Origin of the sequence: Brevundimonas sp. LjRoot202, assembly GCF_964253355.1 — a bacterium.
Taxonomy (GTDB): Bacteria; Pseudomonadota; Alphaproteobacteria; order Caulobacterales; family Caulobacteraceae; genus Brevundimonas.
The window spans coordinates 374,976-428,825 of record NZ_CAXUQW020000001.1 but is presented as its reverse complement, the minus strand read 5'-3'; the positions used below and the strand labels follow the sequence as shown (position 1 = coordinate 428,825).

Annotated in this window: 61 protein-coding genes and 4 tRNA genes (2 of these 65 running past the window's edge); 49 read left to right on the top strand and 16 right to left on the bottom strand. The window is 69.3% G+C overall.

Annotated elements, in window-relative coordinates; genetic code table 11:
• The 14 genes from mmsB to ACSQ1L_RS02350 all read left to right on the top strand — a co-directional run.
• Positions 1-292: the 3' portion of a 3-hydroxyisobutyrate dehydrogenase gene (mmsB, locus tag ACSQ1L_RS02415; RefSeq protein WP_435992495.1), read on the top strand. It extends 632 nt beyond the left edge of the window; only the last 292 of its 924 coding nucleotides appear in the window; the start codon falls outside the window, past its left edge; the stop codon is at positions 290-292.
• Positions 293-295: 3 nt separating this feature from the next.
• Positions 296-559, top strand: a complete 264-nt coding sequence (locus ACSQ1L_RS02410) for a hypothetical protein (RefSeq protein WP_435991578.1) — start codon at positions 296-298, stop codon at positions 557-559.
• Between the two features lie 117 nt (positions 560-676).
• Complete coding sequence (gene hemA / locus ACSQ1L_RS02405; protein ID WP_435991576.1) at positions 677-1,903, top strand: 5-aminolevulinate synthase; 1,227 nt, start codon at positions 677-679, stop codon at positions 1,901-1,903.
• On the top strand, positions 1,890-2,078 hold the full coding sequence (locus tag ACSQ1L_RS02400) for a DUF6898 family protein (protein WP_435992493.1): 189 nt from the start codon (positions 1,890-1,892) through the stop codon (positions 2,076-2,078). Before hemA ends, ACSQ1L_RS02400 begins: the two co-directional genes overlap by 14 nt.
• A 37-nt stretch (positions 2,079-2,115) precedes the next feature.
• Positions 2,116-3,429 (top strand): serine hydroxymethyltransferase, encoded by a 1,314-nt coding sequence (gene glyA / locus ACSQ1L_RS02395; RefSeq protein ID WP_435991574.1) that lies wholly within the window; start codon positions 2,116-2,118, stop codon positions 3,427-3,429.
• 7 nt (positions 3,430-3,436) lie between these two features.
• Positions 3,437-3,907, top strand: a complete 471-nt coding sequence (gene nrdR / locus ACSQ1L_RS02390; RefSeq protein ID WP_435991572.1) for a transcriptional regulator NrdR — start codon at positions 3,437-3,439, stop codon at positions 3,905-3,907.
• The gene (locus ACSQ1L_RS02385; RefSeq protein ID WP_435991570.1) at positions 3,907-4,557 is read left to right on the top strand and encodes a RibD family protein; all 651 of its coding nucleotides are present in this window, start codon (positions 3,907-3,909) and stop codon (positions 4,555-4,557) included. Before nrdR ends, ACSQ1L_RS02385 begins: the two co-directional genes overlap by 1 nt.
• Complete coding sequence (locus ACSQ1L_RS02380) at positions 4,557-5,147, top strand: riboflavin synthase (RefSeq protein WP_435991568.1); 591 nt, start codon at positions 4,557-4,559, stop codon at positions 5,145-5,147. The genes ACSQ1L_RS02385 and ACSQ1L_RS02380 overlap by 1 nt, the downstream gene beginning before the upstream one ends.
• Positions 5,147-6,280, top strand: coding sequence for a 3,4-dihydroxy-2-butanone-4-phosphate synthase (gene ribB, locus ACSQ1L_RS02375; protein ID WP_435991566.1), 1,134 nt, complete (start codon positions 5,147-5,149; stop codon positions 6,278-6,280). The genes ACSQ1L_RS02380 and ribB overlap by 1 nt, the downstream gene beginning before the upstream one ends.
• Positions 6,277-6,738, top strand: a complete 462-nt coding sequence (gene ribH / locus ACSQ1L_RS02370) for a 6,7-dimethyl-8-ribityllumazine synthase (RefSeq protein ID WP_435992491.1) — start codon at positions 6,277-6,279, stop codon at positions 6,736-6,738. Before ribB ends, ribH begins: the two co-directional genes overlap by 4 nt.
• Positions 6,735-7,262 (top strand): transcription antitermination factor NusB, encoded by a 528-nt coding sequence (gene nusB, locus ACSQ1L_RS02365; protein ID WP_435991564.1) that lies wholly within the window; start codon positions 6,735-6,737, stop codon positions 7,260-7,262. Before ribH ends, nusB begins: the two co-directional genes overlap by 4 nt.
• Positions 7,262-8,251 (top strand): thiamine-phosphate kinase, encoded by a 990-nt coding sequence (gene thiL / locus ACSQ1L_RS02360; RefSeq protein ID WP_435991562.1) that lies wholly within the window; start codon positions 7,262-7,264, stop codon positions 8,249-8,251. The genes nusB and thiL overlap by 1 nt, the downstream gene beginning before the upstream one ends.
• 37 nt (positions 8,252-8,288) lie before the next feature.
• Positions 8,289-8,711, top strand: coding sequence for a hypothetical protein (locus tag ACSQ1L_RS02355; RefSeq protein WP_435991560.1), 423 nt, complete (start codon positions 8,289-8,291; stop codon positions 8,709-8,711).
• 179 nt (positions 8,712-8,890) lie between these two features.
• Positions 8,891-11,047, top strand: a complete 2,157-nt coding sequence (locus ACSQ1L_RS02350) for a sodium-translocating pyrophosphatase (protein ID WP_435991558.1) — start codon at positions 8,891-8,893, stop codon at positions 11,045-11,047.
• 103 nt (positions 11,048-11,150) lie between these two features.
• Here the strand turns inward: ACSQ1L_RS02350 and ACSQ1L_RS02345 are convergent, their stop codons facing one another.
• Positions 11,151-11,627 carry an outer membrane protein assembly factor BamE gene (locus tag ACSQ1L_RS02345; protein ID WP_435991556.1) on the bottom strand — a complete coding sequence of 159 codons (477 nt, stop codon included), beginning with the start codon at positions 11,625-11,627 and terminating at the stop codon, positions 11,151-11,153.
• An 88-nt stretch (positions 11,628-11,715) separates the two neighbouring features.
• Here ACSQ1L_RS02345 and ACSQ1L_RS02340 point away from each other — a divergent pair, with 88 nt between their 5' ends.
• The 7 genes from ACSQ1L_RS02340 to ACSQ1L_RS02310 all read left to right on the top strand — a co-directional run bounded on the left by ACSQ1L_RS02340 (position 11,716) and on the right by ACSQ1L_RS02310 (position 15,851).
• Positions 11,716-12,243 carry a ubiquinol-cytochrome C chaperone family protein gene (locus ACSQ1L_RS02340; protein WP_435991554.1) on the top strand — a complete coding sequence of 176 codons (528 nt, stop codon included), beginning with the start codon at positions 11,716-11,718 and terminating at the stop codon, positions 12,241-12,243.
• Positions 12,240-12,752, top strand: coding sequence for a YceD family protein (locus ACSQ1L_RS02335; protein ID WP_435991552.1), 513 nt, complete (start codon positions 12,240-12,242; stop codon positions 12,750-12,752). Before ACSQ1L_RS02340 ends, ACSQ1L_RS02335 begins: the two co-directional genes overlap by 4 nt.
• Positions 12,753-12,843: 91 nt before the next feature.
• On the top strand, positions 12,844-13,929 hold the full coding sequence (plsX, locus tag ACSQ1L_RS02330) for a phosphate acyltransferase PlsX (protein ID WP_435991550.1): 1,086 nt from the start codon (positions 12,844-12,846) through the stop codon (positions 13,927-13,929).
• On the top strand, positions 13,926-14,903 hold the full coding sequence (locus ACSQ1L_RS02325; protein ID WP_435991548.1) for a beta-ketoacyl-ACP synthase III: 978 nt from the start codon (positions 13,926-13,928) through the stop codon (positions 14,901-14,903). Before plsX ends, ACSQ1L_RS02325 begins: the two co-directional genes overlap by 4 nt.
• Before the next feature lie 75 nt (positions 14,904-14,978).
• Positions 14,979-15,287, top strand: a complete 309-nt coding sequence (locus ACSQ1L_RS02320) for an integration host factor subunit alpha (RefSeq protein WP_435991546.1) — start codon at positions 14,979-14,981, stop codon at positions 15,285-15,287.
• 6 nt (positions 15,288-15,293) lie between these two features.
• Entirely contained in the window at positions 15,294-15,719 is a 426-nt protein-coding gene (locus tag ACSQ1L_RS02315) for a MerR family transcriptional regulator (protein ID WP_435991545.1), read from the top strand.
• A gap of 55 nt (positions 15,720-15,774) precedes the next feature.
• A tRNA-Pro gene (locus ACSQ1L_RS02310) sits at positions 15,775-15,851 on the top strand.
• Positions 15,852-15,897: 46 nt separating this feature from the next.
• Here ACSQ1L_RS02310 and ACSQ1L_RS02305 read toward each other — a convergent pair.
• Together ACSQ1L_RS02305 and ACSQ1L_RS02300 are read right to left on the bottom strand one after the other, a co-directional pair.
• A complete protein-coding gene (locus tag ACSQ1L_RS02305) occupies positions 15,898-16,104 on the bottom strand; it encodes a DUF2842 domain-containing protein (RefSeq protein WP_435991543.1) in 207 nt (68 codons plus the stop codon).
• Position 16,105: 1 nt separating this feature from the next.
• Positions 16,106-16,357, bottom strand: coding sequence for a transglycosylase (locus ACSQ1L_RS02300; protein WP_435991541.1), 252 nt, complete (start codon positions 16,355-16,357; stop codon positions 16,106-16,108).
• Positions 16,358-16,493: 136 nt separating this feature from the next.
• On the opposite strand from ACSQ1L_RS02300, the gene ACSQ1L_RS02295 reads away from it, so the two are divergent.
• Positions 16,494-17,561 (top strand): COX15/CtaA family protein, encoded by a 1,068-nt coding sequence (locus ACSQ1L_RS02295; RefSeq protein ID WP_435991539.1) that lies wholly within the window; start codon positions 16,494-16,496, stop codon positions 17,559-17,561.
• Here ACSQ1L_RS02295 and ACSQ1L_RS02290 read toward each other — a convergent pair.
• A complete protein-coding gene (locus ACSQ1L_RS02290) occupies positions 17,530-18,915 on the bottom strand; it encodes an alkaline phosphatase PhoX (protein WP_435991537.1) in 1,386 nt (461 codons plus the stop codon). The two genes, ACSQ1L_RS02295 and ACSQ1L_RS02290, sit on opposite strands and share 32 nt — an antisense overlap.
• A gap of 916 nt (positions 18,916-19,831) precedes the next feature.
• On the opposite strand from ACSQ1L_RS02290, the gene rplM reads away from it, so the two are divergent.
• The 5 genes from rplM to msrB all read left to right on the top strand — a co-directional run bounded on the left by rplM (position 19,832) and on the right by msrB (position 22,773).
• Complete coding sequence (gene rplM / locus ACSQ1L_RS02285; RefSeq protein WP_324798907.1) at positions 19,832-20,308, top strand: 50S ribosomal protein L13; 477 nt, start codon at positions 19,832-19,834, stop codon at positions 20,306-20,308.
• A 2-nt stretch (positions 20,309-20,310) separates the two neighbouring features.
• Positions 20,311-20,835: a 30S ribosomal protein S9 gene (gene rpsI / locus ACSQ1L_RS02280; RefSeq protein ID WP_435991535.1), complete on the top strand. Its 525-nt coding sequence runs from the start codon at positions 20,311-20,313 to the stop codon at positions 20,833-20,835.
• Positions 20,836-20,906: 71 nt separating this feature from the next.
• Positions 20,907-21,281 carry a hypothetical protein gene (locus ACSQ1L_RS02275; protein WP_435991533.1) on the top strand — a complete coding sequence of 125 codons (375 nt, stop codon included), beginning with the start codon at positions 20,907-20,909 and terminating at the stop codon, positions 21,279-21,281.
• Between the two features lie 6 nt (positions 21,282-21,287).
• Positions 21,288-22,217, top strand: a complete 930-nt coding sequence (gene argC, locus ACSQ1L_RS02270; protein WP_435991531.1) for an N-acetyl-gamma-glutamyl-phosphate reductase — start codon at positions 21,288-21,290, stop codon at positions 22,215-22,217.
• Positions 22,218-22,278: 61 nt separating this feature from the next.
• Complete coding sequence (gene msrB / locus ACSQ1L_RS02265; protein ID WP_435991529.1) at positions 22,279-22,773, top strand: peptide-methionine (R)-S-oxide reductase MsrB; 495 nt, start codon at positions 22,279-22,281, stop codon at positions 22,771-22,773.
• On the opposite strand, the gene ACSQ1L_RS02260 is transcribed toward msrB, so the two are convergent.
• Positions 22,760-23,134, bottom strand: a complete 375-nt coding sequence (locus ACSQ1L_RS02260) for a hypothetical protein (protein WP_435991527.1) — start codon at positions 23,132-23,134, stop codon at positions 22,760-22,762. The genes msrB and ACSQ1L_RS02260 overlap by 14 nt on opposite strands.
• Positions 23,131-25,080 carry a class I poly(R)-hydroxyalkanoic acid synthase gene (gene phaC, locus ACSQ1L_RS02255; RefSeq protein WP_435991525.1) on the bottom strand — a complete coding sequence of 650 codons (1,950 nt, stop codon included), beginning with the start codon at positions 25,078-25,080 and terminating at the stop codon, positions 23,131-23,133. The genes ACSQ1L_RS02260 and phaC overlap by 4 nt, the downstream gene beginning before the upstream one ends.
• Positions 25,081-25,159: 79 nt before the next feature.
• Between phaC and ACSQ1L_RS02250 the strand changes: the two genes are divergently transcribed.
• The 7 genes from ACSQ1L_RS02250 (at position 25,160) to ACSQ1L_RS02220 (ending at position 30,126) form a co-directional block, all read left to right on the top strand.
• A complete protein-coding gene (locus ACSQ1L_RS02250; RefSeq protein ID WP_435991523.1) occupies positions 25,160-25,618 on the top strand; it encodes a hypothetical protein in 459 nt (152 codons plus the stop codon).
• Between the two features lie 60 nt (positions 25,619-25,678).
• Entirely contained in the window at positions 25,679-26,635 is a 957-nt protein-coding gene (gene glpX, locus ACSQ1L_RS02245) for a class II fructose-bisphosphatase (RefSeq protein ID WP_435991521.1), read from the top strand.
• Entirely contained in the window at positions 26,635-28,437 is a 1,803-nt protein-coding gene (gene recJ, locus ACSQ1L_RS02240; protein ID WP_435991519.1) for a single-stranded-DNA-specific exonuclease RecJ, read from the top strand. Before glpX ends, recJ begins: the two co-directional genes overlap by 1 nt.
• A gap of 85 nt (positions 28,438-28,522) precedes the next feature.
• Positions 28,523-28,597 (top strand) — tRNA-Glu (locus ACSQ1L_RS02235).
• 269 nt (positions 28,598-28,866) lie between these two features.
• The gene (locus ACSQ1L_RS02230) at positions 28,867-29,424 is read left to right on the top strand and encodes a cold-shock protein (protein ID WP_435991517.1); all 558 of its coding nucleotides are present in this window, start codon (positions 28,867-28,869) and stop codon (positions 29,422-29,424) included.
• Positions 29,425-29,519: 95 nt separating this feature from the next.
• The gene (locus tag ACSQ1L_RS02225) at positions 29,520-29,993 is read left to right on the top strand and encodes a DUF192 domain-containing protein (RefSeq protein ID WP_435991516.1); all 474 of its coding nucleotides are present in this window, start codon (positions 29,520-29,522) and stop codon (positions 29,991-29,993) included.
• Positions 29,994-30,049: 56 nt separating this feature from the next.
• A tRNA-Pro gene (locus ACSQ1L_RS02220) sits at positions 30,050-30,126 on the top strand.
• A gap of 247 nt (positions 30,127-30,373) precedes the next feature.
• Here the strand turns inward: ACSQ1L_RS02220 and ACSQ1L_RS02215 are convergent.
• Positions 30,374-31,660 (bottom strand): cystathionine gamma-synthase family protein, encoded by a 1,287-nt coding sequence (locus ACSQ1L_RS02215; RefSeq protein WP_435991514.1) that lies wholly within the window; start codon positions 31,658-31,660, stop codon positions 30,374-30,376.
• 135 nt (positions 31,661-31,795) lie between these two features.
• Between ACSQ1L_RS02215 and ACSQ1L_RS02210 the strand changes: the two genes are divergently transcribed.
• The 5 genes from ACSQ1L_RS02210 (at position 31,796) to ACSQ1L_RS02190 (ending at position 33,998) form a co-directional block, all read left to right on the top strand.
• Positions 31,796-32,101: an ETC complex I subunit gene (locus ACSQ1L_RS02210; RefSeq protein ID WP_435991512.1), complete on the top strand. Its 306-nt coding sequence runs from the start codon at positions 31,796-31,798 to the stop codon at positions 32,099-32,101.
• Positions 32,102-32,149: 48 nt separating this feature from the next.
• A tRNA-Arg gene (locus ACSQ1L_RS02205) sits at positions 32,150-32,226 on the top strand.
• 167 nt (positions 32,227-32,393) lie between these two features.
• Positions 32,394-32,618 (top strand): hypothetical protein, encoded by a 225-nt coding sequence (locus ACSQ1L_RS02200; RefSeq protein ID WP_435991510.1) that lies wholly within the window; start codon positions 32,394-32,396, stop codon positions 32,616-32,618.
• Between the two features lie 111 nt (positions 32,619-32,729).
• Positions 32,730-33,503, top strand: coding sequence for an exodeoxyribonuclease III (locus ACSQ1L_RS02195; protein WP_435991508.1), 774 nt, complete (start codon positions 32,730-32,732; stop codon positions 33,501-33,503).
• Positions 33,504-33,533: 30 nt separating this feature from the next.
• Positions 33,534-33,998: a hypothetical protein gene (locus ACSQ1L_RS02190; RefSeq protein WP_435991506.1), complete on the top strand. Its 465-nt coding sequence runs from the start codon at positions 33,534-33,536 to the stop codon at positions 33,996-33,998.
• Here ACSQ1L_RS02190 and metC read toward each other — a convergent pair.
• Entirely contained in the window at positions 33,991-35,160 is a 1,170-nt protein-coding gene (gene metC, locus ACSQ1L_RS02185) for a cystathionine beta-lyase (RefSeq protein ID WP_435991504.1), read from the bottom strand. The two genes, ACSQ1L_RS02190 and metC, sit on opposite strands and share 8 nt — an antisense overlap.
• Positions 35,161-35,290: 130 nt before the next feature.
• Here metC and ACSQ1L_RS02180 point away from each other — a divergent pair, with 130 nt between their 5' ends.
• Together ACSQ1L_RS02180 and ACSQ1L_RS02175 are read left to right on the top strand one after the other, a co-directional pair.
• Positions 35,291-36,361: an amino acid ABC transporter substrate-binding protein gene (locus ACSQ1L_RS02180; protein ID WP_435991502.1), complete on the top strand. Its 1,071-nt coding sequence runs from the start codon at positions 35,291-35,293 to the stop codon at positions 36,359-36,361.
• 28 nt (positions 36,362-36,389) lie between these two features.
• Complete coding sequence (locus ACSQ1L_RS02175) at positions 36,390-37,712, top strand: dicarboxylate/amino acid:cation symporter (protein ID WP_435991500.1); 1,323 nt, start codon at positions 36,390-36,392, stop codon at positions 37,710-37,712.
• Here the strand turns inward: ACSQ1L_RS02175 and sseA are convergent.
• Positions 37,709-38,548 (bottom strand): 3-mercaptopyruvate sulfurtransferase, encoded by an 840-nt coding sequence (gene sseA, locus ACSQ1L_RS02170; protein WP_435991498.1) that lies wholly within the window; start codon positions 38,546-38,548, stop codon positions 37,709-37,711. The genes ACSQ1L_RS02175 and sseA overlap by 4 nt on opposite strands.
• A gap of 153 nt (positions 38,549-38,701) precedes the next feature.
• Here sseA and kdsA point away from each other — a divergent pair, with 153 nt between their 5' ends.
• From kdsA to ACSQ1L_RS02150, 4 genes are read left to right on the top strand one after another with little or no spacing between them, the layout of a single operon-like run.
• Positions 38,702-39,571 (top strand): 3-deoxy-8-phosphooctulonate synthase, encoded by an 870-nt coding sequence (gene kdsA, locus ACSQ1L_RS02165; protein ID WP_435992489.1) that lies wholly within the window; start codon positions 38,702-38,704, stop codon positions 39,569-39,571.
• 18 nt (positions 39,572-39,589) lie between these two features.
• Positions 39,590-41,044, top strand: coding sequence for a D-glycero-beta-D-manno-heptose 1-phosphate adenylyltransferase (gene rfaE2 / locus ACSQ1L_RS02160; RefSeq protein ID WP_435991496.1), 1,455 nt, complete (start codon positions 39,590-39,592; stop codon positions 41,042-41,044).
• Entirely contained in the window at positions 41,041-42,042 is a 1,002-nt protein-coding gene (rfaD, locus tag ACSQ1L_RS02155) for an ADP-glyceromanno-heptose 6-epimerase (RefSeq protein WP_435991494.1), read from the top strand. Before rfaE2 ends, rfaD begins: the two co-directional genes overlap by 4 nt.
• Positions 42,039-43,145 carry a DUF3089 domain-containing protein gene (locus tag ACSQ1L_RS02150; RefSeq protein WP_435991492.1) on the top strand — a complete coding sequence of 369 codons (1,107 nt, stop codon included), beginning with the start codon at positions 42,039-42,041 and terminating at the stop codon, positions 43,143-43,145. The genes rfaD and ACSQ1L_RS02150 overlap by 4 nt, the downstream gene beginning before the upstream one ends.
• On the opposite strand, the gene ACSQ1L_RS02145 is transcribed toward ACSQ1L_RS02150, so the two are convergent.
• The 4 genes from ACSQ1L_RS02145 to recG all read right to left on the bottom strand — a co-directional run bounded on the left by ACSQ1L_RS02145 (position 43,142) and on the right by recG (position 46,521).
• Positions 43,142-43,564, bottom strand: a complete 423-nt coding sequence (locus ACSQ1L_RS02145) for a GFA family protein (protein WP_435991490.1) — start codon at positions 43,562-43,564, stop codon at positions 43,142-43,144. The two genes, ACSQ1L_RS02150 and ACSQ1L_RS02145, sit on opposite strands and share 4 nt — an antisense overlap.
• A gap of 2 nt (positions 43,565-43,566) precedes the next feature.
• Complete coding sequence (locus ACSQ1L_RS02140) at positions 43,567-44,031, bottom strand: SRPBCC family protein (protein WP_435991488.1); 465 nt, start codon at positions 44,029-44,031, stop codon at positions 43,567-43,569.
• On the bottom strand, positions 44,028-44,348 hold the full coding sequence (locus ACSQ1L_RS02135) for an ArsR/SmtB family transcription factor (RefSeq protein ID WP_435991486.1): 321 nt from the start codon (positions 44,346-44,348) through the stop codon (positions 44,028-44,030). Before ACSQ1L_RS02135 ends, ACSQ1L_RS02140 begins: the two co-directional genes overlap by 4 nt.
• Before the next feature lie 85 nt (positions 44,349-44,433).
• Positions 44,434-46,521: an ATP-dependent DNA helicase RecG gene (gene recG / locus ACSQ1L_RS02130; protein ID WP_435991484.1), complete on the bottom strand. Its 2,088-nt coding sequence runs from the start codon at positions 46,519-46,521 to the stop codon at positions 44,434-44,436.
• Between the two features lie 148 nt (positions 46,522-46,669).
• Between recG and ACSQ1L_RS02125 the strand changes: the two genes are divergently transcribed.
• The 3 genes from ACSQ1L_RS02125 to ACSQ1L_RS02115 are packed head-to-tail and all read left to right on the top strand — an operon-like array spanning position 46,670 to position 50,887.
• A complete protein-coding gene (locus tag ACSQ1L_RS02125) occupies positions 46,670-46,942 on the top strand; it encodes a succinate dehydrogenase assembly factor 2 (protein WP_435991482.1) in 273 nt (90 codons plus the stop codon).
• Positions 46,942-50,397, top strand: a complete 3,456-nt coding sequence (gene mfd, locus ACSQ1L_RS02120; RefSeq protein ID WP_435991480.1) for a transcription-repair coupling factor — start codon at positions 46,942-46,944, stop codon at positions 50,395-50,397. The genes ACSQ1L_RS02125 and mfd overlap by 1 nt, the downstream gene beginning before the upstream one ends.
• 1 nt (position 50,398) lies before the next feature.
• Entirely contained in the window at positions 50,399-50,887 is a 489-nt protein-coding gene (locus tag ACSQ1L_RS02115; protein ID WP_435991478.1) for an N-acetyltransferase family protein, read from the top strand.
• A gap of 4 nt (positions 50,888-50,891) precedes the next feature.
• Here ACSQ1L_RS02115 and ACSQ1L_RS02110 read toward each other — a convergent pair whose 3' ends face one another.
• Genes ACSQ1L_RS02110 through ACSQ1L_RS02100 form a run of 3 tightly spaced genes read right to left on the bottom strand, consistent with a single transcriptional unit; the run spans position 50,892 to position 53,591 of the window.
• Positions 50,892-51,635 (bottom strand): SRPBCC family protein, encoded by a 744-nt coding sequence (locus tag ACSQ1L_RS02110; protein WP_435991476.1) that lies wholly within the window; start codon positions 51,633-51,635, stop codon positions 50,892-50,894.
• A gap of 4 nt (positions 51,636-51,639) precedes the next feature.
• Positions 51,640-52,236 carry an ArsR/SmtB family transcription factor gene (locus ACSQ1L_RS02105; RefSeq protein ID WP_435991474.1) on the bottom strand — a complete coding sequence of 199 codons (597 nt, stop codon included), beginning with the start codon at positions 52,234-52,236 and terminating at the stop codon, positions 51,640-51,642.
• 41 nt (positions 52,237-52,277) lie between these two features.
• Positions 52,278-53,591 carry a diguanylate cyclase domain-containing protein gene (locus ACSQ1L_RS02100; protein WP_435991472.1) on the bottom strand — a complete coding sequence of 438 codons (1,314 nt, stop codon included), beginning with the start codon at positions 53,589-53,591 and terminating at the stop codon, positions 52,278-52,280.
• A 157-nt stretch (positions 53,592-53,748) separates the two neighbouring features.
• On the opposite strand from ACSQ1L_RS02100, the gene ACSQ1L_RS02095 reads away from it, so the two are divergent.
• Positions 53,749-53,850, top strand: the 5' end (the start) of a protein-coding gene (locus ACSQ1L_RS02095; protein ID WP_435991471.1) for a YihY/virulence factor BrkB family protein. The gene runs 858 nt beyond the window's last position; the window shows 102 of its 960 coding nt (coding positions 1-102); its start codon is at positions 53,749-53,751; its stop codon lies off the right edge, out of view.

Below are 53,850 nucleotides of genomic sequence, written 5' to 3'. Positions count from 1 at the left end.
CGCCAAGTCGTCGGGCCAGTCGTGGAGCGTCACCACCTACTATCCGTGGCCTGGCCCGGTCCCGACCGCGCCTTCGAACCGCAACTACGACGGCGGTTTCGCCGCCGCGATGATGCTCAAGGACCTCAAGCTGGCCCAGGACGCCGCCGCCAAATCCGGCGCCTCCACCCCGCTGGGCGCCCAGACCGAGGCCCTGTTCCAGATGTTCAACGGTCTCGGCTACGGCGGCCGCGACTTTTCGGCCATCCTGCAGATGCTCCGCGGCAAGCTCGACGAACTGCCGAAGGGTTAAGGCATGGCGACGCTCTGGATCGTTCAGGTGTCTGCGGAGAGCGACGGGCGCGCCTTCAATGTCATCGTTCGCGACGACGATCGCTCGGTCGCCGAGATGACGGCGCAGAGTGCGGTGTCTTCCGACGGTTGGACCGACGTTCGTGTGTTGCGCTCAGGCCTCATCGCGGAGGATCGCCTGTCGGAGCGGGATGCCGTTTTCCAGGGTGCAGCGGCGGCGGCCCGCGATCTGGGATGGGCCATCATCCGGTATCGGCCAACGATCTAGGTTTTGAGAACAGTTATCAATTAAGGGTTTGCGGCGTTTTGTCCGGCGCGATTCATGGACAAATCAGCCCGATCGGCGCATCACGCCGCAAGTTTTCGCCGCCGGCAGAGTGACCACTTGTTCGACTACAAGGCCGCATTCCAGACCGCCGTGGAGCAGGTCAAGGGCGAGGGGCGCTACCGCGTCTTCGCTGACCTGAAGCGCGTGCGCGGCCAGTTCCCCAAGGCCATCCGCCGCCGCGCCGACGGCTCGGAGCAGGACGTCATCGTCTGGTGCTCGAACGACTACCTCGGCATGGGCCAGCACCCCGCCGTGCTCGCCGCCATGACCACGGCGATCGACCAGGCCGGCGCCGGCGCCGGCGGCACCCGCAACATCTCGGGCACCACCCGCTCGGCGGTCGACCTCGAGGCCGAACTGGCCAGCTGGCACCAGAAGGAAGCGGCGCTTCTCTTCACCTCCGGCTATGTCGCCAACGAGGCCACCCTGACCACCCTGCAGCGCATCCTGCCGGGCCTGATCGTCTTCTCCGATTCGCTGAATCACGCCTCGATGATCGCCGGCATCCGCAATGGCGGCTGCGAGCGGCACATCTTCGCCCACAACGATCTCGAACACCTCGAACGCCTGCTGCGCGACGCCCCCGCCGATGCGCCCAAGCTGATCGCCTTCGAGAGCGTCTATTCCATGGACGGCGACATCGCCGACCTGGCCGGGACCATCGCCCTGGCGAAGAAATACGGCGCCATGACCTACCTCGACGAGGTCCATGCCGTCGGCCTCTACGGCGCGACCGGCGCCGGCGTCGCCGAGCGCGACGGGGTGCTGGACGGCATCGACATCGTCGAATGCACCCTCGGCAAGGCCATCGGCGTCATGGGCGGCTACATCGCCGCCGACGCCGTGATCGTCGACGCCGTGCGCAGCTGGGCCGCCGGCTTCATCTTCACCACCAGCCTGCCGCCCGCCCTGACCGCCGGCGCCCTGGCCTCGGTGCGCCACCTGAAGGCTCACCCGGAACTGCGCGAGGCCCATCAGGAGCGCGCCGCCACCCTCAAGGCCCGCTTCGCCGCCGCCGGCATCCCGGTCCTGCCGTCCGAGAGCCACATCGTGCCGGTCCACGTCGGCGACCCGGTTCACTGCAAGATGATCTCGGACATGCTGCTCGAGGAGCACGGCGTCTACGTCCAGCCGATCAACTATCCGACCGTGCCCAAGGGCACCGAGCGGCTGCGCTTCACTCCGTCGCCGAACCACACCGACGCCATGATGGACGACCTCGTCGCCGCCATGGACCGGCTGTGGACCCACTGCAACGTGGCGCGCCTCCCTGCCGTCGCCTGACGCCGATCTGGGCGAGGTCATCATCGAGATGACCCGCAACGGCCCCTATCTGAAATGCTCGGCCGTCCACGTCGCCACCGGTATCGAGGTCTCCGCCCTCGGCCCGGCCGCCGAACCGAAGGCTCTCGAACGCATCGCCATCGCCAAGCTGAAGCGGGCGCTTCTGTCGCGGTGACCCACAAGATGTTGTGGTGAATGGTCGCGGGGCCTAAATGAACAACCGCAAAGTTCGAGGACCCGCAGTGACCGCCTTCACCCACGCCGCTTACTTCTCGAAATCCCTCGCCGAGGCCGATCCCGACATCTTCGGCGGCATCCAGGGTGAACTGCGCCGTCAGCAGGAGCAGATCGAGCTGATCGCGTCCGAGAACATCGTCTCGAAGGCCGTTCTGGAGGCGCAAGGCTCGGTCCTGACCAACAAATACGCCGAGGGCTATCCGGGCCGCCGCTACTACGGCGGCTGCGAATACGTCGACGTCACCGAGGACCTGGCCCGGTCGCGAGCGAAGCAGCTCTTCAACTGCGCTTTCGCCAACGTCCAGCCGCACTCCGGGGCCCAGGCCAACCAGGCCGTCTTCCAGGCCCTGCTGACGCCCGGCGACACCTTCCTCGGCATGGACCTCGCCGCCGGCGGCCACCTGACCCACGGCTCGCCCGCCAACCAGTCGGGCAAATGGTTCCGGCCGGTGACCTACAAGGTCACTGAAGACACCCATCTGATCGACTACGACCACGTCGCGGAAATGGCCGACAAGGAGAAGCCGAAGCTGATCCTCGCCGGCGCCTCGGCCTACAGCCGCCACATCGACTTCAAGCGCTTCCGCGAGATCGCCGACAGCGTCGGCGCGTACCTGATGGTCGACATGGCCCACTACGCCGGCCTGATCGCCGGCGGCGTCTATCCCGACCCGCTGCCGCACGCCCACGTCGTGACCACCACCACGCACAAGACCCTGCGCGGCCCGCGCGGCGGCATGGTGCTGTCGAATGACGTCGAGCTCGGCAAGAAGATCAACTCGGCGGTCTTCCCCGGCCTGCAGGGCGGGCCGCTGGAGCACGTCATCGCCGCCAAGGCCGTGGCCTTCGGCGAGGCGCTGAAGCCCGAGTTCAAGGCCTATGCCCGTCAGGTCGTCGACAACGCCCAGGCGCTCGCCGCCGTGCTGGTCGAGCGCGGCGCGGCCATCGTCTCGGGCGGCACCGACAGCCATCTGATGCTGGTCGACCTGCGGCCCAAGGGCGTCACCGGCAAGGCCACCGAGGCCGCGCTCGAACACGCGCTGATGACCTGCAACAAGAACGGCGTGCCCTTCGACACCGCGCCCTTCACGGTCACCTCTGGCGTCCGCCTCGGCACCCCGGCGGGCACCACCCGAGGCTTCGGCGTCGCCGAATTCCAGCAGGTCGGCCACTGGATCGCCGACGTCATCGATTCGATGAAGGGGACGGACGAGGCCGACGCCGCCGTGTCGCAGCGGGTCGCCGGCGAGGTGCGCGAGCTGACGCGCCGCTTCCCGATCTACGGATGACGCGCCGATGAAATGCCCTTTCTGCGGAAACCCGGACACTCAGGTGAAGGACAGCCGCCCGTCTGACGACGGCGCGGCCATCCGTCGCCGCCGGTCCTGCCCGCAGTGCAGCGGGCGTTTCACCACCTTCGAGCGGGTCCAGTTGCGCGAGCTGATGATCCTCAAGCGCAACGGCCGTCGCACGCCCTTCGATCGGGACAAGCTGGAGCGCTCGCTGGCCGTGGCCCTGCGCAAGCGCCCGGTCCAGCCCGAGCAGATCGAACAACTGGTCAGCCGCATCACCCGCCAGCTGGAAAGTCTCGGCGAGACCGAGATCCCGTCCTCGACCGTCGGCGATTTCATCATGAAGGCGCTCAAGGCGGTCGATGAGGTCGCCTATGTTCGCTACGCCTCGGTCTACAAGGACTTCCGCCACACCAACGACTTCGCCAAATTCCTGGGCGACGAGGGTCTGGACGACGAGTCCGGCCGGAGCTGATGCGCCCCCGCGTCACCCTGAAGCTGGCCACGTCTCTCGACGGCCGCATCGCTACGGCTTCGGGCGAAAGCCAGTGGATCACCGGCGAGCTCGCCCGCGCCGAGGGCCACCGGCTGCGCGCCTCCCACGACGCTATTCTGGTGGGCGTCGGCACGGCCCTGGCCGACGATCCGCTGCTGACCGTCCGGCAGCCGGGGCTTGAGGACCAGCAGCCGATCCGGATCGTGCTGGACAGCCGCCAGCGGCTGAAACCCGCCTCGAAGCTGGTCCGCTCGGCGCGCAAGACGCCGCTGATCGTCATGACCGTCCAGCTGCCGTCGCCGGCCCTGGTTCGCGCCGGCGTCGAGGTGATCAAGGTGCACGCCGGGAGAGACGGACGGGTCTCGCTGCGCCACATGCTCACGATCCTGCGGGGCAGGGGACTCATCTCCCTGCTCGTCGAGGGCGGCGGCGAGGTCGCGGCCAGCTTCCTTCGCGGCGACGCGGTGGACCGCATCGAATGGTTTCGGGCCCCGATCCTGCTCGGCTCGGAGGGGCGTCCGGGGGTTGGCCCGCTCGACGTGGCGGAGCTCGGACTGGCGCGCCGGTTCCGGCGCCTTGCGGTCGCGCCTTGCGGTGACGACCTGTGGGAGCGCTACGAGAGGCTCTGATGTTCACAGGCATCATCACAGACATTGGCCGGGTCCGCTCGGTCCGGCAGACCGAGCGTGATCGGCGCTACGAGATCGAGACGGCGTGGGATACGTCGGGCATCGACCTCGGCGCCTCGATCAGCCACGCCGGCTGCTGCCTGACCGTCACCGAAAAGGGACCGGGCTGGTTCGCGGTCGAGGTTTCGGGCGAGACCCTGTCGAAGACTACGCTGGGCGACTGGAGCGAGGGCGACCGGGTCAATCTGGAGCGCGCCGCCCGACTGGGCGACGAGATGGGCGGCCATGTGGTCTCGGGCCACGTCGACGGGCTGGGCCGCGTCGTCTCGGTCACGCCCGAGGGCGGCTCCCGCCGGATCGTGATCGAGGCGCCGGAGCCGCTGCACCGCTATATCGCGCCCAAGGGCTCCATCACGGTTGACGGCGTATCGCTGACCGTGAACGCGGTGGAGGGCCGCACCTTCGGCCTGAACATCATTCCCCACACCTGGGAAGCGACGACCCTGGGCGACCTCAAGCCCGGGGACGCGGTCAATCTCGAGATCGACATGCTGGCGCGATACCTCGCGCGGTGGCAGGAGACGGCGTGATGCAACTGGCGGCCAACATGAACGACAGCCCGATCAGCTCCATCGAGGACATCCTCGAGGACGCCCGCAACGGCAAGCCCTACATCCTCGTCGACGCCGAGGACCGCGAGAACGAGGGCGACATCATCATCCCGGCGCAGTTCGCCACACCGGACCAGATCAATTTCATGGCTCGCCACGCGCGCGGCCTGATCTGCCTGGCCATCACCGGCGAACGCGCGCGCCAGCTGCGCCTGCCGCCGATGTCCGCCGAGAACCGCGAGAGCATGGGCACCGCCTTCACCGTCTCGATCGAGGCGAAGGACGGGGTCACGACGGGCATTTCCGCCGCCGACCGGGCCCGCACCGTGCAGGTCGCCGCCGATCCGACCCGGGGGGCGGACGATATCGTCTCGCCGGGCCACGTCTTCCCGCTGGTCGCCCGTGACGGCGGCGTTCTGGTCCGCACCGGCCACACCGAGGCGGCCGTCGACATCTCCCGCATGGCCGGGCTGACGCCGGCCGGCGTGATCTGCGAGATCATGAACGATGACGGCTCGATGGCGCGGATGCCCGACCTCGTCGCCTTCGCCCAGCTGCATGGGCTGAAGATCGGCACCATCGCCGACCTGATCGCCTATCGCCGTCGCACCGAACGCTACGTCGAGCGGGTCATGGACACGCCGTTCGAGAGCATCCACGGCGGGCCGTTCCGCCTGATGCTCTACCGGAACACCATCGAGGGTCACGAACACGTCGCGCTGGTCCACGGCAAGATCGAGCCGGGCAAGCCGACGCTGGTGCGGATGCACCAGGTGGATTTCGCCGCCGACCTGCTCGGCCATGTCGAGGCGCGTCAGGACTACGTGCCCCGGGCGCTGCGAGCGATCGGCGACCATAACGGCGCAGGCGTCACCGTCTTCCTGCGCGATCCCGACCTGCACGGCCTGGCCGAACGGCTGGCCGGCATCGACAAGCCCAAGGCCGTCGACCGGGCCCTGCGCAACTACGGCGTCGGGGCCCAGATTCTGCTGGATCTCGGCGTGCGCGACATGATCGTGATGAGCTCGACCCGCCCCAATCCCACCGCGCTGGAGGGTTACGGCCTGCGCATCGTCGGCTGGCGCGACATGGACGGAGAAGACCAATCATAAGCGACCCCTTCCGCGTCCTCATCGTCGAGGCGCGCTTCTATGACGACCTGGCCGACGCCCTTCTGGAAGGGGCCAAGGACGCCCTGCGCGCCCAGGAGGTCGAGTTCGACGTCGTCTCCGTGCCAGGCGCGCTGGAGATCCCGACCGCCATCGCCCTGGCGGAGGAGGCCGGCCGCTTCCCGACCGCGCCGCGTTACGACGGCTATATCGCGTTGGGCTGCGTCATCCGCGGCGAAACCTACCACTTCGAGATCGTCTCCGATCAGTCGGCGGCGGGGCTGCGCAACCTCGGCCTCAAGGGCGTCGCCATCGGCAACGGCATCCTGACGACCGAAGACGAAGACCAGGCCTGGGCCCGGGCCCGCATCAGCGAAGGTGACAAAGGCGGCGGCGCGGCCCGCGCCTGTCTCGATCTGATTGCCTTGCGCAAGCGGCTGCGCGTAGGACTGGCGTCGTGACCGAACCCGCCAGCCTCAAGTCCGTGCTCGAGCAACTCGCCGAAGCCGAAAAACAGCGCGCCGAGCCGCAGCTGACCAGCAAGCAGCGCCGCGCGCGCACCGTGGCGCGCCTCGCCGCGGTTCAGGCCCTGTATCAGATGGAGCTGGCCGGGGAGGGGGTCGAGACGGTCATCACCGAGTTCTCGAACCATCGCTTCGACGCCGACATCGAGGGGGAGCCGCTCGCCGAGGCCGACGAGGCCTGGTTCGCCGAGATCGTGCGGGGCGTGGTCGGCGGACAACGGGACATCGACAATGCAGTAAAGGCGCGCCTGGCCTCCAACTGGCGACTCGAGCGTCTCGACTCGACCCTGCGGGCTCTCCTGCGCGCCGGCGCCTGGGAGCTGCGCGAACGACAGGACGTGCCGAAGGAGATCGTGATCGACGAGTATGTCGAACTGGCCAAGGCCTTCTTCGACGATGCGGAGGCGAAATTCGTCAACGCCGCCCTGGACGGCGTGGCGCGGGACGCCCGCGCTTCCTGATGGCGGCGGTCGATGTCGCCGGTGAGTTCGAGACCATCCGGCGGCTGTTCGCGCCCCTCGCCCACCCTGAATGGGGCCGGGGCCTCAAGGACGACGTCGCGGTCGTCCCCTCAAAGGCCGGACACGACCTCGTCCTGACCAAGGACGCCCTGGTCGAGGGCGTTCATTTCCTGTCCACCGACCCGCTCGACACCGTGGCGCGGAAGCTTCTGCGGGTGAACCTGTCGGATCTGGCCGCAAAAGGCGCCGAGGCGTTCGGCTATCTGCTCGCCTGTCACTGGTCCGAGCGTTGCGGCTGGCCCGAGCGCAAGACGTTCGTAGATGGCCTTCGCACAGACCAGAAGGCGTTCGGCGTCGCCCTGCTCGGCGGCGACACCGTGGTCACGCCGGGACCGGCCAGCTTCTCGATCACCCTGCTGGGCTGGACGCCGAAGGGGCGCACGGTGGGTCGCGCCGGCGCCCGCGTCGGCGATCTGGTGTTCGTGACCGGCTCCATCGGCGACGGCTGGCTGGGCCTGCAGGCGGCGCAGAACAAGCTGTCGCTTGAGCCGGACCGTATCGCGGCCCTGATCGAGCAGTACCGGATGCCGACGCCGCGCGTCGAATTCACCGGACCGATCCGCGACTTCGCCAGCGCCTCCATCGATATTTCCGACGGGCTGGTCGCTGACCTCGGACACATGGCCGAGGCCAGCGGGGCCCGCATAGAGATCGACCTGGAGGTTACGCCCCGATCCGCCGCGGGCCAGGCCTGGTACGACGGCCGGGTGGATGAACAGGCGGCGCTGGAAAAGCTGGTCACCGGCGGCGACGACTACGAGATCGCCTTCACCGCCCGCGCCGCCGATGAGGCCGCGTTGCGGCGCGAGGCGGACCGGCGCCACCTTCGGCTCACCCGTATCGGCCGGGTCGTGGCGGGGCAGGGGATCGTCGCCCGGTTCGCCGGTCAGCCGGTCGCCATCGACCGGCCCGGCTTCACCCACGGCTGACAACGAAATCTCAAGGCGCGCGCCCCATGGTCGATCCATGCGCCGCCGTGACCTGATCGCCGCCTCCGTCGCCTTGCCGTCCCTCGCCGCGGCCACGATCGCCGACGCCGGCGACACGCCGGCGTCGGGCGCCAGCCTAGCCATCGCCGGCGTGGGCCTGCCGATCATCGCCGGCGGGCGTATCCGCAACTACGTCTTCGTCTCGCTGCGTCTGCACCTCGGCGGCTCCGCGACCCCCGAATCGATGCGACCGAAAGAGGCCTATCTGCGCGACGCCCTGGTTCGCGCCGGGCACCGGACGCCGTTCGTGGTGGCGGATGACTGGACCCGAATCGACGGGGCGGCGCTGTCGGCCAGCCTGATGCGCGCGGCGGTGCCTATCGCCGGACGCGGGGCCGTGACCCGGGTCGAGGTCGTCAGCCAGGCGCCGCGACGGCGCACCGGCCTGCGGGGCAGCTGAGCCTCGTTCACCAACCCTGTTGCGTAGCTCCGGCGCATTTGGCACGTTTCCGCCGCATTTCCCCAGGGACGCAGACTCGCGTCCGGTGCGCACGGGGGGACCGGAAGGCGGAAAGAGGCGAATAACGCCCGCCGCGCCAAGGGTCCGGGCGCCTCTAGAACACAGGGTTTGGAAACGCCATGAGTAACTATCTGTGGCTTGTCATCGCCGCGGGCGCGCTGGGGGTCCTTTACGGACTGGTCCAGACCGCCTCGCTGATGAAGGCCTCGACCGGCACCGACAAGATGCGCGAGATCGCCGCCGCGATCCAGGAAGGCGCCTCTGCCTATCTGCGGCGGCAGTACACGACCATCGCCATGGTCGGCGTCGTCATCCTGATCGCCGCCTGGTTCCTGATCGGCCAGTGGGCCGCCTTCGGCTTCGTGATTGGCGCGGTCCTGTCGGGCCTGGCCGGTTTCGCGGGGATGCTGATCTCCGTCCGGGCCAACGTCCGCACCGCTCAGGCCGCCTCGGAGAGCCTGTCCAAAGGTCTCGACCTGGCGTTCCGGTCCGGGGCCATCACCGGCATGTTCGTGGCCGGCGGGGCCCTGCTGGGCGTGGCGGGCTACTATGCCTTCCTGACCATGGGCGTGGGCTTCGAGAGCACCAGCCGCGAGGTCATCGACGGCCTGGTGGCGCTGGGCTTCGGCGCCTCGCTGATCTCCATCTTCGCGCGTCTCGGCGGCGGCATCTTCACCAAGGGCGCCGACGTGGGCGGCGATATGGTGGGCAAGGTCGAGGCCGGCATTCCGGAGGACGATCCCCGCAACGCGGCGACCATCGCCGACAACGTGGGCGACAACGTCGGCGACTGCGCCGGCATGGCCGCCGATCTGTTCGAGACCTATGCGGTGACCACGGTCGCCACCATGGTGCTGGCCGCGATCTTCTTCCGTGACCTGCCCTACGTCGAGACCATGATGCTGCTGCCGCTGGCGATCTGCGGCGTCTGCATCGTCACATCGATCATCGGCAGCTTCTTCGTCCGGCTGGGCAAGAAGCAGAACATCATGGGCGCCCTCTATCAGGGCCTGATCGTCACCGGCGTCCTCTCGGTCGGCGCCCTGTGGCTGGTGATCAACCAGCTGCTGCCCGACAACGCCGTGGTCACGCCCGTCGGCGGCGACCCGATCACCGCCATGAACCTGTTCTGGTCCGGCCTCGTCGGGCTGGCCGTGACGGCCGCCATCGTGGTGATCACCGAATACTACACCGGCTCGAACTTCCGCCCGGTGCGCTCGGTCGCCAACGCCTCGGTCTCGGGCCATGGCACCAACGTCATCCAGGGTCTGGCCGTCTCACTTGAATCGACGGCCCTGCCGGCCCTGACCATCATCGTCGGCATCGTGGCCAGCTACCAGCTGGCGGGCCTGTTCGGCATCGCCATCGCCACCACCACCATGCTCGGCGTCGCCGGGATGATCGTGGCTCTGGACGCCTTCGGACCGGTCACCGACAACGCCGGCGGCATCGCCGAAATGGCCGGGCTTCCGTCGGAAGTCCGTCACTCGACCGACGCCCTGGACGCGGTCGGCAACACCACCAAGGCCGTGACCAAGGGCTATGCGATCGGTTCGGCGGGCCTCGGCGCGCTGGTCCTGTTCGCGGCCTATACCTCGGACCTGCAGTATTTCGCCGCCAATGCGGCGGAGTTCCCCTTCTTCGCCAACATGGGCGCGATCGACTTCGCCTTGACCAATCCGTACGTCGTCGTCGGGCTGCTGTTCGGAGGGCTGCTGCCCTTCCTGTTCGGCGGCATGTCGATGATGGCCGTGGGCCGCGCGGCCGAGTCGGTCGTGGCCGAGGTCCGTCGCCAGTTCCGCGAGAACCCCGGCATCATGACCTATGAGGTGAAGCCTGAGTACGGCCGGGCCGTCGACATCCTGACCAAGGCGGCGATCCGCGAGATGATCGTACCGTCGCTGCTTCCGGTGCTGTCGCCGATCGTGCTGTTCGTCGTGGTGCTGATGATCCAGCCGGAGAAGGCGCACGCCTTCGCCGCCCTCGGCGCCATGCTGATGGGTGTGATCGTGACCGGCCTCTTCGTGGCCATCTCGATGACCTCGGGCGGCGGCGCCTGGGACAACGCCAAGAAGGTGATCGAGGAAGGCTTCACCGACCGCAACGGCGTCGTCCACGGCAAGGGCTCCGAGGCCCACAAGGCCGCGGTGACCGGCGACACGGTGGGGGATCCCTACAAGGACACCTCCGGTCCGGCGGTGAACCCGATGATCAAGATCACCAACATCGTCGCCCTGCTGCTGCTGGCCGTGCTGGCCAGCGGCAACGTCGGCTGATCACCGGCCTTCCGCCGCGTTCTTCGAGCGCGGCGGAAGCGCAACGAAAGACGCCCCGGAGAGCGATCTCCGGGGCGTTTCCGTGTCTACGATGCGCCTGGCCCTAGTCGGGACGGCGTTGGCCGGGAACATCCTCGTCCGTGCGCGGCAGCTGGCCGCGGCCGACGTTGCCGAGCAGTTGTTCGAGGATGGTCAGCTGACGACCGCGGGTCGGGGTCTCGCGCCGGTTCATGGCGACGTGCTGCCCGTCATCGAGCCCGAGCGTGCGGACCTCGGCCACCTGACCGGCATCGTTGAAGGTGATCTCGGTGACCGTCCGCTGGGTCACCTGCGGAAGGTTGTAGGTGTATTTCTCGGTGACCTGGCTGATGTAGTACCAGATGTTGTCGCGCTCGAAGGTCGAGGTCGTCGACGGCGTGCCGAGCTTGGTCAGCACGGTCTGCTTGGTGTCGGTCCCCGCCACGATGTCGGCAGGCTTGGCATCGATGGCCTGAAAACCGTTCTGACCCACCATCGGAGCACATCCGGCGGTCAGCGCTGCGGCTGAAAGGGCAGCGAAAAGGAGCTTGGTACGGAGCATGGACGGCGCCTGCGAGAGAACAAGGTCTTTGACCTAACCGGACCCGAGCCTTAGTTCAACGGCGCGGCGGAAAAGGGGCCGCACGATCATGCTTCAGAATCTGTTCCGAACCCGTCCCCGCGAGCGTCTGGGCGAGCCGCTGTATGAACTGGCGGTGCGGCAGGCGCGCGACCCCGGCTTCTATACGCGGATGGGCGTCGCGGACCGCATCGACGCGCGGTTCGAACTCTACACCCTGCATGTGCTGTTGCTGGTCATGCGGCTGCGCGACGAGGGCGAGGCGGGCAGCGAGGCCGCGCAGGCCCTGTTCGACGTCTATGTGTCCGCGCTGGACCATGCGCTTCGTGAGCTGGGCGTTGGCGACATCTCGGTCGGCAAGAAGATGCGCAAGCTGGGCGAGGCGATGTACGGCCGCATGACCGCCTATGAGCCGCCGCTGCGCTCGGGGGACGCGGCCGGCCTGGCCGCGAGCCTGGCCCGCAACGTATTCGAGAGCGAAGAGCCGGCTGCGGGCGAGGCCCTGGCGGCCTATGCGCTGGCCAGCCGCGCCCGACTGGCGGCGCAGGATTTCAAGGCCGCCACGGCGCGGCCCGACTGGGCGGAGATCAAGGGATGACCGGCGTGGACCTGCCCTACAGCGAGCCGGTGCGGCTGCATCAGGTCGGCGGCGGCGTAACCCGGACCCTGGAGCCGGACGCGGCGGCGCGAGCCCGCATCGCCAAGGCCCTGGACCTCGCCTCACTGGACACGTTCGTGGCGGAGATGACCCTCGCACCGTCGCCCGGCGGCTGGCGGCTGTCCGGCCGGGTGCGCGCCAGCCTCGCCCAGACCTGCGGCATCACCCTGGAACCGCTGCCGGTCGAAATCGACGCCCCCTTCGCCGTATCATTGGCGGAGGCGGTCGATGAGGAGTCCGACGAGATCGTCATCACCCTGGACGACGAATCGCCCGATCCGATCGAGGGCGGACAAGTTGACCTGGGGCAATATGCGGTCGAGCAGCTGGCGCTGCGGCTGGATCCCTTCCCCCGCAAGCCCGGCGCGGAGTTCGTGCAGCCCCCGGAGCCGACGGAAATCTCGCCCTTCGCGGTGCTGAAGCAGCTTCGGCCGTCCGACGAAGGTTGACGCAAAGGCGGCGCGGTTGCATCCCCTCGGTGCGGCGCTATCGTCGCCCCAGACGAGCGCCGGGCTGAAGGCGCGACGGAGTCGAAGCGGCTTGTCATCCCCAGTTCTGATTTCGCTCGACGCCATGGGCGGGGACCACGGTCCGCCGGTCGTGGTGGCGGGGGTGCGCGATTACCGAAGGCACCACGGCGGCGAGGGCGTGCGCTTTCTGCTGCACGGCGACGAGGCCTCGATCCGGGCGGAGATGGCCAGATGCGCCCTGGGCGACGACATCTGCGAGGTGCGCCACACGGACAAGGTCGTGGCCATGAACGAGAAGCCCGCCCAAGCGATGCGGCGGGGCAAGGGCTCGAGCCTGTGGAACGCCATCGAGGCCGTGAAACTGGGTGAGGCCGGCGCGGTCGTCTCGGCGGGCAACACCGGCGCGCTGATGGCCATCTCCAAACTGATCCTGCGCATGTCCGCCCACGGGCTCGAGCGGCCGGCCATCGTCGCCAGCTGGCCGACCCTGCGGGGCGTCACGGCGGTTCTGGACGTCGGAGCCAATATCGAGAGCGACGCCGAACAGCTGGTCGAGTTCGCCATTATGGGCGAGGCGTTCCACGCGGCGGTGCACGGCGCGGCCGGCGGGACCGATCGTCCGACCATCGGCTTGCTGAACGTCGGCTCGGAAGACATGAAGGGGCACGAGGAGGTCCGCGAGGCCGCCCGTATCCTGCGTGAAGGCGGGTTCGGGCTCGACTACAGGGGCTTCGTCGAGGGCGACGACATCGCCAAGGGCACGGTCGACGTGGTCGTCACCGACGGCTTCACCGGCAATATCGCCCTGAAGACCGCCGAGGGGGTCGCGCGGTTCATCTCGACCCTGATGAAGGAGGCGCTGACCTCCAGCATGCCGGCCAAGGCGGGCGCCCTGCTGGCCCTGCCGGCGCTCAGGCGGATGCGCCAGAAGATCGATCCAAGCACCATCAACGGCGGGCCGTTGCTGGGCCTGAACGGCATCGTCGTGAAGAGCCATGGCGGCGCCGACGCCAAGGGCTACGGAAATGCGATCCGCATCGCTGTCGAACTGGCGCGGAGCGACTATCTGAAGAAGGTCAGCGACAGCCTGAACCGGCTGACCGTCGTGCTTGAACAGCCGGCCGCAGAGGATGCGGCCATGGAGACTCCCCAGTGAGCGTCATTCGCAGCGCCGTGACCGGCGTCGGTTCCTACCTGCCGGAACAGGTCGTGACCAACGCCGACCTGGCGAAGATCGTCGACACCTCGGACGAGTGGATCGTCGAGCGCACCGGCATTCGCCAGCGGCACAAGGCGCGCGACGACCAGCCGACCAGCGATCTGGCCGTGGAGGCGTCGAAGCGGGCGCTGGCCGACGCCGGCCGCAGCGCCGGGGACGTCGACATGATCGTGGTGGCCACCACGACGCCGGACATGACCTTCCCGTCGGTCGCCTCGATCGTGCAGCGCAAGCTCGGCGTGCCGACCTGCATCGCCTTTGACGTCCAGGCGGTCTGCTCGGGCTTCGTCTACGCCCTCAGCGTCGCCGACGGTTTCGTGGCGCGCGGCATGGCGAGGTGCGCCCTGGTCATCGGCGCCGAGGAGATGACCCGGCTGATGGACTGGACCGACCGGTCGACCTGCGTGCTGTTCGGCGATGGGGCCGGGGCCGTGGTCGTGGAGCCGCGCGAGGGGCAGGGGACCAAGGCCGACCGCGGCCTGCTCGGCTTCGCCCTGCGCTGCGACGGGACCAAGACCGACCTGCTCTACGTCGACGGGGGTCCGGCCACGACCGGGACGGTCGGGCATCTGCGGATGGCCGGCAACCAGGTGTTCCGCAACGCCGTGGTCAATATCGCCGAGGCGATCACGGCCTGCTGCGCCGCCTCGGGCATCGAGATCGCCGACGTCGACTGGTTCGTGCCGCACCAGGCCAACCAGAGGATCATCAAGGGGGTGGGCGACCGTCTGGGGCTGGACGAGAACAAGGTGATCTCGACTGTGGCCCTGCACGCCAACACTTCGGCGGCCTCCATCCCGCTGGCGCTCGACGCGGCCATTCAGGACGGACGGATCAAGCGCGGCGACCTCGTTCTGGCCGAGGCCATGGGCGGCGGTTTGACCTGGGGCGCCTGCGCCTTTCGCCTGTAGGGCGCAATTCGGCTTTCCATTTGAAGGCGCTTGCTCTTTTATGGGCGTGACGGACTTTTCTAGGGGAGCGGACCATTGGCTCAGCACCAGACCCTGACGCGGGCGGACCTGTGTGAGGCGGTCCACGAGGAGGTCGGCCTGTCGCGGCAGGAGTGTTCGGCCCTCGTCGAGCGGACCCTTGAGCTGATCATCGAATCCCTCGAGCGCGGCGAGACGGTGAAGCTGTCCGGCTTCGGTGTCTTTCAAGTTCGCGACAAGCGCGCCCGGATGGGCCGCAACCCCAAGACGGGCGAGCCGGCGGCGATCCATCCGCGCCGGGTCATCAGCTTCCGGGCCTCGCAGATCATGAAGGGCCGGGTTCACGACGCCGTCGTGGAGGCCTGACGCGCCGTGGCCAAGAGCCCGAACGCCTTTCGCACCATTTCCGAAGCGGCCGACGAGGTCGGGACGCCGCAGCACGTGCTGCGCTTCTGGGAAACGAAGTTCCCGTTCATCACGCCGCTGAAACGGGCGGGCGGGCGGCGCTTCTATCGCCCGCAGGACGTGGTGCTGCTGAAGGCGGTCAAACGGCTGCTGCATGAGGACGGCCTGACCATCAAGGGCGTGCAGCGCCTGCATCGCGAACAGGGGCTGAAGCGGCTGGCCGTCTATGGGGACCCGGACGGCGCAGTACCGTTCGAGCCGGAGGCCGGCGCCGGAGCGCCGCCCGCAGCGGCGGTGCCGCAGGGAAGTTCGTCGATCCGCTTGCGGCAGATCCTGGCCGAACTGGAGGGTGCGCGGGCGCGTCTCGAGGCCGTTCTTTCGAGAACCGCCTGACAGGTCGCTTTTGGGTTTGCGGGGCGACGGCGCCCCGTCTATAGGGAGCGCCTCTCGGAGCGTGGCGCAGCCTGGTAGCGCACTTGACTGGGGGTCAAGGGGTCGCAGGTTCGAATCCTGTCGCTCCGACCATTCTTCCCTTGACCCGGAAACCGCGGCCCCGCCGCGACGGCTGATTTCACCGCCTGCCGGAGCCGCGTTCCGCCCATTTGAACAGCGGGTAGAGCGGTACGCCCCAGCCGATTCCGGCGACAGCGAAGACCACGAGGTCGATGAGCTGGCCGGGCGGCAGGGCGTCGCGCAGGGCGATGGCGCCCCAGATCCAGAAGACCAGGAAGGCGAGTACGCCGAGCATGGCGATGAAGCGGCGGCTGCGCGGCCCCATGTCAGCGCTTGTTCCGGAACAGGAAGAAGGTCGCCAGGGCGAGGGCCGAGGCGGCCAGCGACCAGCCGACCCAGGTCCACTGGTCCATGGTCGAGACGGCGAAGACGCGGATGGCCAGGAACCAGCCCGCCACGGCGGCGACGCCGGAGACCAGCGAGGTGGCGAACAGGCCGCGCCGTCCGGTCAACTGGTCGGCGGTCCAGGCCAGGGCGAAGGCGCCCAGAGCGGCGATTACGATGTCGGCGTATGGCAACCGCGTTCTCCTGACCTGCGACGCTCCGGCGCCGAAAACCGACTCGATCTCGCCACCGTGGGCGGGCATACCGCTCAAGCGGGCGCCGGACCAGCGGCGCGTCGCCCAGTGTAACGGTCGGGATGGCGAGCGTCGAATGAAGCGTTTCAGCGGAGGCGATCAAAGTCGGGCGGTTGCGATCTGGCTGTTCGCGACGGCGGCGCTGGTCTTCGCGATGGTTGTGGTCGGCGGGGTGACGCGGCTGACCGGATCGGGCCTGTCGATCACCGAATGGAAGCCGATCATGGGCGCCCTGCCGCCGATGAACGCGGCCGACTGGGCCGAGGCGTTCGAGAAATACCGGGCCATTCCGCAGTACGCGCAGGTCAACGCCGGCATGAGTCTGGGCGAGTTCAAGGGCATCTTCTTCTGGGAATGGTTCCACCGGCTGCTGGGGCGGCTGATCGGCGGCGTGTTCGCCGTGCCGTTCGTGGTCTTCCTGGCGTTCCGCCAGATTCCGCGGCGGCTGATCGGGCGCTGCGCGGTGCTGCTGGCGCTGGGCGGTCTGCAAGGGCTGATCGGGTGGTGGATGGTGACCAGCGGGCTGAGCGAGCGGATCGACGTGGCGCCGGAGCGGCTGGCCGTGCACCTGGGACTGGCGCTGCTGATCTTCATGGGTCTGGTCTGGACCGGGCTGGAGGCGTGGAACGGCGCGGAGCGGTCGCGGCATCCGGTCGGCTGGAGCCGGGGCGCGGCGATCCTGCTGGGCGCGGTGTTCCTGCAGTGCCTGCTGGGCGGTCTCGTGGCGGGCGCCAAGGCCGGCTTTGTCTTTACCGACTGGCCCTTGATGAACGGCGAGATCCTGCCGCCGATCGAGTGGGGGCAGGGGGCGCTGGCCTTCCTGCACGACCAGGGGCTGGTCCAGTTCAATCACCGGGCGATGGCCTACGGCCTGCTGCTCGGCGGGACCCTGTATGCGTGGCAGGCGTGGCGGTGGCGGCTGGCCGAGGGGCTGGGCGCGGCGGCCTTCACCCTGGCGGCGGCGTTGTGGCTGCAGGCGGCGCTGGGCGTCGTCACCCTGATCCACGCCGTGCCGCTGTGGCTCGGCGCCCTGCATCAGGCGGGGGCGGCGCTGGTGCTGGCGATCGCGACGGTGAACCTGTGGCTGGTCCGACGTTCGCAACCGCGCCTGTTCATGTCCGGACCGAGGTCCAGGGTCCTCTGATCGCGAAGGTGATCCCGGGGTACATGATGTTGACGAACAGGACCTGGCCGTCGGGCGAGAACACCGCGCCGGCGAACTCGCTGTTGCCGGTGAAGACATTGCGGCCGATCGTATAGGCCTTGCCGTCCGGGGTGACACCCTTGAGGTGGTTGCGGATGTCGGACGAGTAGTTGTCCTCGCAGACGACCAGGTGGCCCCAGGGCGCGACAGTGATGTTGTCGCCCATGTTCATGGTCCGCTCGTCGGCGCTTTCGAGGAACAGCTGGATGCGGCCGCCCCCGGCCGAGGGGACGTGGCGCAGGATCTGGCCGCGGCGCAGGGGCCCGCCCGAGGTGGCGGTCATGTAGAGCTCGCCGTCGCCCCAGAAGATGCCCTCGCCGCGGGCCACCAGCGCCGCGCCGGCGGCGTGGCCGCGGTGGCGCAGGTCGTCGTTTGGCGATTCGACGTCGTCCAGATCGATCCAGACCACTTCGCGCCAATCGCCGACGGCCCATTCGCGGGCTTCCTGATTGGTCGAGTCGGCGCCGGGCTTGTCCCTGAAGGCCATGGCCTGGAGGCGGCCGCCCTCGGCCAGACGGCCGGGCGTGACCGGGATGAAGCGGTAGAACAGGCCGTCGTTCTTGTCCTCGGTCAGGTAGACGACGCCCGTGCCCGGATCGACGCAGACCGCCTCGTGCTCGAACCGGCCCATGGCCTTGAGGGGGACCGGATCGACGAGGCCCGTGGCCGTGGCCGGGACCTCGAAGACGAAGCCATGGGGTTTGGTCACGTCGGCCGTGTCGGCGGTCTCGGTGTTCTCCTCGCAGGTCAGCCAGCTGCCCCAGGGGGTGTGGCCGCCGCAGCAGTTGGTGGAGGTTCCGGCCAGGGACAGGTGCTGGCTGACGGTGCGGCGGGTCTCCAGGTCATAGACGAGGGTGGTGGTTCCGCCGGGGAGGGCGCGGCCGTCCTTGTAGGTGTCGTAGCCCTTCGACGGGTCGAGCAGGCCGATGCGCTCCTGATGGAAGCCGCCGGGGCCGAGGTTGCGGTGCAGGCCGCTGGAGCCCTTGAGTTCGTGGTTGCGGACCAGGGCGACCTTGCCGCCGCCGAGGTCGAAACAGCCCATGCCGTCGGGCTGGCCCGGGACGAACAGGCCGTCGTCCATGGTGTCGCCGCTCTGGGAGATGACCTGGTAGGTGAAGCCCTCGGGCAGGTCGAGCAGGCGGTTGGGATCGCGGACCAGCGGGCCGTAGCCATGCACCTCGTTGACGTAGGTTTCCTCTGTCGCCGCGGTCTGGGCCTGGACGTTGCGGGCGAGGCCGGCGAAGGCGATCGCGGCGGCCGAGCCGGTGAGAAGGTCGCGACGTTGCAGGCGCATGGGAGACTCCGAAGGGACAGGGCGTTATGGCGGCGCGGAGGGCGATGGTCATCAGGGTTCTGTGACAATGGCGCAGCCGGAAGCGCCGCTTGCTTCCAAGCGGTGTGGGGAGGGAGCGGGACGGCCGGGCCTCGCCCGGTGCTGTTGTAGTGTTACCGTTTCGACGAGACTGCCGCCCCGCGTGGCCGTTATCCACTCGCCCCGCCGGCTGGCGGCCCTTCTCGGGCCTCACCGGCGTCCCGGACCGCCCCTTGCGGGAAGGCCGGAAGGCGGAACGTGCTGACCGTGCTCAGTCATGTAGCGGTTCCATCCGAAGGCGCGCGGCGAGCAAGCAGAGGCCATCCATCGACCTCCAACGAGGACCCCCGGGCTCTCCTCCGCCCGGGCTTCATCGCTCGACCACAGCCCGCCGTCATCGAGAACGTGGATCCGACGCCCTCCCCGTCGACGGGATGGGCAGGAGTGTAGGGGCGGGTCTTCCTATGGCGGGAAGATTGGCTCGAGAATCGATGATGTCATTGATATTGCCGGATACTTTCCGCTGAACCCGACTATAGATCCGCGAACTGTAAGCACAGCGTCACGGCTTCCTTCTCCCCTTGGGGGAGAAGGTGGGCGGCGGAGCCGCTCGGATGAGGGGGCTGTTGGACGTGAGCTGGTGGCCAGCGGGTCAGACGCGGGCCTCCCCCTCATCCGTCTCGCTCCGCGAGCCCCCTTCTCCCCCGGAGGGGAGAAGGGGGTGATAAGGTATTTTAATACCGCAGTGCGTATCACATTGAAATGTAAGGAAGTAATGGGATAGCAGGGACAAATCCCACCTTGACCCGGCCACACCCTTCCTCTATCAGCGCGCCTTCCGCTCCTCCCGGTCGCCCGGGACGGGCACTCTGTTCGTCCCCTCCCAGGAACCCTCGTCATGCTGAAGAGCACCACGGCTTCGCTGAAGCCGGCCGAGGTCACGAAGAAGTGGATCCATATCGACGCCGAAGGCGTCGTGGTGGGCCGTCTCGCGACCTTCATCGCCAACCGTCTGCGCGGCAAGCACCGCGGCGACTACACCCCGCACGTCGATTGCGGCGACTATGTCGTCGTCACCAACGTCGACAAGGTGGTGTTCACCGGCAAGAAGAACACCGACAAGATCTACTACCGCCACACCGGCCACCCGGGCGGCGTCAAGCAGACGACCCCCGAGAAGGTTCTGAACGGCCGCTTCCCCGAGCGCGTGCTCGAGAAGGCCGTCGAGCGCATGCTGCCCAAGGAGAGCCCGCTGGCCCGCCTGCAGATGACGCACCTGCGCCTGTTCGCCGGCGCCGCGCACACCCACGAAGCCCAACAGCCGGAAACGATCGACTTCAAGTCGGCGTCTCCCAAGAACACCCGGAGCGTCTGAGCATGACCGACGTGACTGCTGAAACGCCCGCCGTGGAAACCCCGGCCACCGAAACCCTGACCGGCTTCGACGCCCTGAAGGGCATGCAGAGCCCCGGCGTGGGCGAAGAGCACCCGGTGTACGTCCAGAAGCTGGACGCCCAGGGCCGCGCCTATTCGACCGGCAAGCGCAAGAACGCGATCGCCCGCGTGTGGATCAAGCCGGGCACCGGCAAGATCACCATCAACGGCAAGGATCAGATGCAGTATTTCGCCCGCGAAATCCTGCGCATGATGATCGCCCAGCCGCTGGAAGTGACCGACCGCGTCACCCAGTTCGACGTCGACTGCACGGTCCAGGGCTCGGGCCTGTCGGGCCAGGCCGGCGCCATCCGCCACGGCCTGTCGCACGCCCTGACCCACTATGAGCCGGCGCTGCGCCCGGTCCTGAAGCCGCACGGCTTCCTGACCCGCGACAGCCGCGTCGTCGAGCGCAAGAAGTACGGCCGCGCCAAGGCCCGCAAGTCCTTCCAGTTCTCGAAGCGCTAAGCCGTTTCACCACGGTATGGATGGGGGCGCTTCGGGAAACCGGAGCGCCCTTTTTCTTTTTGGAGCGAACGATGACGCCGTTTCCACCGAGTGATCAGATTCAGTTCCTCCTGGATGGCGAGGCCTGGATCAACCAGATCACGATCAACTGTTCGGCTGTGATTTTCGCGTTCGAGAACGGATGCCGGGTCGAGGCAGGAGCACTTGTCACCTACATCGACGAGAAGGGTCGAGAGACCGTTCATGATCGCGAGTGGTTTGACGGCCAGCCGATTACCTTCCACGGGCTACTGGAGAAACCGCTCAAGCAGGTGGAAGCGAACGGCCTGCTATTGACGCTGACTTTCGCTGACGGCCGACAACTGGTCGTTCATTCCGACCTCCAGAGATCTGAGGCGGGAGCAGTCCTTGGGCCGAACGACTCTCGGCTCGGCTTCTATTTTTGAGCTGACATGACCCACACCATCTTCATCGACGGCGAGGCCGGGACCACGGGGCTGGAGATCCGCGAGCGGCTGGAGGCGCGCGCCGACCTCGAGCTGCTCCTGCTCGGCGACCGGCGGCGCGACGTCAAGGCGCGGCGCGAGGCGCTGAACGGCGCCGATGCGGTGATCCTGTGCCTGCCCGACGAGGCGGCGAAGGAAGCCGTGGCGATGATCGACAATCCAGCGGTGCGGGTGATCGACGCCTCGACGGCGTATCGGGTCGATCCGGCCTGGACCTATGGCTTCGCGGAAATGGCGCCGGGGCAGGCGGAGAAGATCGCGGGGGCGACGCGGGTGTCGAACCCCGGCTGCTATCCGACGGGCTTCATCGGGCTGGTGCGGCCGCTGGTCTCGGCAGGGATCGTGCCGGCGGGGTGGCCGGTGACGGTCAATGCGGTGTCGGGCTATTCCGGCGGCGGCAAGGCGATGATCGCCGAGTTCGAGGCCGGGGCGGAGGCGTATCGCGCCTATGGCCTGACGCTGAAGCACAAGCATGTGCCGGAGATGACGACGCACACCGGGCTGGAACGGCCGGTGCTGTTCGCGCCGGCGGTGGGGTCCTACCGGCAGGGGATGCTGGTCGAGGTTCCGCTGCATCTGGGGGCCCTGCCGGGGTCGCCGTCGGTGGAGGTGGTGCACGGGGCGCTGGCCGAGGCCTATGCGGGCGCGCGCTTCGTCGAGGTGGCGGACCTGGAGGTCACCGAGGCGATGACCGGCATCGATCCGGAGGCGCTGAACGGCACCAACCGCATGCGGCTGCACGTGTTCGGGGACCGGGGCGGGGAGCAGGTCCGGCTGGTCGCCCTGCTGGACAACCTCGGCAAGGGGGCGTCGGGAGCGGCGGTGCAGAACCTCAACCTGATGCTGGGTCTGGACGAGGGGACGGGGCTGAACTGACCCTCCCCATCGGGAGGGAGATGCTTGAAAACCGCGGCCCTCGCTCCGACGTATCAGGATCATGACCCATCTTTCCCGCCGCCATCTGATGCTGACCGTCGGCGCCCTCGCTGCGGGCGGCTGCTCGCCCGGGCCGGCCGACGCCTCGGAGCGACAGTATGCAGACTCGCCGTTCCGACGGCTGACGGACGCGCAATGGCGGGCGCGGCTGCCGGCGGCGAGCTATCAGACGCTGCGGCACGAGGCGACGGAGCGGCCGTACACCAGCGCGCTGAACAACGAGCACCGGCGCGGGACCTATGTCTGTCGGGGCTGCGAGCTGCCCCTGTTCCGCTCGCATTGGAAGTTCGAGAGCGGCACCGGCTGGCCGAGCTTCTACGACGTGATCAAGGCCAACATCGGCACCAAGACGGACTACGGCATCGGCATTCCGCGCACGGAGTATCACTGCGCCCGCTGCCTGGGGCATCAGGGGCACATCTTCGACGACGGGCCGCGGCCGACCGGCAAGCGCTATTGCAACAACGGCGTGGCGTTGAGCTTCAGGCCTGCTTGAGCGCCGCGCGAGCCGACTGCAGGGTCAGGCCCGTCCAGACGCCGGCCATGATCAGCATCAGGCCGTAGTCGCCGTTCGGGGCGATCAGCGGCAGGGCGGCCGAGAGGATGATGGCCAGCGGGAAGACCATGGCCATGATCAGGGTGACCGGGGTGGCGCGGTCGATCAGCGGCTTGGGCTTGCGCTTGCGGCTGTGCATCCACAGGCCGTTCAGCACGATGAAGCCGAGGGCGCTGAACAGGGCGCAGGCGAGGTAGACCGGCGCCTTTTCGGCCGTGGCCGTGGAGATGGCGCTGAAGGCGACCAGGAACAGGGCGAGGACGCTGGTCACGGCCAGCAGGACGTTGGGGGTGCGGTTCAAGACTTGACCTTCACATAGGCGCCGGGGGCGGGTTCGATGGGCTTCAGGGGTCCTCTGGACGGATTCCGCGCCGGGACCCAGTCGCCCGAGCGTGCGTGCAGCCAGTCGGCCCAGTGGCTCCACCAGCTGCCGGGGCGTTCCTCGGCCCCGGCCTGCCATTCGACAAGGCTGTCGGGGAGGGCCGGGTTGAGCCAGTGCTGGTATTTGTTGGCGGCGGGCGGATTGACCACCCCGGCGATATGGCCCGAGCCGGCCAAGGTCAGGGTGACGGCGGCGTTCCTGAAGGCCTTCGCCGAGCGGTAGACGGAGGCCATGGGCGCGATGTGGTCCTCGCGGCTGGCCTGGAAATAGAGCGGGATGCGGACCTTCGACAGGTCGACGCGAACGCCGCCGATCTCGAACTGGCCCTGCGACAGGGCGTTGCGGCCGTACATCGAGCGCAGATAGTCCATGTGCAGGGCTTTGGGCATCCGGGTCTGGTCGGCGTTCCAGAACAGCAGGTCGAAGGCGGGCGGGTCCTTGCCCATCAGATAGTTGCTGACGAAGAAGGACCAGATCAGGTCGTTGGCGCGCAGGGCGTTGAAGGTCTCGGCCATGGCCGCGCCGGGCAGGACGCCGCCGGCCGCGTCCATCTGCTGCTCGATCTCGTTGAGCCAGTGGTCGTCGGTGAACAGCAGCAGGTCGCCGGCCTCGGCGAAGTCGTGCTGGGCGGCGAAGAAGGTGTTGGCGCTGACCCGGTCGTCGTTGTGCGCCGCCATGTGGGCGAGGGCCGCGCCCATCAGGGTGCCGCCGATGCAGTAGCCGACCGTGTTGATGTGGTCGGCCTGCGATTGCTCGAGCGCCTTCTCAACGGCGCGGTAGATGCCCTTCTGGAGGTAGTCGTCGAAGCCGTAGTTCGCCTTGTCGACGTCCGGATTGACCCAGGAGCAGACGAAGACGGTGAAGCCCTGGCTGGACAGCCAGCGGATCATCGAGTTCTCCGGCTGGAGGTCGAGGATGTAGAACTTGTTTATCCAGGGCGGGAAGATCAGCAGCGGGATGGCGCGCTGCTGGTCGGTGGCCGGGTCGTACTGGATCAGTTCGAACAGCTCGTCGCGCCAGACCACCTGGCCGGGGGCGGTGGCGACGTTTTTTCCGACCTCGAAGCGGCCGTAGTCGGCCTGGCTGATCTTCAGCTTGCCGGCGCCGCGCTCCAGGTCGGCGGCGAAATTCTGCATCCCCTTCACCAGCGATTCGCCGTTGGTCTCGGCCAGCGCCTTGAGGGCGGCGGGGTTGGAGGCGAGGAAGTTGGAGGGGGAGAAGGCGTCGGTGAGCAGTTTGGTGAAGAATTCGGCCCGGCGTTTGGTGCGCGGATCGATATCCTCGACGCTGGAGACGAGGCCGTTCATCCAGTCGGCGGTGACCAGATAGGACTGGCGCATGACGTCGAACATCGGGTTCTCGGACCAGGCCGGATCCTTGAAGCGCTTGTCCTTCGAGGGTGGGGCGGGGACGTCCTCGCCGGCGGCTCGGCGGGTCGTCGAGGCCCACAGATCCATGTAGCGGTTGAACAGGTCGGCCTGGGCGGCGAACAGTTTGTCGGGGCGCGAGGCGAGGCCGGTCATCACCTGGGTCATGGCCGGGCCGACGTTGAACGGGTCCGGCGACAGAGCGGCGGGGCGGTCGGCCTGACTGAGGGCGGCTTCGGCGATGGCGGCCTGGGCGGTCATGGCCGCCTTGGCCAGGTTGAGCGACAGGGTCTCCAGCATCTGGCGCTGGTCGGCGCCGGGGAAGGCGAGGGCGGGATCGGGGGCAGGCCGGGGCTCCGCGGCCGGTTGGGGCGCGGCGGCGGCCTTCGCGGCGCGGGGGCGCGGGGGCTTGGCCGAGGTGGGGCGGCCGGACTTGCGGGCCGGGCGCGGGGCGTCGGTTCCGGGGGCCGGAGGCGGGGGGATCGGACGCTTGGCCATGCGCAGGGACTCCGGGGGAGGGCGTCAGGATCGGACGCAAGGGCCGCCGTCGCCCTTCCGCCGGTCGCGATCATGGCATATGACCGGCCCTGAAATGAACGCGCCGATCCGGAAATTCGCAGCGGTCCTGGCCGCCGCCGTCGCCTCGGCCGGTCTGACGGCCTGCGTGGGAGCGTTCAATCCGCAGACGGACCCGACCTCGCCCGTGGCGCCGCGGGTCCAGGCGCTGGTCGACGCCAACCGCGAATACCCCCGCTGGGCCGACTTTCCGAAGTCGCCCGAGCCCCAACCCGACCCGGCCGTGGTCGCCGCCGAGGTCAATACGCTGCGGGTGACGAGCGGGGCGCTGGCGGGCGAGGTCTCGCGCATCGAATGGACGCTCAATGAAGATCCCGCCGCCTTCGCCGAGGCGGTGCGGGCCCGGGTCGACGCGGTGCAGGTCGCGCCCGTGACGCAGAACACCGCCGCCGAGATCGAGGAATTCGCCCGGCGCGTCCGTGAGCGGGGCCGCGCGCCGCCGCCGATTCCCCGCCGCTAATCCACGCCAACGCTCGCCGGGACGACAGAATCCCGGGATCATCGTCCTCAGGAGAACGCCATGGCCGTCACGGCCCCCTACGCTTCGACGCTGGCCGCAGACGCGGCGCGGGTCACCGAATTGGCCGCCATCGCCAGCTACGCCCAGATCGGTCGCGGCGACGAGAAGCAGGCCGACCAACTGGCCGTCGACGCCATGCGCACGGCGCTGAACGCGCTCGACATCGACGGCAAGATCGTCATCGGCGAGGGCGAGCGCGACGAGGCGCCGATGCTCTACATCGGCGAGAAGGTCGGCACCGGCAAAGGTCCGGCCATCGACATCGCCCTCGATCCGCTGGAAGGCACGACCCTGACCGCCAAGGCGATGGCCAACGCCCTGTGCGTGCTGTCGATGTCGGCCGAGGGCGGCATGCTGCATGCGCCCGACACGTATATGGACAAGATCGCCATCGGGCCGGGCTATGCGCCGGGCACCGTCGACCTCGACATGAAGCCGCAGGACAACGTCCGCTCGCTGGCCGCGGCCAAGGGCGTCGATCCGCGCGACATCACCGTCTGCGTCATGGACCGGCCGCGCCACGCCGAACTGATCGCGGCCCTGCGCGAGGTCGGGGCCAAGGTGCTGCTGATCACCGACGGCGATGTGGCGGGCGTGATCCACACCGCCGAGCCGGAGACCGGCATCGACCTGTATCTGGGATCGGGCGGAGCGCCCGAGGGCGTGCTGGCGGCCTCGGCGCTGAAATGCGTCGGGGGGCATTTCCAGGGCCGGCTGATCTTCCGCAACGACGACGAGAGGGCCCGGGCCGAGCGCACCGGGGTCAAGGATTTCGACCGGAAATACGACCTGCACGAGTTGGTGTCCAAGGACGCGGTGTTCGCGGCCACCGGGGTCACCAAGGGCGCCATGCTGGACGGGGTGCTGGTCCGTGACGGCTTCGTCTCGACCCACACGCTGGTGATGGATTCCTCGACCCGGACCATCCAGCGCATTCGCACGACACGGCCGGTCTGATGGCCGACGGGGGGAGCCTGCCTGCGTTTCTGGGCGTCTCCCGCTCGCTGTCCGGACGCGCCTGGCGGCAGAGGCCGGCCGAGGCGGCGCTGATCCGCGCCCATATGCAGGCGCTGAACCTCGAGGAGCCGCTGGCGCGGGCGCTGGCGGCGCGCGGGGTGGGGGCCGACCAGGGCGCGGACTTCCTGCAGCCGACGCTGAAGGCGCTGTTCCCCGATCCGTCCAGCTTCATGGACATGGACGCAGCGGCGGAGGCGATCCTCGACGCCCTGCAGGCGCAGGCCTCGATCCATGTGTTCGCGGACTACGACGTCGACGGGGCGTCCAGCGCGGCCCTGCTGGTGCGCTGGTTCCGGGCCATGGGCGCGGACCTGCCGATCTATGTGCCCGACCGGGTCACCGAGGGCTACGGTCCGAGCCCGAAGGCCTTCGACACCCTGAAGGCGTCGGGCGCCGAGCTGGTCATCACCGTCGACTGCGGCGCGGCGGCCAACGAGGCGGTGGCCCATGCGGCGGCGATCGGGCTGAAGGTGGTGGTGATCGACCACCATATGATGCGCGAGCATCCGCCGGTCTGCGCCGCCGTGGTCAATCCGAACCGGCCGGGCTGCAACTCCGGGCAGGGCAATCTGGCGGCGGCGGGCGTGGTGTTCGTGCTGCTGGCGGCGCTGAACCGCGAGGCGCGGCGGCGCGGTATGTTCGAGGGTGGCGAGCAGCCGGATATCCGCCAGTGGCTGGATCTGGCCGCCATGGGCGCGATCTGCGACGTCACCGGCCTGACCGGGTTCAACCGGGCGCTGACCAGCCTGGGCCTCAGGGTCATGTCGGAGTGGGGCAATCCGGGGCTGCGGGCGCTGCTGGCGGCGGCGGGCAGCGAGCCGGGGCCGGCCAAGTCGAATCACGCCGGCTTCATTCTTGGGCCGCGCATCAACGCCGGCGGGCGGATCGGCAAATCGGACCTCGGCGCGCGGCTGCTGTCGACCGACGACCCGGAGGAGGCGCGCGAACTGGCGCAGGAACTGGACGCGCTGAACATCGCCCGGCGCGAGGTCGAGCGGCAGGTGACGGAACAGGCGACCCGCATGGTCGAGGCCACCGGCGCCCACGCCGACGGCTCGGCGATCGTGGTGATCGAGGGGGCCGACTGGCATCCCGGCGTGGTCGGCATCGTCGCCGGCCGGCTGCGCGAGCGCTGGCGCAAGCCGGTGGTGGTGATCGGGGTCGACGCGGTCAACGGCGTCGGCAAGGGCTCGGGCCGGTCGCAGCCGGGCATGAACCTGGGCCGGGCGGTGCAGGCCGCCTGGGAGGCCGGCGTGCTGCTGGCCGGGGGCGGCCACGCCATGGCGGCGGGGCTGACCGTCAAGGCCGACGACATCGGGCGGCTGCGCGACTTTCTCAACGAGCGGATGGCCGGAGAGCAGGCCGCGGCGGACGCGCTGGACGGGGTCGAGATCGACGCCCTGATCGAGCCCGGGGCGGCGTCCCGGGCGCTATTCCAACAGTTCGAGCAGCTGGCTCCGTTCGGCCCGGCCAATCCCGAGCCGCTGTTCGCCCTGGAACATGTCGCCGTGCGAGACCCCGTGGCCATGAACGGCGGCCATGTGCGCTGCCGGCTGGTCGGGGCGGACGGGGCGTCCGTGAAGGCCATCGCCTGGCGCTGCGCCGACCTGCCGTCGGGCAAGGCGCTGCTGGCCGGGCAGGGCGGTCTGAGCGTCGCCGGGCGGCTGAAGGCGGACGACTGGAACGGCCGGCGGGGCGTGCAGTTCGAGATCGAGGACGTCGCCGATCCGCGGATGGCGTAAACGTCGATCACCTCGGGCATTTTCTACGGCAAAGCCGCTTGCACCCTTCGGAATCGGCGGCTATATCGCCGCTTCCCCGCGCCGCGGTCCCTTCGTCTATCGGTTAGGACGTCAGGTTTTCAACCTGAAAAGAGGGGTTCGACTCCCCTAGGGACTGCCACGCGGGGCTTCCCTCTACATCGCTGACGCCGCCGTCTTCCGAACCCCGCCCGGCCGGCGCGGTCGCCATGGATCGGCGCATTCAAGCACGATCCCACCCCGGCGAGCCCGATCCCCGGCCGACAGGCCCCGCCGTTGGAAGCGGTTACAGGCATCAGTTGAAAAAAATGTTCGCGTTCGGGCTGAAACTTACGTTTTTGGCTTTTCCGACATTCACAGAACCGTGTTAAATAACCGCCGCTCGCACTGATCGCGGGCCGGGGGAAGACTGTGTCCGACTACGAGGGCGTTGAGACGGTCGAGACGGTGCGGATCGCCGGCCGGATAAAATGGTTCGATCCCGGCAAGGGATACGGTTTCATCGTACCCGATGAGCCGAGCCTGACCGATATGAAGGATGTGCTGCTGCACATCTCCAGCCTGCGCGACAGCGGACGCGACAGCGCCGCGGAGGGCGCCCCGATCACCTGTGACTGCGCCCGCCGGCCCAAGGGCTGGCAGGTGACCGAGGTCCATGACCTGGGAGAGGGCGACCCCGAGGCCGTGAACCTTCCCCGCCGCGGCTACGACGCATTGCGGCGGGAAGGCCGCGCCCTGCCTGTCCTCGACGACAGCGGCGGCATGGAGACGGCCGTGGTCAAATGGTTCAACCGCACCAAGGGCTACGGCTTCGTGGTCCGGGACGGCCAGCCCGGCGATATCTTCGTCCATGTCGAGACGCTGCGACGCTGCGGGCTGGACGACCTGCTGCCCGGCGAGGCGGTGGCCGTGCGCTTCGCGGAGGGCCCGAAGGGGCTGGTGGTCGCGGAAATCCGCCCGACCGGCTGACCGGCCTCCCCAGCGGCGGCCGGGCGCGCTAGACTGGGTTTGCCGCGCGCTCTGATCGGCGCAGTCTGCGGCGGAATGGTCCTGAGGATGGAATGATGTTGGTTCGTCGCGGCTTTCTCGCCGGCCTCGCCGGTTTGGTCCTGCTGGCGGGATGCGCGGGCGCGGGTACGGCCCAGGGGCCCAACGGGGAGCCGCTGGAGGCGCTGACGGTGACCACCTCGACCGGCGAGCACCGATTCATGGTCGAGATCGCCGACGACGAGATGGAGCGTCAGCGCGGCCTGATGCACCGCGAGCCGCTGGCCGACGACCGCGGCATGCTGTTCCAGTTCCCCGACGTGGCCGAGCGCGGCTTCTGGATGCACAACACGCCCAGCCCGCTGGATATCATCTACATCGACCCCTACGGCCGCATCGTCTCGATCGCGAAGAACGCCCCGCCCAACTCGGACGCCATCATCCCCTCGAACGGACCGGCCATGGGCGTGCTGGAGCTGCGCGCCGGACGGGCCGACGAGATCGCCGCCAAACCGGGCGACAAGGTCCGCCATCCGTTCTTCGCCGAATAGGCTCCGTTCCGCGTTGCGGCGGGGGGCGGCGCGTGGCAAACACCGCGCCTCTGGATCGGGGTGTAGCGCAGCCTGGTAGCGCATCTGCTTTGGGAGCAGAGGGTCGGAGGTTCGAATCCTCTCGCCCCGACCATTTTAGTAGGCCGCGATCGTCGGCCCTTCGGGACCTCCCGACCCGACGCGGCCGGCTAGTAGGCCGCGGTCGTCGGCCCTTCGGGACCTCCCGACCCGACGCGGCCGGCTAGTAGGCCGCGATCGTCGGCCCTTCGGGACCTCCCGACCCGACGCGGCCGGCTAGTAGGCCGCGGTCGTCGGCCCTTCGCGACCTTCCGATCCGACGCGGCCCGGGTTGACCGGGCCGCGGTCGTCGACCGGGCCGGTCAGATGGCCGCCAGCGCCTGTTCAAGATCGGCGTACAGGTCGTCGACGTTCTCGATGCCGACCGACAGCCGGACCAGGTTGTCGCCGATGCCGCAGCGGGCCTTGGCCTCGGCGCTGTAGTCCGAATGGGTGGTGCTGGACGGGTGGGAGACGAGGCTCTCGGTGCCGCCCAGGCTGACGGCCAGCTTGAACAGACGCAGGGCGTTGAGCATGCGGAAGGCTTCCGCCTCGCCGCCCTTGAGCCGCAGGGAGAAGGTCGAGCCCGCGCCCGAGCACTGACGTGCGAAGATGGCCTGCTGGGCCGGAGAGCTCTCGGCTCCGCCGGCGTCCAGCACGGCCTCGATCCTGGCGTGGCCGCGCAGGCGGCTGACCAGGTCCATGGCGTTCCGCTGCGACCGCTCCATGCGGATGTGCAGGGTCTCGAGGCTGCGCATCAACAGCCATGCGGTGTGCGGGTCGGTGACCGTGCCGCAGATCGTGCGCATCTCGGCGACCCGTCCCATCAGGTCGGCGCGGCCCATGCAGGCGCCGGCGATCAGGTCGGAATGGCCGCCGACGTATTTGGTCAGCGAATACAGGATGAGGTCGGCCCCGTGCTGGAGCGGCTTCTGCCACAGCGGGCCGAGGAAGGTGTTGTCGACCACCAGCGGCGGCGCTTCCGCCTGGCCGAGGGCGCGGATCGCGGCGGCGGCGGCTTGGAGGTCGATCAGCTGGTTGGTCGGGTTGGCCGGGGTCTCGACGTAGACCGCCGCCAGCCGGCCGCCCCGGGATGCCGCGGCGGCCGCGGCCTCGCCGATGGCGCGGGTCAGGGCCTCGCCGCCGTCGCAGTCGGCGACGCTGACGGTCTCGACGCCCATGCGGGGCAGGATGCGGTCGAACAGGTATTCGGTGCCGCCATAGGCGGGCGCCGTGTAGACCACGACGTCATTCGGACGGCTGAGCGCCAGAATGGTGGTCGAGATCGCCGCCATGCCGCTGGAGAAGACCAGCGCCTTGTCGGCGTCGTCCCAGACGGCGAGCCGGTCCTCGAGGATCTCGAGATTGGGATTGTTGATCCGCGAGTAGATCAGGCCGAGCGCCTCGTCCGGGTCCTTTTCGCGCAGGCCGTAGGCGACCTCGAAGAAACGCTTGCCGTCCTCGGCCGACCTGAACACGAAGGTCGAGGTCTGGAAGATCGGCGCCTTGATCGAGCCCTCCGACAGGGCTGGATCGTAGCCGTAGCCCATCATCAGGGTTTCGGGGGACAGCGGACGATCGCCCAGGGTGCGGCTGCGGTGGCGACTCATAGGCGTGTTCCCCTCACTGACGATCGCTCCTGATAGGGGGTTCGAGGGTATGCGCCAAGCGGTGGTGGACCCGCCGTGGAGCAGCCGCTATCAGGAGCGCAATGAGCCCTCGCGGCCCACCACCAGGACGTCTCCATGCTCGCCCGCATCTATCGCCCCGCCAAGACCGCCATGCAGTCCGGCAAGGCCAACACCAGACAGTGGCGGCTCGAATTCGAACCGGCTTCGGCGCGCAGCATCGATCCGCTGATGGGCTGGACCAGCTCGGCGGACATGAACGGCCAGGTGCGGCTGGATTTCGACTCGAAAGAGGAGGCGATCGCCTACGCCGAGCGTTACGGCATCCCGTTCCGCCTGCACGAGCCGCAGGAGCCCCCGGTGATTCTCAAGGCCTATGCCGACAACTTCGCCACCAACCGCCGGGTCCCCTGGACGCACTAGACGCCGGCTTGCCTACCGCGCCTCGCGCTATATTGAGCCGCTGCCCGGGCGCCCATAGCTCAACCGGATAGAGCACCCGCCTTCTAAGCGGACGGTTGCAGGTTCGAGTCCTGCTGGGCGCGCCACGGGCTCACGGGTCTGATCCGCCTTTCGACGAGGCGAGTGATGCGCCCGCGCAACGGTCCGGGGCAAAAGGACCCCGGGACACAACTTCTGATGAGAAAACCTTGGCCTGAAGGTTGAAACGTCACGAAAATCGCGGCCTATAGCTTGGCCATTAAGGGAGTTTTCCATGAAGAAGATCGCCACCGCCGTTTTGGTCGGCACCATGCTTGTCGCCGGCCAAGCTTTCGCCACGACCGAATCCGCCGCCCGCGTGGGTGACCGGGTCGGCGCCGCCTCGACCGAGTCGAGCGAATTCGCCGGCGGCATTCCTGCCGGCGTCATCTTCATCGCCGCCGCGGTCGCCGGCTTCGCGCTCATCACGAGCGTCGACGACGACAGCGAAAGCGATTGATTCTCGCGTCCCAGGACGTCTGAGTTCGAAGGGCCTCCGTCGCGAAAGCGGCGGAGGCTTTTTCGTGGGCGAGGCGCGGCAACCGGCGCCGAAGCCCGCCGTTGAGCTCCGGTGCGGATCGCCACCTTCAACATCAACGGGGTCAACACCCGGCTGGCCAATCTGCTGGAATGGCTGGAGGCGGCGCGTCCGGACGTGGCCTGCCTGCAGGAACTGAAGGCCACCGACGCCCAATTTCCGGCCGCGGCGATCCGGGCGATGGGCTACCACGCCGTCTGGAACGGCGAGCATCGCTGGAATGGGGTGGCGGTCCTGGCCCGGGACGCCGAACCCGTGGTGACGCGGCGAAGTCTCCCGGGCGATCCGGCGGACGTTCAGAGCCGCTATCTGGAGGCGGCGGTCGGCGGGGTGCTGGTGGCGTCGCTGTACCTGCCCAACGGCAATCCGCAGCCGGGACCCAGGTTCGATTACAAGCTGGCGTGGATGGAGCGGCTCAACGCCCATGCGGCGGCGCTGCTGGCCACCGGCGCGCCCGTGGTGCTGGCGGGGGACTATAACGTCGTGCCGACCGAGGCCGACATCTACAACAGCCGCTCGTGGAAGAAGGACGCCCTGCTGCAGCCCGGGAGCCGGGCGGCCTTCGCGCGGCTGCTGGCCCAGGGCTGGACCGACGCCTTGCGCGAGCGGTACCCGCAAGATCCGCCGCCGTGGACATTCTGGCAGTATTTCCGGCAGGCGTGGGAGCGGGACGCCGGCCTGCGCATCGACCACCTGCTGCTGAGCCCGGCGGCGGCGGCGCGGCTCACCGACGCGGGCGTCGACCGGGAGGTGCGCGGGCGGGAGCGGGCCAGCGACCACGCGCCGGTGTGGATCGAACTGGACTGAACCGGCGGCGGCCGGGGCCGTTGGGTCGGGATGGCCCGCAAGCTGAAGGTGTTCTGTTATTCGGACGGATTCCACTCGTGGACGGTGGCGGCGCCGTCGCGGGCCAGGGCGCTGGAGGCGTGGGGCGTCAGACGCGACCTGTTCAAGGACGGCTCGGCCAAGGAGATCGACATCGGTCCGGACCGGGAAGCGGCGCTGGCCGCTCCGGGAGAGCTGATCGAGCGCGGACTGTCGGTGGATATCGGCAAGGTCGAGCGGACAGCCGCGCCGAAGGCGAAGGCGAAGCGCGAATCGGACGCGAAGGCGCTGGCGAAGGTGGCGGCGCTGGAGGCGGACCTGGCGGCGCTCGACGAGGCCCAGGCGGAGGAGACGGCGGCCATGGAGGCGGAGCGCGAGGCGCTGGAGCGGCGGGCGGCGGCGCTGACCAGGCGGCAGACGAAGGCGCGGGACGACCTGAAGGCGAAACTGAAGGCGGCCCGGGCGAAGCTCAGCTAGCCGCGCGCCAGGCGGCGAGGCCGCGCTCCAGGTCGGCGATCAGGTCGGCGGGGTCCTCGAGGCCGACATGGAGGCGGAGCAGTTCGCCGGCGAGGGTCGGCGGCGAGCGACGGAAGGCGAGCTGGCCGGTCTCGTGGGTGATCAGGCTCTCGAACCCGCCCCAGGAATAGCCGAGGCCGAACAGCTCCAGCGTCGACATCAGGGCGTGGGCGGCCGTCTCCGAGCCGCCACGCATGACCACGCCGAAGATGGAGGCGGCGCCCGCATAGTCGCGGCCCCAAAGGTCGTGGCCGGGCGCGCCCGGCAGGGCGGGGTAGAGGACTTCGGCCACCTCCGGACGGGTTTGCAGCCATTCGGCGACGGAGAGGGCGGATCGGGCCTGTTCGGCATAGCGCAGCGGCAGGGTGCGGAGACCCCGCAGAGCCAGCCAGGCGTCGTCGGGCGAAACGCGCCAGCCGAGATCCTCGATGGTTTCGCCGATCTGGCGGGCGACGGCGGGGTCGGCGACGGCGATGGAGCCCATCAGCAGGTCGGAATGGCCGCCGACGTATTTGGTCACCGCCTGGACACTGACATCGACGCCGTGGGTCAGCGGACGGAAGGCGAGTCCGGCGGCCCAGGTGTTGTCCATCACCGTGAGCACGCCGCGGGCCCGGCAGGCGGCGGCGAGGGCGGGGACGTCGAGCATTTCGAAGGTCAGCGACGCGGGCGATTCGATCAGCAGCAGCCGGGTCCGGTCGGTCAGGGCCGCGAGGATGTCGTCCACGCCGGCGCCGGGAGCGTGGAAGGCGCTGTCGATTCCGCGGGCCTTCAGGTGACGATTGAGGAAGCGGCGGCTGGGGCCGTAAAGCGCATCGGTGGCCAGCACCGAATCGCCGGGGCGAAGCAGAGCCGTCAGGGGCACGGTGACGGCGGCGAGGCCGGACGGCACAAGCCAGGCGTCGGCGCCGCCCTCGAGATCGGCCAGGGCGGCGCGAAGCTCGCGGGCGGCGGACAGGTCCTCGATGCCGTAGACCGGGCCGGCGCTTTCGTCGCGCATGGCTCCGGGCGCATCGTTGAGCAGGGTCGAGGCGCGCTCGACCGGCGGACTGACCGGGCGGCGGCCCAGGCCGCGGCGGGTGGCCGAAGCGATCAGGCGGGTTCGGTCGGAGCGGTCAGCCATCGGGAGCCGGTGAAGGGTTGCGGTTCATCCGGCAAAAGCCTCTAAAGCGGGCAGGGGCGCAAGGTCTGGAATCGCGAGGGCGAGGAGCAGCATGCGGACAGAGGTGGTTCGGCAAGCGGGTGTAGCGGGCGTGGCGTTGGTCCTCGGACTGACCGTCGCGGCGTGTGGCGGCGGCGACCGGAAGAACGAGACCGATACGGTCGCGCCGGTCGTGACCGCGACCGAGGCGCCCGAGTTCGCCAGCCCCACCTTGCAGGCGATCAAACGCCGGGGCCGGCTGAATTGCGGCGTGCACGAAGGGCTGGTCGGCTTCGCCTATACCGACAATCGAGGCGAATGGCGCGGCTTCGACGCCGACTTCTGCCGGGCCCTGGCCGCCGCGGTGCTGGGCAGCCCCAACGCCGTGCGCTTCGTGCCCCTGACCTCAAGCCAGCGTTTCGACGCGTTGCGCAGCGGTCGTATCGACGTGCTGTGGCGCGCCACCTCGTGGACGATGTCGCGCGAGATATCCGAAGGGGTCCGGTTCGCCGGGATCAACTACTATGACGGACAGGGCTTCCTGGTCCGCCGCGCGCTCGATCTGGCCAGCGCGGCCGAGCTGAACGGGGCCCGGGTGTGCGTGCAGCGGGAGACGACGTCGGAGCTGAATGCGGCCGACTTCTTCCGCGCCCGGAACATCGAATACCGGCCGGTCGTGACGGCCAATGAGGAGGCGGCGCGCAACGCCTATGCGCGGGAGGACTGTGACGCGTTCAGCGCCGACATCTCGGCCCTGGCGGCGGCGCGGACCCTGCTGCCAAACCCGGAGCAGCACGCCATCCTGCCCGATGTGATTTCCAAGGAGCCGCTCGGCCCGGCGGTGAAGCGGGGCGACGAGTCGTGGACGTCGATCGTGCGCTGGACCCTGAACGCCCTGGTGCTGGCCGAGGAGCTGGGAGTCACCGCCGGCAACGCCGAACAACTGGCCAAGGAATCGCGCGATCCGCAGATTCGCCGGCTTCTGGGCGTCGAAGGCGACCTCGGGGCGAGCATGGGCCTGTCGAAGGACTGGGCGAAGAACGCCATTGAAGCCACGGGAAATTATGGCGAAATATTCAACCGAAACATTGGGCCCGATTCATCTCTCGACCTGGCGCGAGGGCTTAACGCACAATGGAAGGCTCGGCCGGGCGGCCTGATCTACGCCCTGCCGATCCGATAACGACATCGGCCGCGCGCCGGGGGGAAACATGGAAACCACGAAACGCGGCGGGATCGCCCTGCACTGGCTGATGCTCATCGGCTTCATCGTCGGCCTGGGCGGCGGGCTGGTCGTCAATCTGGCGGTGGGCGCCGACGCGCCGTGGGTGCTGTGGCTGACCTCGAACATCACCGGGCCGGCGGGGCAGATCTTCCTGCGCCTGCTGTTCATGCTGGTGATCCCGCTGCTGTTCTCGGCGCTGGTCATCGGCGTGGCCGAGATGGGCGACCTGAAGGCGCTGGGTCGGGCCGGGTGGAAGACCCTGGCCTTCACCGTGGTCCTGTCAGGCATGGCGGTGGTGATCGGGCTGGTCATGGTCAATCTGTTCCGCCCGGGCGACGGCGTCGATGCGGACCTTGCGGCGGCGCTGCTGGCCCAGGGGGAGGCCGGCGCGGCCTCGATCGTCGGCAATGCGCCGGAGACCATCAACCTCGGCCAGTTCTTCCTCGACCTGATCCCGTCCAACGTCTTCACCGCCGCGGCCGAGAACCAGATCCTGCCGGTGATGGTCTTCGCCCTGCTGTTCGGCATCGGCCTGGTCATGGCCCGGAGCCCGGCGACCGACCGGCTGCAGGAGGTGGTCCTGGGCCTGTTCGAGATCACCATGAAGCTGATCAACCTGGTGATCAAACTGGCCCCGTTCGCCATCGCGGCGCTGATGTTCAACCTCGCGGCCCTGTTCGGCTGGGACCTGCTGGTGCGGCTGGCGGCCTATGTCGGCGTCGCGGTCGGCGCGATGCTGATCCACATGTTCGTGGTCTATCCGATCGCGGTCTGGACCCTCGGCGGCATGTCGCCGCTGAAATTCTTCCAGGCCATCCGCGAGCCGATGGTCGTCGCCTTCTCGACCGCCTCGTCGAACGCCAGCCTGCCGGTGTCGCTGCGCGCCGCCGAGTTCGAGCTCAAGCTGCCCCGCAAGATCGCCCGCTTCGTCCTGACCGTGGGAGCCACGGCCAACCAGAACGGCACCGCCCTGTTCGAAGGGGTGACGGTGTTGTTCCTCGCCCAGTTCTTCGGCATCGACCTGACCATCTGGCAGCAGGTGGTGGTGATGCTGGTCTGCATCCTCGGCGGCATCGGCACGGCCGGCGTGCCGGCGGGGTCGCTGCCGGTCGTGGCGATGATCCTGGTGATGGTCGGGGTGCCCGCCGAGGGCATCGGCCTGATCCTCGGCGTCGACCGCTTCCTCGACATGTGCCGGACCACGCTGAACGTCACCGGCGACCTGGTGGCGGCGACCGTGGTCTCGCGCGGCGAGAGCGATGAGGTGGTGCCGCCGGGGCTGCCCGAGCCGGTGGCGCCGCGGGCCTAGGGGCCGGCGACGACCGGCGTATCGTCCCGTCCGCCCCACTCGGCCCAGCTGCCGTCGTAGACGCGGGAGGGGCGGCCGAGGGCGGCGAGGCCGAGGCTGAGAATGGCGGCGGTGACGCCGGAGCCGCAGCTGGTGACCACGGGTCTGTCCGGATCGACGCCGGCGTCGCGGAAGGCCGCCTCCAGCCCGGCCGCGGACTTCATCGTGCCGTCCGGGTTGAGGATGCGGGGAAAGGGCAGGCTCAGGGCGCCGGGCATGTGGCCGGAACGCAGGCCGGGGCGCGGTTCGGCCGCGCGGCCCTCGAAACGGTCGGCGGCGCGGGCGTCGACCACCTGGGCCTCGCCCGCCAGCGCGGCCCGGACGGCTTCGATATCGGCGAGGAGCTCGCGGTCCGGTCGGGCGGTGAACACCGCCGGGATCGCCGGCGCCGGCGGCCCGGATTCGACCGGTCGGCCCTCGGCCCGCCATTTGGGCAGCCCGCCGTCCAGCGTCTGCACCCGCGAGACGCCCATGGCCCGGAACATCCACCAGGCGCGGGCGGACGAGCGGATGCCGACGGTGTCGTAGACGACGATGTGATCGGTCTCGCGGAGTCCCAGTCCCCCCATGCGGGCCCCGAAGGCCTCGGGGGACGGCAGCATGTGGGGCAGATCGCTGTTCGGGTCGGAGCTGGCCTCGAGGTCGAAGAAGACCGCGCCCGGCAGGCGGGCCGCCTCGAAATCCGGGCGGCCGTCGCGGCCGTCCAGATGCCAGCTGGCGTCGACGAGGCGGAGATCCGGTTCGCCCATACGCGCGGCGAGATCCGCGGTGGAGATCAGCGGCGGGAGGTCGGGCATGCCCCCAGTCTAGCAGACCGGCGGGTGTCGTCCCAAGCGCGGTGGCCTTGCTCCCGGGCTCCGTGTAGCTTGCCAAGCTGAAGGTCCGGCGCCACCTGATCGCCTTACAGGCGCCGCAAGGGGCGCGCGCCCCTCCGCTGTCATTCCGGAAAGATCGCCGTGTCCAAGCCCAACGCCATCATCGACATCAAGGACGGCCTGAAGCGCCCCGTCAGCATCGGCGGCGGCCAGCGCATCGTCTTCATCGCCGGCCCCTGCCAGCTGGAAAGCCGTCAGCACGCGCTGGAGATGGCCCATGCGCTGAAGGAGATCGGCGAGCGGCTGAACGTCGGGATCATCTACAAGACCAGTTTCGACAAGGCCAACCGGACCTCGGCGACCGCCGCGCGCGGCTTCGGGCTGGAAGGCTCGCTGCCGATCTTCGCCGAAATCCGCGAGGTCACGGGTCTTCCGGTGCTGACCGACGTCCACACCGAAGAGCACTGCCGCATCGCCGCCGAGGCCGTGGACGTGCTGCAGATCCCGGCCTTCCTGAGCCGTCAGACCGACCTGCTGCTGGCCGCCGCCGCGACCGGCAAGGCCATCAACATCAAAAAGGGGCAATTCCTCGCGCCCTGGGACATGAAGAACGTCATCGCCAAGGTGGTCGGCGCGGGCAATCCGAACGTCATGGCCTGCGAGCGCGGGGCCAGCTTCGGCTACAACACCCTGGTCAGCGACATGCGGGCCTTGCCGATCCTGCGCGAGATCGGGTGTCCGGTGGTGTTCGACGCCACCCACAGCGTGCAGCAGCCGGGCGGGCAGGGGACGTCCTCGGGCGGTCAGCGCGAGTTCGTGCCGGTGCTGGCGCGGGCCGCGGTGGCCGTGGGCGTGGACGCCGTGTTCATGGAAACCCACCAGGACCCCGACAACGCGCCGTCGGACGGGCCGAACATGGTGCCGCTGGACCAGTTCGAGGCGCTGTGCGCCGACCTGATCGCCTACGACGACCTGACCAAGGCGCGGATGGCGAAGGCCGCGTGAATCCGTTAGGCCATGGTCATGGCTGAACGGACTCTCGACCTCGGCGGACTGCAGGCCCTGCTGGAGCGCGTGCGCGGGCTGAAGGTGGCCTGCGTCGGCGACCTGATGCTGGACCGCTATGTCTATGGCGAGGTCAGCCGGATCTCGCCCGAGGCTCCCATTCCCGTGCTGAAGACGAAGCGCCGGACGGCCATGCCCGGCGGGGTCGGCAATGTGGCGCGCAACGTCGCGGCGCTGGGCGGCGTGGCGCGGCTGGGCGCCGTGGCCGGTCAGGACGCGGCCGGGGACGAGCTGGCGGCCCTGATCGCGGCCGAGGCGGGCGTGGAAGACGCGGTCGAGCGCCGGTCGGGCGTGGAGACGATCGTCAAGACGCGGTTCGTCGCCGCCGGCCAGCAGCTGTTGCGGCTTGACGAGGAAGCGACGGCCTTAATGGCGACGGAAACCGCCGCCTTTACCGACGCCTCGGTGTATTTATTGTCAGACTACGCAAAGGGCGTGGTCAGCGATCTGGTGATCAGCCAGGCGCTGACGGCGGCGCTGGAGAGCGGCGCGCCTGTAATCGTCGATCCCAAGGGCCGCGACTTCGCCCGTTACGGCGCGGTCGACCTCATCAAGCCCAACGCCAGCGAACTGGCGGCCGCCACGGGCTTGCCAGTGGACACCGACGAGGAGGTCGAGACGGCGCTGGGCGCGCTGCTGCGGACGACGACCGCGAAGGCGATCGTGGTGACCCGGGCCGGCAAGGGCATGAGCCTGATGCGGCGCGCAGAGGCGGCGAAACATTTCCCCGGCCGGGCGCGCGAGGTGTTCGATGTCTCGGGCGCCGGCGACACCGGGCTGGCGGCGCTGGGGCTGGCGCTGGGCGCCGGCGCGTCGCTGGAGACGGCGGTGGAGTTCGCCATCCTCGCCTCGGGCGTGGTGGTCGGCAAGGCGGGCACGGCCGTGGTCACGCCGGCCGAGCTGATCGACGCCGAGATGAGCCAGCACGCGGCCGGGGCCCACGCCAAGGTGATGCCGCTGGACGAGCTGTCCCATGTGGTCGAGGGCTGGAAGCGGCAGGGGCTGAAGGTCGGCTTCACCAACGGCTGTTTCGACATCCTGCATCGGGGGCATGTCGCGTATCTGGCGCAAGCGCGGTCGTGGTGCGACCGGCTGGTGGTGGCCTTGAACACCGACGCCTCGGTCCGGCGGCTCAAGGGCGAGGGACGGCCGATCAACGACCTCGACAGCCGGGCCGTGGTCATCGGCGGGCTGCAGAGCGTCGACCGGGTGACCTCGTTCGACGAGCCGACGCCGCTGGCCTTGATCGAACGGCTGCGGCCCGACGTGCTGATCAAGGGGGCGGACTACACCCGCGAGGGTGTGGTCGGCGGCGACCTGGTCGAGAGCTGGGGCGGGGAGGTCAGACTGGCGACGTTCGAGGACGGCTTCTCCACCTCGCGGACGATCGAGAAGATGAAGGATCAGGGATGAGCCGGCGGATGATCGTGGTCACCGGCGGGGCCGGCTTCATCGGATCGAACATCGTGGCGCGGCTGTGCGCCCGGGACCAGGCGGACGTGGTCGTCTGCGACCGGCTGGAGGACGCCGCCCTCGGCAAGTGGAAGAATATCGCCAAACACCCGATCGCCGACTTCTGGCAGCCCGAGGAGTTGTTCGAACAGCTGGAGCGGCACGCCGAACAGGTCGACGCCGTGGTGCACATGGGGGCGATCTCCTCGACCACGGAGGCGGACGCCGACCTGATCCTGAGGACCAATTTCACCCTGTCGCGCGACATCTGGGACTGGTGCGCGCTGCGGGACGCGCGGATGATCTACGCCTCGTCGGCGGCCACCTATGGCGACGGGGAACAGGGCTTCGACGACGACGACAGCCTTGAGGCGCTGGCCTCGCTTCGGCCGCTGAACGCCTACGGCTATTCGAAGATGCTGTTCGACCAGTACGCGGCGCGGCAGTCGGACCGGGGCCAGTCTCCGAGCCAGTGGGCGGGACTGAAATTCTTCAACGTCTATGGCCCGAACGAGGGCCACAAGGGCGGCATGAAATCGGTTGTGGCGCAGATCTGGCCCAAGGTCGCGGCCGACGAGCCGGTGACCCTGTTCCGCTCGCACAACCCGGCCTACGCCGACGGGGGCCAGATGCGCGACTTCGTGTTCGTCGACGACGTGGTGGACATCATCGACTGGCTGCTGGAGACGCCGGCGGTGTCGGGGGTGTTCAACGCCGGATCGGGGCAGGCGCGATCGTTCCTCGATCTCGCCAACGCCACCTTCGCGGCGGCCGGCAAGACGCCGCGGATCGAATACGTCGATACGCCCGAGAGCATCCGCGACAAGTACCAGTATTTCACCGAGGCCCGCATGGAGCGGGTGCGCGCCGCCGGGTTCGAGGGGCAGTCGACGCCGCTGGAAGAAGGCGTCCGGCGCTATGTGCAGGACTTCCTGGCCACGGCGGACCCGTATCGATGAAGGGGCCGAGGCTGACCTTCCGGCAGTGGGTCGGCTGGATCGGCTTCGCGCTGGTCTTCCTGCTGACGGCGGCCTCGGCGGTGTGGCGCGGCGACATCCTCCGGGCCGGGCTGGACCCGCAGGTGCCGTTCCAGACCTATCAGCCGCCGCCGGCGCCCGATTACGGACGGCCGGACGCCTGGGCGTTGCGCGACGCCCGCGCCACGGAGTCCGGACCGGCGGCCGTCTTCTTCGTGCATTCGACCACCTATGACGGCGGACGCCACTGGAACGGGCCGATCGGCCATCCGGAGGCGGACGCCTGGCTGCGGCGGGTGGTGCTGCCCAACTATGCGGGGCCGTTCGCCGTGCTGGGGCCGGTCAGCGCGCCGCGCTACCGGCAGGGCAGCCTGTATACCCGGCTGACGCTGCGCGACGATGCGCGGGAAGCCCGGGCCTTCGCCTGGCGGGACGTCGTCGCGGCGTTCGAGGCCTGGATTGAGCGCCATCCGGACGGGCCGATCGTGCTGGCGGGGGTGGAGCAGGGCGGCGAACTGGTCGAACGGCTGCTGCGCGAGCGGGTGGCGCCCGATCCGGCGCTGCGCCAACGGCTGGTGGCGGCCTATCTGATGGACGTGGTGGTTCCGGCCGACGGGCTGTCGCCGCTGGTTCCGGCGTGCGAGCGGCGCGAGCAAACGGGCTGCGTGGTCGGCTTTTCGCCGGTCAGCGAGGGCAATGACGGGGCGGCGCGACGACGGCTGAGGCGGGCGCTGGTCTGGAACGAGCGTGGGCGGCTGGTCGAGCTCGGAGACCGCGAGGCGCTGTGCGTCAACCCGGTGACGGGATCGACCTCGACCGCGCCGGTGGCCGCGCGACAGAACCGCGGCGCGACCAACGCCACAGGGCTGGAATGGGGGACCCATCCAGCCCTCCTGGCGCGCGAGATCGCCACCCAGTGCCGCGACGGCCTGCTGCGCTACAGCGAACCCGATCGGGAGTCATTCCGCCAGTCCGGCAGCTGGGCCGATCGTAGAAAGTCGCGCCCATACAATCTTTTCTATGGCGATATTGAAGCGGACGCCAAAGCGCGACTGGCGGCCTGGCAGGGGCGACGCGCCGCCTAACCGGGGCTATCCGGCATTCGTTCGTATTTCGGCAGCGTGGGATCCAGCCTGTCCCACGCATGGGCGCGGACGCCGAACGTCACCGCCTGCGGCCTGAACCGGCCGGGATCGTCGAGGCTGGCGGCGGGCACCGCGATCATGTCCGGCATGAACGAGAACGCCAGATGGACGGGCGTGCCGCACGTCGGACAGAAGGCGTGAAGCTTCTCGTTGCCGTTGTCGGCCGCAACCCGCCAGGTGCTGGCTTCGCCGGTTATCGCCATATCGGCGCGGCGGGGGAAGGTCAGCCAGGACCCGTGCCCCGCGCCGCTGCGCTTCTGGCAGTCGAGGCATTGGCAGAGGTTCTGGAACACCGGTTCGGCGGACGTCTCATAACGGATGGCGCCGCAGGCGCACCCGCCGGTCCAGGGGCCGGCCATGGTCAGGCCGCCTTCGGCTTGGCGAAGACGTCGAGGCCGCGGCCGGTCTCGAGGAAGGATTTCAGGCTGGAGAGAACGACCGGCCAGCCCTTCTGGACGCCGTTGGCCATCCCGCTGCCGGCCTGGAGTTCGTCATGGCTGACGGTGAGCCGGACCATGTCGTCATAGGGTTCGATGTCGAACGTCACCCGGCTGTAGGCGTCCGGATCGGCGGCCTGGGAGGCGTTGGCCCAGGTGATGACGAGGCGGGTGGGCGGCGACGTCTCGACGACCTCGCCGACGAGTTCGACGGTCCGTTCGTCATTGGCGCGGACGTGCTCCCACTTCGACCCGGGCTTCCAGTCGGAGACATTCTCGTGGCCCCAGTAGCGGCGGGCCAGCTCGGGTCTGGTGATGGCCTCGAAGACCTTTTCGGCGGTGGAGGCGATGTAGGTCACATAGACGAAGCTGATGGTTTCGCGCGTCATTTCGGGTCTCCTTCGAGGTCCTGTTTGAGGTCGTGCAGCAGGCTGAGCCGCTGCGTTTCGAACTTCCGCACCCAGCGCTCGTAGACTTCATGGATCGGGACGGGGTTGATGAAGTGAAGCTTCTCCCGGCCCCGCCGGACCGTGCTCACCAGATTGGCGGCCTCGAGGAGCTCGAGGTGCTGGGTGGCGGACTGGCGGGCCATGTCGAGGTTTTCGCAGAGCTGGCCGAGCGTCTGGCCGTTCTTCTCACAGAGAAGATCGAGCAGCTTTCTGCGGGTCGGGTCGGCCAGCGCCTTGAAAACCTTGTCGTCGTGCATCGGTCTCACTCGGTGTGAGGAGACAATAGGCAGGCAAATGACTGCATGTCAAACCCCCGTCATCCTCGGCAGAGCCTGAGGAAACCTAGTCGATGCCCGGCCGGTCGTTGCGCCAGTCGAACAGGGCCTCGAGCACTCTGATCGCCTCGCCGCGGGGCGAGGTCAGGTCCGGATCGCGGCCGAGCACCAGACGGGCGTCGTCGGCGGCGGCGAGCAGCAACTCGCGGTGGCGGATGGGGTCGGCGAACCGGTAGGCGGGGAAGCCGCTCTGCTTCAAGCCCAGGGGATCGCCGCCGCCGCGCAGGCGGAAATCCTCCTCGGCGATCTCGAAGCCGTCCTCTGTGCGGCGCAGGGTCTCGAGCCGAACGCGGGCCGTCTCGCCAAGGCCGTCGTCGCCGCCGCCGTAGAGCAGCAGGCAGGTGCTGGCGGCGGTCCCGCGCCCGACCCGGCCGCGCAGCTGGTGAAGTTGGGCCAGGCCGAAGCGGTCGGCGTGTTCGATGACCATGATCGAGGCGTTGGGCACGTCGACGCCGACCTCGACCACGGTCGTGGCGACCAGCAGGGGCAGGCGGCCGTCGGCGAACTCGGCCATCACCGCCTCGCGCTCGGCGCCGGCCATCTGGCCGTGGGCGAGGCCGACCTCGACGCCCATGATGCGGCGCAGGTCCGTGGCGCGGGCCTCGGCGGCGGCGAGGTCGGTGGCTTCGCTCTCGGCCACCAGCGGGCAGATCCAGTAGGCCTGGGCGCCGCTGTCGAGGGCGGCCTTGAGCCGCTTGGCCACCTCGCCGATGCGGGCCAGCGGGAGGACGGCCGTGGTCACCGGGGTGCGGCCGGGCGGCTTTTCGGTCAGGCGCGACACCTCCAGCTCGCCGTACTGGGTCAGTTCCAGCGTGCGCGGGATCGGCGTGGCCGACATGGTCAGCAGGTGGACGCCGCCGGTGCGCGGGTCGCCCTTGGCCTGCAGCCGCTGGCGCTCGTTGACCCCGAAACGGTGCTGCTCGTCGATCACGGCCAGCGCCAGCCGGTCGAAGCGGACCGCGTCCTGGAACAGGGCGTGGGTGCCGATGGCGACCTTGGCCTCGCCGGAAGCCAGAGCGGCCAGCCGGACGCGCCGCTCGGCCGGGGTGTCGCGGCCGGTGAGGAGGACGGTGGGCACGCCGGCGGCTTCCAGCATCGGGGCCAGTCGCTGCCAGTGCTGGCGGGCGAGGATTTCCGTCGGGGCCATCAGGGCCGACTGGAAGCCGGAGGCGGCGGCGTCGGCGAGGGCCAGGGCGGCCACGGCGGTCTTGCCGGAGCCGACGTCGCCCTGCAGCAGCCGCCCCATCTGTTCGCCCGAAGCAAGGTCGCGGCGGATCTCGGCGATGGCCTGGACCTGGGCGCCGGTCAGGTCGAAGGGCAGGGTGGCGAGCACCCTTTCCGAAGGCTCGCCGGGCGTGACGACCGGGGCGGGAGTGATCTGGCGGGCCCGGCGACGGCGGGCGAGGGCCATCTGGTGGGCCAGCAGTTCATCGTAGGCCAGTCGCTGGCGGACCGGGGTGTCGGGCAGGAGGTCGGGCTCAACGGCGGGGGCGTGCAGGGCGCCGAGGGCCGCCCGCCAGCCGGGCCAGCGCCGTTTGGCCAACCAGGCCGGGTCCTGCCACTCGGGAAGCTCGGGCGCGTGCTCGAGCGCGCCCTGCACCAGTTTGCGGATCACGCGGGAGGTCAGGCCGGCGGTGGCCGGATAAACCGGCTCGACGGCGGCGATGTCGTCGGCCTGGGCCAGGGTGAAGACGTCGGGGTGGACGATCTGGACCTCATTGTTGAAGCGCTCGACCTTGCCGGAGACCAGCCGGCGCTCGCCCTTCGGCAGCAGGCGGTCGATGTGCTGGGCCGAGCCGCCGAACCAGATCAGATGCACGAAGCCGTCGGCGTCGGAGGCGCGGACCTTGATCGGCGCGCCGGGCTTGCCGGGGACGATCAGGCGGTCGACGACGACCTCGAAGATTCCGACCTGGCCCTCGACGGCGGTCGTGGCGGTCATGGGCCGGCGCACGATCAGGCCGGAGGGCGACAGGAACAGCAGGTCGCGAACCAGCGGTCCGGCCAGCTTCTGGACGAGCGGCAGGATTTTCGGCCCCACGCCTTTCAGGGTGGAGACCTCGGCGAACAGGGGAAAGAGACTCGGCGGCCGCATCGGCGACAGCATAGCTGGCGAAAGCGCGTCTGGAACGCTATCTGACCGCACTCATTGTCGAGGGCCGCCCCGTCGGGGCCGGCGGTCGACCCGAACCGACCGGGCAAGGAAGCTTGTGGCCGATATCGACGCACGCCTGAAAGAGAGATTGGGCCGCATCGCCTTCCGGGCGTGGCGGCGCGGCTTCCGCGAGGCCGACCTGGTGCTCGGCCCGTTCGTGGACCGGGTCGGACCGACGCTGGACGAAACGGAACTGAATTCCCTGGAGGCTCTGCTGGCGCAGGATGACGACCACCAACTCTACGCCTGGATCATCGGCAGCGAGCCGACGCCGGCCGAGCACGACACGCCGGTGATGGCGAAGATCCGGGGCTTCATGCGCGAGCACGTCGCCGCGGCGGTGGCCGAGGGAGCCGGCTGATGGACGCCGTCACGCCGAAACGCACCGATCAGGAATTGGGTGGCGCGCCGGAGGGGCTGGACGCCCTGACCGTGGCCGGGCGGTTGCGCGCCGACGGCGGCGTGGGCGCCTTCGTGGCCCGCGACTACGCCCGCATGGGCGAGTTCGTGCAAGCCTTCCGCTTCTTCGCCAATGACATTGAAGTGGTTGAGTTTCCGGCATGGGACTGCCTGCCCTACGACCGGCTGAGTCCGACCTCATCGGTGTCGGCCGAGCGGATGGCCGCCCTGACCCGGCTGGCGCAGCGCGAACCCGGTGACAGACGTCCGCTGCTGGTGGTGACGACGGTCGGCGCGGCGATGCAGCGGACGCCGCCGCGCGAGGTGACCTGCGGAGCCGGGTTCGCGACCACGGTCGGGCTCGACCTCGATACGGCGGCGCTGGAGCGGTATTTCGCCGCCAACGGCTATATGCGCGCCTCGACCGTATCGGAGCGCGGCGAGTTCGCGGTGCGCGGCGGGGTGATCGACGTCTTCCCGCCCGGCTTCGAGGAGCCAGTGCGGCTGGACATGTTCGGCTCGGAGCTGGAGTCGATCCGCACCTTCGACCCGGCCACCCAGAGGTCGACGGGGCAGCTGCGCGACGTCTCGCTGGCGCCGGTGTCGGAGGCCCTGCTGGATCCGGACAGCATCTCGCGCTTCCGCACCGGCTATCTGGAGCTGTTCGGCGCGCCGGGGGAGGACGCCCTGTATTCGGCCATCAGCGAGGGCGCGCGGCGGCAGGGCATGGAGCACTGGCTGCCGCTGCTCTACGCGCGGCTGGAGACGCTGTTCGACTACCTGCCCGACGACGCGCGGCTGTTCCTCGACAACCAGGTCGAGGCGGCGCGGGCCGAGCGCTGGACACTGACGAAGGACGCCTATGACGCCCGGCGCGATGCGGCCATGGGCAAGGGCGGGGCGGCGTACCGGGCCTTGCCGCCGGAGCGGCTGTATCTGCCGGAGAGCGACTGGAACAACGCCTTGGCGGGCCGCTGGGTGCGGCGGCTGTCGCCGTTCAGCGGACCCGGAGAAGATGCGGGCGGGCGGCTGGGGCGCAGCTTCGCGGCCGAACGGGCGCAGGACAGCGTCAACCTGTTCGAGGCGGTGGCGCGGCACGCCGAGGCGGTGAAGGCGGCCGGCAAACGGGTGCTTTTCGCCTCGTGGACCGAGGGCTCGTCTGAACGGCTGGCCTCGATGCTGGCCGACCACGGGCTGGAGCATGTGGTCGCCGTGCGCGACTGGGCGGATGTCCAGAAGGCGCCGAAGGACATCTATCTGCGCGGCGTTCTGCCGGTCGAGCACGGGTTCGAGACGGCGGACATCGCCGTCATCTCCGAGACCGACATGCTCGGCGACCGGCTGGCGCGGCCGAAGAAGAAGCGGCGGGCGTCGAACTTCCTGGCCGAGGCCTCGGCCCTGACCACCGGCGACCTGGTGGTCCACCTCGACCACGGCATCGGCCGCTACGAGGGGCTGAAGACGCTGGAGATCCAGGAGGCCCCGCACGACTGCCTCGAACTGCTCTACGCCGGCGAGTCGAAGCTGTATCTGCCGGTCGAGAACATCGACCTGCTGACCCGCTACGGCACGGACGCCGACGGGGTGCAGCTGGACCGGCTGGGCGGTGCCGGCTGGCAGGCCCGCAAGGCCAAGGCCAAGGCCCGGCTGCGCGACATGGCCGAGGGGCTGATCGCCCTGGCGGCCAAGCGGTCGCTGCGGACCTCGGACGCGATCACGCCGCCGCAAGGGCTGTTCGACGAATTCTGCGCCCGCTTCCCCTATGAGGAGACCGACGACCAGCTGGCCGCCATCGGCGACGTGCTGGAGGACCTCGGCAAGGGCACGCCGATGGACCGGCTGATCTGCGGCGATGTCGGCTTCGGCAAGACAGAGGTGGCGCTGCGGGCGGCCTTCGTGGTGGCCATGACCGGCCAGCAGGTGGCCGTCGTCTGCCCGACGACCCTGCTGGCGCGGCAGCATTTCAAGACCTTCAGCGAGCGCTTCGCCGGCTGGCCGATCAAGGTGCGGCACCTGTCGCGGATGGTGACGGCGAAGGACGCGGCGGAGACCCGCGCGGGGCTGAAGGACGGCTCGTTCGAGATCGTCGTCGGCACCCATGCGGTGCTCAGCGAACAGGTCGGGTTCAAGGACCTCGGCCTGGTGATCGTCGACGAGGAGCAGCACTTCGGGGTCAAGCACAAGGAGAAGCTCAAGAGCCTCCGGGCCGACGTGCACCTGCTGACCCTGACCGCCACGCCGATCCCGCGGACGCTGCAGATGGCGCTGTCGGGCATCCGCGAGATGTCGATCATCGCCACCCCGCCGGTCGACCGACTGGCGGTGCGGACCTATGTGACGCCGTGGGACCCGGTGCTGGTGCGCGAGGCCCTGCTGCGCGAGAAATACCGCGGCGGACAGGCCTACTATGTCGTGCCGCGCCTGTCGGACCTGCCGGACATCGAGCAGTTCCTTCGCGAGAAGGTCCCGGAGATCAAGTTCGTGGTCGGCCACGGCCAGATGTCGCCGACCCAGCTGGAAGACGTGATGAGCGCCTTCTACGACGGCAGCTACGACCTGCTGCTGTCGACCACCATCGTCGAGAGCGGGCTGGACGTGCCGACGGCCAACACCCTGATCGTGCACAAGGCCGACATGTTCGGCCTGGCGCAGCTGCACCAGATTCGCGGCCGCATCGGGCGGGCCAAGGCGCGCGCCTTCGCCTATCTGACCACGCCGCCGAACAAGCCGATGAGCCTGTCGTCGGAGCGGCGGCTACAGGTCTTGCAGTCGCTGGACAACCTCGGCGCCGGATTCCAGCTGGCCAGCCACGACCTCGACCAGCGCGGCGGCGGCAACCTGCTGGGCGACGAGCAGTCGGGCCATATCCGCGAGGTCGGGGTCGAACTGTACCAGCAGATGCTGGAGGACGCGGTGGCCGAGTTGCGTCAGGCGGGGGAGGGCGGCGGAACGGTCGACCGCGGCTGGTCGCCGGCCATCAACGTCGGGGCGGCGGTGCTGATTCCCGAAGAGTATGTGCCCGACCTGAACGTGCGGCTGAGCCTGTATCGCCGCCTGTCGGACGCCGAGAATTCGGAGACGCGGGAAGCGCTGGCCGCCGAGCTGATCGACCGGTTCGGGCCGCTGCCGGACGAGGCCAAACAGCTGCTGCGCATCGTCGGGATCAAGGCCAACTGCAAGACCGCCTGCATCGAGCGCATCGACATCGGGCCCAAGGGGGCCGTGCTGACCCTGCGCAACAACGAGTTCCCCAATCCGATGGGGCTGGTCGGACTGATCCAGAAGAACCACGCCTTCTGGAAGATCCGGCCGGACCAGAAGATCGTGGTCAAGGGCGACTGGGACACGCCCGAGGACCGGTTGAAGGTCGCCGAACGCATCACCGCCGACCTGGCGCGGGTGGCGGGAGCGGGCTGAGATGGAGATACGGGAGGCGACGGAGGCCGACTGGCCGGCGATCTGGCCGATCGTGGAAGCCGTCGTGCGCGCGGGCGAGACCTATACCTATCCGCGCGACATGGACCCGACATTCGGACGGACCCTGTGGATGCAGCCGCCGCCGGGGGTGACGCTGGTGGCGGTCGATGAGGGCGGCCGCGTGCTCGGGACCGCCAAGACCGGCCCGAACCACATGGGGCCCGGCGCGCATGTGGCCACGGCCAGCTTCATGGTCGCGACGGAGGCGCGGGGGCAGGGCCTGGGCCGGGCGCTCGGCGAGGCCGTGATCGCCCGCGCGACGGCCGACGGCTACCGCGCCATGCAGTTCAACGCCGTCGTCGAGGCCAATCGTTCCGCCGTCCGCCTGTGGCAGTCGCTGGGCTTCAAGATCATCGGCACGACGCCCGAGGCGTTCGACCACCCCCGCGAGGGACTGGTCGGCCTGCACATCATGCACCGGCGGCTCTGACGGCCTAGCTCGCGTGCGGCTCGGCGTTGTCGAAGCGGGCGTCCCACCAGCCCTTCCAGCGGGCTTCCAGATCGGCGAAGGCCGCGTCGGACAGGCCGTAGGTGGTCAGGGTCAGCATGGTCGAGCCGCGCGGGCGCTTGTCCTCCCTGGGCGGGCTGTCCACCACCACCAGCAGGCCGTCGCCCCAGCCATCGACGGTCACGCCGATCTGATGGCGCGCGGTGAACCAGACCTGGCCGGAGGCGTCCGCGTCGGGTCCGAGCGGCGTCGACCACGGCTCGCCCGGGGCCGGGGCGGCGTCGAGGCCCAGCAGCGACCGGCCCAAGCGATCGGCGTGCGGCGGACCCGAGAAGAACAGCGTGCGGCGCGTCTGGCCGGGGTGGCGGGCGAAGGCGAAGGCCAACTGATGCGTGAAGGAAATCCAGCCTTCGACCATGCCGTCGAAGACATCGGTCCACTCGCCGGCGGGGGCTGAGCGGACCACGCGGACGAGGGTGTGGTCGCCCCGCGCCTCGACCTCGTAGCGGTCGTTGACGCCGACGAAGGTGACGGTGCGGCTGGCCTCGTCGGCCTCGGCGTGGGTGATGAAGATGAAGTCGATCTCGTCCTTCAGGCCGTCGGTCTCCCAGCCGAACCAGTTCCTGATCTGCTGGGGATCGCGCAGGGCGGCCCAGACCGCGTCGGCGGAGGCGGGGACGGTGACCTCGACGAGGACGTGATCTTCCATGGGCTTGGCGGCTTCGGTCATGGGTTCAGTTCCTGGCAGGCAAGGGCTTGCGAACCGCCGGATGGGCGGCTGCGGTGAGGCGGTAGCGGCGTCCCGACGGCGCGGCGTATCTGCGGGCCAGCGCGGTGACGGCGGCGCTGACCTCTTCGGTGAAGGCGTCGAAATCCGTCGGCGTGGCGAAGCTCACGTCGGCCTCGACCGTCAGGGTCAGCAGGCGCGATCCTTCGGCGGCGGCGTCCTGGCGCATCCGCGCGACGTCGCGGACGATGGTCGAGGCGGTCGAGATCAGGTGGTCGGCGGCGTGGCGGTCCTGGGCCTCGATCGCATCCGGATCGGGCGGAGCCTGCATCAGGGCCGGGTCGAGGACATAATCCCGGGCGGCGACGAACAGGCGTTCGGTGAAGCCGCGTTTGCGTCGCTCGCCCGCGGGCTGGACCAGACCGGCGGCCTCGAGGGCGCGTAGATGATAGCCGATCTTCTGGCGCGGCATATCGAGCCGTTCGGCCAGTCCCGCCGCCGAAGCCGGTTCTCCGAGGGCGTTCAGGATGCGGCGACGGATGGGCGCCAGCGCCAGCAGGGCGGTGTCGAGATCGTCAAGCAGGGCTGAGGGTCGGGCCGTCATGGCTCCAAACCTGCATTAGACAAATATAGTTGTCAAATCGACTAGGCGCGCGAGCCGACGTCCTTCGACGCACGCTCGAGCACGGCGGCGGGCGGTTCTCCGGGCGCGACCTCGGCCACGCCCACCTCGAACTCGACGACGAAGGGCGAGCGGTCGGGGCCGGCGTCGAAGGCGGTGCAGCCGATGACGGCGGCGATGCGGTCGGCGGCGATCCGCGCGGACGGACCCCGTGTGGCGGGCAGGGCGAGGGCGAAGACGTCGGGCGACAGCCGGGCGGCCGTGTCCTCCGTGCGGATCAGGCGAGAAACCATGGCCCCGATCTGGGGCAGGGCGCGGTCGAGCCAGCCGTCCTTGCGGGCCTCCGTCACGGCCGGGGTTTCCGAGACCCGGAGGACGACGACCGACAGGGGACGCCGTCGCAGGCGCGCGCCCTCGGCGATCCGGGCGAGGTGGCTGGCGAACAGTTCGGGCGTGAACAGGCCGGTGGCGGGATCGGTCAGGCCGGATCCCCGCGCGCTTTCCAGCGCCCGCCGGACGGCGACATGGCGCCGGTGGTGCCGGGCCAGGGCGACGATCCGCTCGGCGGTCTCGTCTTCCGGCGTATCGGCGGCGGCGACGTCCGCGAAGCCGCGGTTGTAGAGCTCCGACAGGTTTATCTCGCCGGACCCCCGCAGATAGAGCACCGCGGGGATGTGATAGAGGCGGGTGTTCCGCTTCATGCCCGAGGCGATCGACAGGGCCGGGGCGTGGTCCTCCGCCCCCCACAGCACGGCGGCGTCGAACGGCCGCTCATGCAGGTAGTCGAAGGCGGTGTAGGGCGTCGGCGCGGCCACCACCTCGCAGCCGTGGGCGACCAGGGCGTTGGACAGGGCCAGGAAGTGGCGGTCGGGCTTGCCGGCGGCCAGCACCCGCAGGGGACTTAGGTCGGCGTCGGCGAGCGGCAGGGGCTCGCCCCGGGCGGCGAAGGTGGCCTCGCGCAGGCTCACCTCCTCCTCGGCGATGGCCGAGCGGACGAGGTTCTCGAGCCGGAGGGCCGCCTGGGCGGCGTGTGGCGGGCTCGACATGGCGATGTCGGCGACTCCGGGGGGCCAATCCACCGCTTCGGGGCCGATGGCCATGACCGGGAGGCAGCGTGGCGAGACGGTCTGACGCAGGGCGGTGACGCCATCGGCCGCATCCGGGATCCGCGTGTCCAGGATCACGGTCTCGAGCGGCCAGTCGATCAGGACCTGCACGGCGCCGGCCAGCGACCGGGCGGTGACCGTGCGCCAGCCCAGCGCATCCAGTCCCTGGCACAGGGAGCCGATCAGGTCGTCATCGGGGGCGACGACCAGAATACGCGGATCGGAAGTCAAAGGCGGTGTCTCCAGCAGCCCCCCACCCGGGCTGCGCTCTCAAGCGGGCGGACCATAGCGAGGGTCGCCTTGGCGAGGCAACCTGGCGGGCCGTCCTTTCCCCATCGTCGAATTAGGTTAAAGGAAAGCGGCATCGGGGGCGGGACAGGGTATCAGTTTGCAGGCCAGGGCGGATATCAAGGAAGCCGTGCGTTGGGCGACGCCCGCGCTGTGGGGGCGTCTGGCGGTCAAGGCGTTCGCGCGCAGCTGGGGCCGGGAC

Coding starts and splice junctions, on each gene's coding strand:
- mfd (WP_435991480.1), top strand. CDS start 46,942: ATGGACGCCGTCACGCCGAAACGCACCGATCAGGAATTGGGTGGCGCG.
- ACSQ1L_RS02210 (WP_435991512.1), top strand. CDS start 31,796: ATGCTCGCCCGCATCTATCGCCCCGCCAAGACCGCCATGCAGTCCGGC.
- glyA (WP_435991574.1), top strand. CDS start 2,116: ATGAACAACCGCAAAGTTCGAGGACCCGCAGTGACCGCCTTCACCCAC.
- ACSQ1L_RS02385 (WP_435991570.1), top strand. CDS start 3,907: ATGCGCCCCCGCGTCACCCTGAAGCTGGCCACGTCTCTCGACGGCCGC.
- rpsI (WP_435991535.1), top strand. CDS start 20,311: ATGACCGACGTGACTGCTGAAACGCCCGCCGTGGAAACCCCGGCCACC.
- ACSQ1L_RS02345 (WP_435991556.1), bottom strand. CDS start 11,627: ATGCTCCGTACCAAGCTCCTTTTCGCTGCCCTTTCAGCCGCAGCGCTG.
- rfaD (WP_435991494.1), top strand. CDS start 41,041: ATGAGCCGGCGGATGATCGTGGTCACCGGCGGGGCCGGCTTCATCGGA.
- ACSQ1L_RS02175 (WP_435991500.1), top strand. CDS start 36,390: ATGGAAACCACGAAACGCGGCGGGATCGCCCTGCACTGGCTGATGCTC.
- ACSQ1L_RS02290 (WP_435991537.1), bottom strand. CDS start 18,915: ATGCGCCTGCAACGTCGCGACCTTCTCACCGGCTCGGCCGCCGCGATC.
- argC (WP_435991531.1), top strand. CDS start 21,288: ATGACCCACACCATCTTCATCGACGGCGAGGCCGGGACCACGGGGCTG.
- ACSQ1L_RS02150 (WP_435991492.1), top strand. CDS start 42,039: ATGAAGGGGCCGAGGCTGACCTTCCGGCAGTGGGTCGGCTGGATCGGC.
- ribB (WP_435991566.1), top strand. CDS start 5,147: ATGCAACTGGCGGCCAACATGAACGACAGCCCGATCAGCTCCATCGAG.
- ACSQ1L_RS02275 (WP_435991533.1), top strand. CDS start 20,907: ATGACGCCGTTTCCACCGAGTGATCAGATTCAGTTCCTCCTGGATGGC.
- ACSQ1L_RS02145 (WP_435991490.1), bottom strand. CDS start 43,564: ATGGCCGGCCCCTGGACCGGCGGGTGCGCCTGCGGCGCCATCCGTTAT.
- metC (WP_435991504.1), bottom strand. CDS start 35,160: ATGGCTGACCGCTCCGACCGAACCCGCCTGATCGCTTCGGCCACCCGC.
- ACSQ1L_RS02190 (WP_435991506.1), top strand. CDS start 33,534: ATGGCCCGCAAGCTGAAGGTGTTCTGTTATTCGGACGGATTCCACTCG.
- rplM (WP_324798907.1), top strand. CDS start 19,832: ATGCTGAAGAGCACCACGGCTTCGCTGAAGCCGGCCGAGGTCACGAAG.
- ACSQ1L_RS02410 (WP_435991578.1), top strand. CDS start 296: ATGGCGACGCTCTGGATCGTTCAGGTGTCTGCGGAGAGCGACGGGCGC.
- ACSQ1L_RS02380 (WP_435991568.1), top strand. CDS start 4,557: ATGTTCACAGGCATCATCACAGACATTGGCCGGGTCCGCTCGGTCCGG.
- ACSQ1L_RS02215 (WP_435991514.1), bottom strand. CDS start 31,660: ATGAGTCGCCACCGCAGCCGCACCCTGGGCGATCGTCCGCTGTCCCCC.
- ACSQ1L_RS02295 (WP_435991539.1), top strand. CDS start 16,494: ATGAAGCGTTTCAGCGGAGGCGATCAAAGTCGGGCGGTTGCGATCTGG.
- ACSQ1L_RS02335 (WP_435991552.1), top strand. CDS start 12,240: ATGACCGGCGTGGACCTGCCCTACAGCGAGCCGGTGCGGCTGCATCAG.
- recJ (WP_435991519.1), top strand. CDS start 26,635: ATGGCCGACGGGGGGAGCCTGCCTGCGTTTCTGGGCGTCTCCCGCTCG.
- ACSQ1L_RS02140 (WP_435991488.1), bottom strand. CDS start 44,031: ATGACGCGCGAAACCATCAGCTTCGTCTATGTGACCTACATCGCCTCC.
- ACSQ1L_RS02305 (WP_435991543.1), bottom strand. CDS start 16,104: ATGGGGCCGCGCAGCCGCCGCTTCATCGCCATGCTCGGCGTACTCGCC.
- ACSQ1L_RS02350 (WP_435991558.1), top strand. CDS start 8,891: ATGAGTAACTATCTGTGGCTTGTCATCGCCGCGGGCGCGCTGGGGGTC.
- ACSQ1L_RS02105 (WP_435991474.1), bottom strand. CDS start 52,236: ATGACGGCCCGACCCTCAGCCCTGCTTGACGATCTCGACACCGCCCTG.
- ACSQ1L_RS02135 (WP_435991486.1), bottom strand. CDS start 44,348: ATGCACGACGACAAGGTTTTCAAGGCGCTGGCCGACCCGACCCGCAGA.
- ACSQ1L_RS02250 (WP_435991523.1), top strand. CDS start 25,160: ATGACCGGCCCTGAAATGAACGCGCCGATCCGGAAATTCGCAGCGGTC.
- rfaE2 (WP_435991496.1), top strand. CDS start 39,590: ATGGCTGAACGGACTCTCGACCTCGGCGGACTGCAGGCCCTGCTGGAG.
- ACSQ1L_RS02340 (WP_435991554.1), top strand. CDS start 11,716: ATGCTTCAGAATCTGTTCCGAACCCGTCCCCGCGAGCGTCTGGGCGAG.
- ACSQ1L_RS02110 (WP_435991476.1), bottom strand. CDS start 51,635: ATGACCGAAGCCGCCAAGCCCATGGAAGATCACGTCCTCGTCGAGGTC.
- ACSQ1L_RS02225 (WP_435991516.1), top strand. CDS start 29,520: ATGTTGGTTCGTCGCGGCTTTCTCGCCGGCCTCGCCGGTTTGGTCCTG.
- thiL (WP_435991562.1), top strand. CDS start 7,262: ATGGCGGCGGTCGATGTCGCCGGTGAGTTCGAGACCATCCGGCGGCTG.
- glpX (WP_435991521.1), top strand. CDS start 25,679: ATGGCCGTCACGGCCCCCTACGCTTCGACGCTGGCCGCAGACGCGGCG.
- ACSQ1L_RS02355 (WP_435991560.1), top strand. CDS start 8,289: ATGCGCCGCCGTGACCTGATCGCCGCCTCCGTCGCCTTGCCGTCCCTC.
- ACSQ1L_RS02200 (WP_435991510.1), top strand. CDS start 32,394: ATGAAGAAGATCGCCACCGCCGTTTTGGTCGGCACCATGCTTGTCGCC.
- sseA (WP_435991498.1), bottom strand. CDS start 38,548: ATGCCCGACCTCCCGCCGCTGATCTCCACCGCGGATCTCGCCGCGCGT.
- recG (WP_435991484.1), bottom strand. CDS start 46,521: ATGCGGCCGCCGAGTCTCTTTCCCCTGTTCGCCGAGGTCTCCACCCTG.
- msrB (WP_435991529.1), top strand. CDS start 22,279: ATGACCCATCTTTCCCGCCGCCATCTGATGCTGACCGTCGGCGCCCTC.
- phaC (WP_435991525.1), bottom strand. CDS start 25,080: ATGGCCAAGCGTCCGATCCCCCCGCCTCCGGCCCCCGGAACCGACGCC.
- ACSQ1L_RS02115 (WP_435991478.1), top strand. CDS start 50,399: ATGGAGATACGGGAGGCGACGGAGGCCGACTGGCCGGCGATCTGGCCG.
- nrdR (WP_435991572.1), top strand. CDS start 3,437: ATGAAATGCCCTTTCTGCGGAAACCCGGACACTCAGGTGAAGGACAGC.